Origin of the sequence: Streptomyces sp. NPDC058678, from assembly GCF_042714835.1 — a bacterium.
In the GTDB taxonomy this organism is placed as follows: domain Bacteria; phylum Actinomycetota; class Actinomycetes; order Streptomycetales; family Streptomycetaceae; genus Streptomyces.
This window is the reverse complement of the sequence record NZ_JBHXSG010000003.1, coordinates 162,890-220,560: the sequence shown is the minus strand read 5'-3', so window position 1 is coordinate 220,560 and position 57,671 is coordinate 162,890. Positions and strand designations below refer to the sequence as shown.

Here is a 57,671-nt window from a genome sequence, read left to right as displayed (position 1 = left end):
TGTCACACTCGTCCCATGCGCGTGTATCTCGGTTCCGACCATGCCGGCTTTGAACTCAAGAACCACCTCGTCGAGTGGCTCAGGGAAGCGGGCCACGACCCGGTCGACTGTGGTCCCCACATCTACGACGCCCAGGACGACTACCCGCCGTTCTGCCTCCGCGCAGCCGAGCGGACGGCCGCGGACCCCGACGCCCTCGGCGTCGTCATCGGAGGCTCCGGCAACGGCGAGCAGATCGCCGCGAACAAGGTGAAGGGCGTGCGGTCGGCCCTCGCCTGGAGCGAGGAGACGGCGTCCCTCGGCCGTCAGCACAACAACGCGAACGTCGTCGCGGTGGGCGCGCGCATGCACACCCAGGAGGAGGCGACCAAGTTCGTCGAGACCTTCCTCAACACGCCCTTCTCGGGTGACGAGCGTCACATCCGCCGCATCGAGATGCTGGCCGGCTACGAGACGACGGGCGACCTGCCGCCGATCCCGGCGCACCACCCGCAGCAGTAGTCGCTACGGCACCTCTTGACCCACCTCGTCGGGTGGTGGGTGGGCATGGGCCAGAGGGTCCAGGGGGCGGAGCCCCCTGGCGGGGTCTGGGGCGGAGCCCCAGGGGTAGGGAAAGGAACCGCACTGTGCCGGAGGGGCACACCATTCACCGGTTGGCTCAGGACTACGCCGCCGCGTTTCTCCGCACGGCACCGCGGGTGACCAGCCCCCAGGGCAAGTTCACCGACTCCGCCGCCCTCCTCACCGGTACGGAACTCACCGCCACCGAGGCCCACGGCAAGCACCTCTTCCTCGGCTTCCGCAGCGGTGAGTGGATCCACATCCACCTCGGCCTCTTCGGCAAGATCACCTTCGGCCCGGCCCCGGCGCCCCCACCCACGGACACGGTCCGTCTCCGGCTCGCGAACAGCACGGCGTACGTCGATCTCCGCGGCCCGACGACCTGCGCCCTGATCACGGACACCGAGAAGGACGCGATACACGACCGCCTCGGCCCCGACCCCCTCCGTGCGGACGCCGACCCGAAGGCCGCCCACCGGCGGATCTCCCGCAGCCGTACGACGATCGCCGCCCTGCTCATGGACCAGAAGGTCGTGGCCGGCGTCGGCAACGTCTACCGCGCCGAGGTCCTCTTCCGGCACCGCATCGACCCGTACCGCACCGGCAGCAGCATCACCCCCACCGAGTGGGACGCGATCTGGCAGGACCTCGTCGGCCTCATGCGCGAGGGCGTCCGCAACAACCGCATCGACACCGTCCGCCCGGAACACACCCCTGAGGCGATGGGCCGCCCGCCGCGCGTCGACGACCACGGCGGCGAGGTCTACGTCTACCGCAGGGCCGACCAGCCCTGCCACATCTGTGGCGGCGAGATCCGCACCGCCGATCTCGCCGCCCGCAACCTCTTCTGGTGCCCGGCCTGCCAAAAGTCCTGAGGCCGCTCTAGAAGCCGTGCGGCAGCCAGGGCGCGACCGCCGATCCGAACCCCAAGGCCGCCTCCGCCAGCGCCCCCTGCCGCAGCTCCCGCACCCGCCCGGCCGCGCCCAGCGACGCCAGGCTCACCCCTCCGAGATACGCGGCCCCCAACTCCCGTGCGGAAAGGGCGAGATCGGCCGCATCCGTCGTACGACCGCACGACGCGCCCTTCGCGTCCCCGGTGAGCCGCCAACGCCCCGCGTTCCAGGGGCAGAAGTCGTCCTCGACCTCGAACACCACATCCACCGGCGCCTGATACGTCCGCGCCTCCAGCGCGGCGCCGACGTCCACCAGTCGGACGTACAACGAGTCCCGCACGAGCGTCCGGCACCGCCGGATGTCGGACACCAGGGACAGCCACGGTTCGTCCGAGGGCCGTCCCCGCGCGGTCAGCGTCGACGTCAGGTCGATCTCGAACAGAAACCGCCACAGCGCGGCATGCGCCGCCGGATCCAGGGCTTCCGCGTCCTGTACGACGACGACGCCCTTGGGTCCGGCGGTGTCCCACTCGGGCTTGATCCGGAAGCGCGCGTACCCCACGACCTCGCCGGCCCGCTCGGCCAGCACGCACTGCAGCGGTGACGCCCCGTCCCGGCCGCTCTCCGGATCGAGCACCACGAGCCGCTCCCACCCGGGCAGCCGCGCCAGCATCCCGGGCCGGCCGGACACCCTGCGCGCGTACACCGCCTCGCACACGTCGAGGACGTCGGCCGGCGCCGCGTACCGCAGGCGTACGTCATCGGTACCGGGCGGTACGGACAGCCGTACGCGCGCCGTGTCGACCTCGACGTTCACGCTGTGCGTTGCCGCGCCGTACCCGAACCGGCCGTAGATCTCCGGCTCCGAGGCCGTCAGGACGGCCAGCGGCCAGCCCCATTCCCGTACGTCGTCCAGCTGCCGCCGCATCATCGAGCGCAGCACCCCGCGCCGCCGGTGCGTGGCCGCCACGCTGACCATCGTCACGCCGGCCGCCGGCACCGCGGCGCCGCCCGGCACGGTCAGGCGGAAGCTGAACGCGCCCGCCGTGCCCACGCACGCGTCACCTTCCCAGACCCCGACAGAACGGTCGATCTCGGTGAGCGAGCGCCACAGCTCCCGCTCCTCGGGCGACTCCGGGATCCCGCCGAAGGCGCGGATCAAGTTGTCGTACCACTGGTCCCAGTCGTTCCGCTGCAGTACCCGCACGTCAGTCCCCATGCACCATGCCTACCAGGGCATTGCGGGACGGGCCAGGGAATTTCGCCTTGATGGCGCCACGATGGCTTTCTGTGAAGTTCACTGTGAAGTTGAGCCTCGGACGGGGGACAAGTGGGACCTCCCGTGCCAAGCACCTGGTTCGATGGATAGGGTCCCGAACTAATGGCAGCAGGACGAGACCGGCGCGCGGAAGCCGAGACGTTCGCGGCTCGGTGCAAGATGCAGTGGCACCGGGTCCGCGTCGGCCTGCGCAGAAGCGCCGTCGACTACTTCCGAGGCGACGGCTCCGACTGGGTCGCGCTCGCAGGTCTGCTCATCACCGTTCCCCTGATCGCGGCCACGACACTGGCCAACTCGGTGTGGTGCTCACCGGCCGCCCTGGTCCTGCCGATCGTCGCCGGCGGCCTGCTGCTGCGTCCGGCGAGCCTGCTGAGCCTGTACGCGGCAGCGGCGACCGCGCTGATCGTGGAGTCGGTGCAGCTGGGGCCGTACACGGAGGGCCCGTCCAGGGTCACCCCGGGCGTGGTCCTGGTGGTGGCCGCCTGCGGGTTCTTCGGTCTCCTCATCGCCCAGTTCCGCAGCCGCGTCGGCGTGCCCTGGCGGCGCGGCGGCACCATGCTCTTCGACCTGCGCGAACGCATCCGCGTCCAGAGCAAGCTGCCGCAGCTGCCGCAGGGCTGGCACCGGGAGATGGCGCTGCGCCCGGCGGGCGGCCAGTCGTTCTCCGGTGACTTCGTTGTCGCGGCCCGCACGAACGGCGGCCGCACGATGGAGGTCGTCCTGACGGACGTGTCCGGCAAGGGCATGGACGCGGGTTCGCGCGCACTGCTCCTGTCGGGAGCCTTCGGCGGCCTGCTCGGCTCTCTCCCGCCGCACGCGTTCCTGCCGGCGGCGAACGGCTATCTGCTCCGCCAGGACTGGGACGAGGGCTTCGCGACGTCGATCCACCTGGTCCTGGACCTGGACTCAGGGGACTACGAGCTCTACTCCGCGGGCCACCCGCCGGGCTTGCAGCTCAGCGCGGGGAGCGGCCGCTGGGAGGAGAAGGCCGCCGAGGGTCCGCTGCTGGGTGTGTACGACGGCGCCCAGTTCGACCCCGTGAAGGGCTCGCTGCGCCCGGGTGACGTGTTGATGCTGTTCACAGACGGTTTGGTGGAAACATCCGACCGCGACATCGTCGAGGGCATCGACCGCCTCACCGGCGAGGCCGACCGCTATGTCGCCGGCGGCTTCCACGGCGCTGCCTGGCACCTGATCGAGGCGGTGGCGAAGGACGTCAACGACGACCGGGCGCTGCTGCTGATCTGCCGTGAGGGGCCGACGGCGGCGTCCGTAACATCCGCTGCCTGAACCTTTGTCCGCATGTGTGCTCATACCTTGGTCATGGGTTTGTGCTGCCTCTGTAACTACCGTCGGCTCCCGATTGCCTGGGCGATCAGGGAGTTGGTAGAGATGTAATGCACACGATGTGGCGATGAGGAACCTAAGGACCCGACGGGGGAGGCCTGATGAAGTTCGACATGGGTGCGCAGACGCTGTCGCAGCTCCAGCGTGATTCGCGGGGGTCGAGTGATGATCTCGGTTCGTTGATCCGGCAGTTGGTGGATGCGGCGACGCCGTTGGAGGGCAAGTTCAACGGTTCGGGTCGGGCGATGTTCGACCAGTTCAAGGCGCAGGCGGACAGGATCACAGCTGACCTGAACGGCTCGTTGTCGGCGATCCTGGGCGGTCAGTCCGGGATGGACTCGGCGTTCAGCTCGGGTGACCAGGAGCAGGGCGACAACGCGAAGCAGCAGATGGGTGCCGCGAACTTCGACGCGGCGCGCTTCCGCTGAGTCCGACTCTTTCGGTTCGGTGCGGGCTTTCTTTCAACTCTCGGGGAGTGGTGTGTGATGGCGGGTGCCAATGCGGATCGTCGGTCGTACGACACGGGTGCGTCGGCTGATGCTCAGTCGAACATCCAGGTGGTGATCGGTCGTCTGGAAGAGGTGATCGGCAACCGTGACCGTCAGGTCAAGACGGCGATGGCCGACTTCACGGCGGACGGCGTGGCGGACGAGTACCACGGCAAGGAACAGCGGTGGACGAATGCCTCCAACGAGGTGAAGAACATCATCGCGCTGCTGAAGTCGACGCTGGAGAAGAACGACGGCACGGCGCAGTCGACGATCCAGCGGGCCAAGGCCGCGGTCGACAACATCGGCTGAGTGACCCTGTCGCAGGCAGGGTGTGGAGCAGTGGGGCCGTAGGGCTCTGCAGGTCTGTTGGACTGTAGGAACTTCGGGATACGGGGGCTGTTGTGTCGGGCTGGGATCTCAAGCCGCAGGGTATTTCCAGTGTGTTGAAGACGACGGGTGAGACCGCGTCGGGCCTGGAGAAGTACGCGAAGGCGTTCGGTGAGCATCTGACGTCGGCGGCGACCAGCGCCGGCACGATCTCCGCCGAGGGCGGCGGTGGTGGCGAGGGCGGCGAGAAGGCCGCGGGCGGTCTCGTCGCGCTTGCCTTGTCGCAGTACGCGGAGCGGGCGTCGAAGGACCTGCAGTACGTCGCGGCCCGTGCGGGCAAGTCGCTGCAGGGCGCGGTGGACGCGACGACGGCTTATCTGAATGGCGACCTGGAGATGGCCGCGGAGGCGCAGCGCAACACGCTGGCCGCGCCGAAGGTGGACATGCCGGGGGTGGGCAAGCGGTGATCCAGCCGGACCAGATCCCCCAGTTCACGGGGAACCTGCCGCAACTGGAGACCGACCACGCGGACTTGAAGAAGGACGCGGGCAACGTCCGCAAGACGGGCCAGGACGTCCACTCCCAGTTCCAGGGTCTGTCGGCGTACTACACCGCCCCCGACGCGGAGCAACTCTTCGCGACGACGAAGCCGGTCAAGGACCGCGCGGACACCTTCGCCGACAACCTGGAGACGGTGTCCTCCGCCCTGTCCTCGTACGCGACGGAGATCCGCCCCCTCGTCGACAAGCTGAAGCAGCTGAAGGCGGACGCGACGACGTTCGTGACGTCGGTCAAGGACGACGACGAGTGGGAGTACGACGAGGACAAGGTCGACAAGCACAACGAGATCCGGGACGAGATCACCGCGACGGTGGCGGCCTTCTGGGCGGCCGAGCGCACGTGCCACAACAAGATCACTGCCTTGTGGGGCGGCACGCAGATGGTGGCCGGGGACGGGTCGGAGCGTAAAGATCAGTACGGCTTCGCGGCTGACGACATGAAGAACGCGAAGCTTCCCTGGGGCGATCCGGTCGAGGAGAAGCACCACTGGTACGAGGTCGGCCACTGGGTGAAGTCGTTCGTGTGGGACGGCCTGATCGTGGACGGCGTCTGGGGCACCATCAAGGGCCTCGGCACGTTGGTCGGCTTCGGCGGCTGGGACGCGATGGGCCAGGCCTGGAAGGGCCTTGCGCAACTCGCGACCGGCCTGACGCTCAGCATGATGCCGGGTGCGCAGGTGCTGTTCTGGGCGCTGCCGGATGACAAGTTGCCGTCTTGGATCCGTGATTCGCGCACCGCGATGAAGGAGACCGGCAAGGCGTTGGTGGCGTGGGACGAGTGGGGCAAGAGCCCCGGTCGTGCCGCCGGTGCGGTCACCTTCAACGTGCTGACGACCGTCTTCACGGGTGGTGCGGGCGCCGGTGTCGCGGGTGCGGGCAAGGCCGGTGCGGTGGCGAAGGTGTTGTCGGTCGCGGGCAAGGCGGGCAAGGTCATCGACCCGATGACCTACATCGCCAAGGGCGCCGGTGCCGGTCTGTCGAAGATCGGCGACATCACGAAGGGCCTGCGGGGCGTCGGCGCGATCGACATCCCGACCCTCCCGGAGAACGCGTTCACTCTCCCCGAGGGCTCTTTGAGGCTCCCGGACGGCACCGTGCGGTTGCCCGAGGGCGCCACGATCCCGGACGGCGCGACCCGGCTCCCCGACGGCAACATCAAACTCCCGGACGACACCCCGGTCCTTCCCGCGGGCACGACGAAACTGCCGAGCGTGGACGGCTCCCCGGCCCAGTACATGGACCCGAACGGCAACCTCCTCGACAACCAGGGCAACGTGGTCGACAACGTCGACAACGCCCCCACGGACGTGGTGGACAGGCCGACGTCGGGCAACCCGGCGTCGGGGGCGGACGTCCCCCGCGTCGACTCCCCGGTGAAGGAACCGGCGCTGGTGGGCGCGGGCGCGCAGGCTGCCGAACAGGCAGGCCAGCACGTCCGCCTGGGCAGCGACCTTGGCGACGTTGGGCGGGTCGGGGAGGACGTGCCCACCACGCCGACGGTGCACGCGGGTGGCGACGTGCCCGCCGTCCACGCCGGAGGCGACCTCCCCGGCGGCACAGTGGGCAATCATCTGCCTGGCGGATCAGCGCATGAGAACGGTGCTGGCCCTTCCGCCGGCCATGAACCTCCGACCAACCACGCCGGCGGGCACACAGACAGTCCGACGAGCGGTCACCATGATGGTCCGAGCAGCAGTCACCACGATCAGTCTTCGACCGACCATGGCAACGGTGGCGCTCACAGCGACAGCACCGGAGGCAGTGGTGGCCACGGGCCTGGAGATGCGCCTGAGCCGAACGGAGCGACGCCGGACTCACCAGCAGGTGACTCAACTCCCTCCGCAGAGCCTCCGTCTCCGGGGACTGAGCCACCGCTTGATCCTCGGTTCGTCGACGACCGCATCAAGGAACTTGATGACAGGCAGGGCGGGGAAGGCCATGCGCCTGGTCGTCACCTGTACCCGGACGAGCAAGCCTTGCAGGATAGGTTGGGCACTCCGAAGCTCGACTCATCCGGAAACCCTCAGATGTACGGTCCCAATTCTGCTAACGCCGGGCATGTGAAATCGGAGAACAACGTTGATCCACTGACCGGGACCACGGTCGACGGCGTGCACGGCGGTGTCCACCGAGTAGGTCCGTACGCGACTCGGTTCGAGAATCCGGAGGACATGGTGAGGGCCGATCAGTACTTCCGCGACGAGATCTCACGTACCGGTGAGCCCCCGGACGCCGAGTTGCCGATCGAGGATCTACTCGGCCCCGAAGGTCACAAGCGCTTCAGCGGGTTCTACCGAAACCCGGCGGATCTGAACGAGTTCCTGCCTGTCGACTTCGCAGGCGGTACCATTCGCCCCATTTATCGTATGGAGGACGGGGACTGGAAGCTCATCACCATGTATGCCAACCCTGCCCCGGGCCGTCATCCGTAATCGAGGTTGAAGTCGTGAATAGGGAACTTGAGAAATTCGTCAAGGTGTACCTCGGTTTGGAGCAGGCCTACGACACCACGGGCTACCTGCGTCCCACCTTGCATGCCTTCAAGGAGGAGTACGTCAATGCGGTCCGAGCGGGGCTGGAGTCGGTGTTGCGTACGAGAGAGCTGTCAGTCGGTGATTACGAAGGCTTGACGGATATCGAGTTCGATAGCGAGGAAGCCCTTTATGAATATTTGGGCAGTGTGTATCGATATCTCTTCGAGGGACAGGAAAAGCAGCCCGCTCCGCCAAATTAAAACAGCTGACTACCTGCCCTCGCGGTAAGTGTGAAGCGTATCGACCTCGATGATCCCGAGGTGGACCTCGACTATGCTCAGCGACTCCTGTACCGGGGTGAACTCTTCACCGGTGAGGTCGAGGAGTACCTCGCAGGACATCGTGTGAGTCTGGTGGCCTACACGGACGGTTACCGGGACGGACCGTTCCGTGAGTGGTTCAAGAGCGGAGCCCTTCGCGCAGAGGGAATGATGCGGATGGGCAGCTTGTCAGGGGAGTGCAAGAGCTGGCACGAGAGCGGCGTTCTCGCCACGAAGAAGCTTCACAGCACCGACGGCGGTACCCCGCTCTCCCACTATGAGTGGGATGAGGAAGGAAGCCCGACCCGGGCTTGGGAGAACACGACTCCGCAGGGTTGACACCGCTGTCCGACAGGAAGGGCCCTAGGAAGCCGAATGTCAGGCGAGTCGCCGACCGGGATTTCGACGGCATGCTGAAGATCGCAGATCACTTCCAAGAGCTGTGGTCGCCTTCCTTCGGGGTGCCGCGAGGGAGTGTGCGGGATTTCCTCGCTGATTCCGCATACGTCGATGAGCAGGGGATCACCCAGTACGTGCTGGCCGGGCATGATCTCTTCAGCGTCATGGGCTCGTCCGAGGACGTTCTGGGTTCTGGTCAGACCGTCATGGGTGGCGACGCCATCCACTCGGACGGGGAGTGGGTGTGGCGAGGAGACCTCTGGTTCTACGTGAGAGCCCATCACGTCGCTCTGCCGACCGAATTCCTGGAGCGGATCAGGGGTTTCCACTACGCCGTGCCGACTGAGGATCTGTCGAGCCTGATGGAAATCGCCAGGGAAATCCGCATCCGACTGTGAACCCGTCGACCTCGATGATCTGAAGGGCCTGCCCGACCTGGGTGCTGAGGGCTACGTCTCCTTTAGGCCGCCTTCAGCTCGCACCACACGTACTTGCCCCGGTTGCCGAGTCTGCTCAGCGGCTGCCAGCCCCAGGTGTCGGCGCACGCTCGGACCAGTGCCAGCCCGCGTCCGTCCTCGTGGTCGGGCTCCTGTTCCAGCAGCCGTGGCGGTTCAGGCGGTTCGGGATCCGCGTCCCACGCCCCGATCCGCAGGACGCCCGCCGACCAGCGCACGCGCAGGGTGGCGGGCCCCTTGGTGTGGCGTACGGCATCGGAGACCAGCTCGGCCGCGAGGAGTTCCGCCACGTCGACCAGGCCGATCAGTCCGTGCATCGTCAGGATCAGGCGCAGGGTGCGGCGGCTGACGGTGACCGCGCGTAGGTCGTTGGGGATGTAGAGGGAGTACTCCCACGGTTCGGCTTGGTTTTCGGGCACGCGTGAACTCCGTTCAAGTGGTGGGGGGTTGCGGTCGGCGGGCGGTGGCAGTGCCGCAGCCGTCATGGCAGGACGGGGCGGTGCGCTTCCGGTGCCCCGGTGTTTCCGCAGCGTGTGCGTCGCGTCACTGACGGTAGACCTTAGATTTAACCTGGAGCAAGCTGGTCGCGTAATCTGACGCCCGAAAGAGTCGAGCTGCAAGGCGCGTTGAACGAAGGGGCGGTCGATGGGGACCAGGCGCGAACCAACGGCACGACAGATGCGTCTGGCGGTCGAACTGCGCAGGCTCCGGGACGCGGCAGGTCTCAGTGCACGCGAGGCGGCGGGGCTGCTCGGCGTGAACTCCGTCCAGATCAGTCAGATCGAGTCCGGCGTCACAGGCGTGAGTGAGCAGCGGCTTCGCCGCCTTGCGGCCCACTACGCCTGCACGGACGAGGCATTGGTCGACGCCTTGGCCGCGATGGCGACCGACCGGGCACGCGGCTGGTGGGAGGAGTACAGGGGTCTCCTGCCGACCTCGTTCCTGGACCTGTCCGAGCTGGAGCACCATGCCGCCTACCGATGGGACGTGGACTTCCTGCACGTGCCGGGACTTCTTCAGACGGAGGACTACGGTCGGGCCCTGTTCTCGCGCAGGGTTCCCGAACTCCCCGAGGGCGAGGTCGAGTTGCGCGTCCGGCATCGAATGCAGCGGCGGGTCATCCTTGAGAAGTCGCAGCCGATCACGTACGAGGCGTTGGTGCACGAGGCGGCGCTGCGGATCAGAGTCGGCGGCAGGGTCACCTCACGTGCTCAGCTTGCCCGCATCCTGGAGTTCTCCGAAGCCGACCATGTCACCGTCCGCGTCATCCCCTTCGACCTGGACGACTTCGCCGACATGACAGCCGCCATGGTGTACGCCGGCGGCGTCGTCCCAAGGCTGGACACCGTGGTCCGTGATGGTCCTCACGGCACGCTCTTCATCGACTCCGAAGCTCAACTCGGCGTGTTCCGAACACTCTTCCGTAGAGTGGAGGCGGTGTCACTCGACCCCGACCGGTCGCGTGACTTCATCCACAGTCTGGCCAAGGAACTGTGAGGCGCCCGGTGATCACCCCCGAGAACTGGCGGAAGTCGTCCTACTCCGGCAGCGGCGACGGCAACGCCTGCATAGAGGTCGCAAACGACCCCGCCCGAGTAGCGATACGAGACACCAAGGACCCCTCTTACGGACCCCTCCTCTTCCCGACCGGAACCTTCGTCGCATTCGTCGAGTCCCTCAAGGCCGACTCCGCCGTGTGATCGCCCGTACGGACGTCACCCGTGCCCTTGGGGCGGGATGACGCGGTCTTGCCATGGAGGCGCCGTGGCTGGTTCTCGACCACCGCTGCCATGGGCGGTCCTCGTCAACTCACCTACGTGGTAAGGGGATCCCCGCCGAGTCGTGGTGCTCCTGTGCCTGCTGAGGGCTTTGATTGCACAGACAACTATCGGGTTGATAGAGATGGGGGAGACTTGCGAGGCGGACCGGGCACGGTCCGCCGTAGCAGCCCGACGGGGGAGGCCTGATGAAGTTCGACATGGGCGCGCAGACGCTCTCGAATCTGCAGCGTGATTCGCGGGGGTCGAGTGATGACCTGGGTTCGTTGATCCGGCAGTTGGTGGATGCGGCGACGCCGTTGGAGGGGAAGTTCAACGGTTCGGGTCGGGCGATGTTCGACCAGTTCAAGGCGCAGGCGGACAGGATCACGTCGGATCTGAACGGGTCGTTGTCGGCGATCCTGGGTGGTCAGTCGGGGATGGACTCGGCGTTCAGCTCGGGTGACCAGGAGCAGGGTGACAACGCGAAGCAGCAGATGGGTGCGGCGAACTTCGATGCGGCGCGTTTCCGCTGAGTTTGGCCCCCTTCGCGCGGTGCGGGCTGTGTTTCGACTTTCGGGGAGTGGTGTGTGATGGCGGGTTCTGGTGCGGATCGTCGGTCGTACGACACGGGTGCGTCGGCTGATGCTCAGTCGAACATCCAGGTGGTGATCGGTCGTCTGGAAGAGGTGATCGGCAACCGTGACCGTCAGGTGAAGAACGCGATGGCGGACTTCACGGCGGATGGCGTGGCGGACGAGTACCACGGCAAGGAACAGCGGTGGACGAACGCCTCCAACGAGGTGAAGAACATCATCACGCTGCTGAAGTCGACGCTGGAGAAGAACGACGGCACGGCGCAGTCGACGATCCAGCGGGCCAAGGCCGCGGTCGACAACATCGGCTGAGCGCGGCACAGGGCTGAGGAAACCAGGACTGAGGGAACGTCGGGGATGCGGGGACTGTGGTGTCGGGCTGGGATCTGAAGCCGCAAGGCATTTCCAGTGTGTTGAAGACGACGGGTGAGACCGCGTCGGACCTGGAGAAGTACGCGAAGGCGTTCGGTGAGCATCTGACGTCGGCGGCGACCAGCGCCGGCACGATCTCCGCCGAGGGCGGTGGCGGCGAGGGCGGTGAGAAGGCCGCGGGCGGCCTGGTCGCCCTCGCGTTGTCGCAGTACGCGGAGCGGGCGTCGAAGGACCTGCAGTACGTCGCGGCCCGGGCGGGCAAATCGCTGCAGGGCGCGGTGGACGCGACCACGGCTTATCTGAATGGCGATGAGGCAATGGCCGCCGATGCGCAGCGCAACGCGTTGTCCGCGCCGGCGGTGGATCTGCCGGGAGTGGGCAAGCGGTGATCAAGCCGGACCAGATACCCCAGTTCACGGGTGACCTGGCGCAGCTGGAGACGGACTACGCGGACCTGGGGAAGGACGCGTCCGAGGTCCGCAAGACCGGCGGGGACGTGCATACGCAGTTCCAGGGCCTGTCGGCGTACTACACGGCTCCGGAGGCGGAGCAGTTGTTCGCGACGACGAAGCCGGTCAAGGAGCGCGCGGACACGTTCGCCGACGACCTGGAGAAGGTGTCCGGCGCGCTGTCGTCGTACGCCACGGAGATCCGTCCCCTCGTCGACAAGCTGAAGCAGCTGAAGACGGACGCGACGACCTTCCTCGCGGCGGTCAAGGACGACGACGAGTGGGAGTACGACGGCGACAAGGTCGACGAGCACAACCAGATCCGGGACGACATCACCGCCACGGTGGCGGCGTTCTGGGCGGCCGAGCGCACCTGCCACAACAGGATCACCGCCCTGTGGGGCGGGACGCAGATGGTCGCCGGGGACGGCTCCGACCGCAAGGACCAGTACGGCTTCGACGCCGAGGACATGAAGGACGCGCAGCTTCCCTGGGGCGACCCGGTGGAGGAGAAGCACCACTGGTGGGAGATCGGCCACTGGCTGAAGTCGTTCTTCTGGGACGGCCTGATCGTCGACGGCATCTGGGGCGCCATCAAGGGCCTGGGCACGCTGCTCGGGTTCAACGGCCTGGAGGCGATGGGCCAGGCCTGGAAGGGCCTTGCCCAGCTGGTCACCGGTCTGGTGGTCTCCGTCATTCCGGGTGCGGGCGCGCTGTTCTGGACGCTGCCGGACGACAAGATGCCGTCGTGGCTGCGTGATTCGCGTACGGCGATGAAGGAGACCGGCAAGGCGCTGGTGGCGTGGGACGAGTGGGGCAAGAACCCTGCCCGCGCGGCCGGCCTGGTCACCTTCAACGTGCTCACCACCGTCTTCACGGGCGGTGCGGGGGCTGCCGCAGCGGGCGTGACGAAGGCCGGTGCGGTCTCCAAGCTGCTGTCGGCGGCGGGCAAGGCGGGCAGGATCATCGACCCGATGACCTACATCGTCAAGGGCGCCGGTGCCGGTCTGTCGAAGATCGGCGACATCGTGCGGGGCCTCCGGGGCGTCGGCAACGTCGACATCCCCACGCTCCCGGACAACGCTGTCACCCTGCCGGAGGGCTCGCTGAGGCTCCCGGACGGCACCGTGCGGCTGCCGGAGGGCGCGGCACTCCCCGAGGGCGCCACCAGGCTCCCCGACGGGAGCGTGCGGCTGCCGGAGCAGTCGGTCGCGCTGCCGGAGGGCACGATCGACCTCGGGACGCCGGAAGGCGCTCCCGCCCAGTACATGGACGCCGACGGCAACCTCCTGGACAGCCAGGGCAGCGTCGTCCAGCACGCCGACCAGGCACCCGCGGAGACGGTCGTCGACACGGCCGACACCACACCGACGGCAGGCGCCGGAGGCTCGCAGGTCGACGCCCCGGTCAAGGAACCGGCCCTGGTCGGCGCCGGCGACAACGCGGCGGGCGGCGCGGGTCACTCCTCCGGCACCGAAGGCGTACCCACGCGGCCGGACGACGGCCTGCCCGGCAACGCGCACCCCAGCGACCCGCCCGCGCCCGTCGGCGGACACGGTGACGACGTGGCCTCGGGCGCCGATGACGTACCCGCGCGTGGCGACGACGTGCCTCCGCACGGCGATGACGCACCGGCGCGTGGCGACGACGCACCCCCGCACGGCGATGACGCACCCCCGCACAGCGACAACGCGGACGCGGGCCCCGCCGGACAGCACGCCGACGACGGCGGCTCTTCCCCCGCGGATCGCGCCGACGACTCGACGGGCGGGACGGACGGCGACGGCGTCGCACCTGCCACGGACGAGACTCCGCCCAAGACCTCGGCGGAAGACGAACCCCCCATCATCCGGCAGGACGACGACTTCAACGCCACCCACAACCAGTACGGGCTGCGCAAGTCGCGGTTCGACCCGGACGCCGGCATCGTGCCGGCCAATCCGGACGGAAAGATCACGCCCCTCGAGCACGTGCTGGGCGGCGCGAACCCCAAGGCCAAGGAGTCGAGCCAGTTCACCTCCTTCGCTCCGAAGGACGGGACCGGCAAGGTCTACGGCGCCCAGGAAGTCAGCATCGACTACCGGCGGCTGCAGGCGGACATCGACGCCGGCAAGGTCTCGAACGTCGAGATCCTGCGTCCTGAGCAGATCCAGCAGAGCATCAGCGACGACATCACCAAGACGGCCGGCAAGGACGTGGAGGTGCCGGCGACTCTCAAGCCGACGGACACCGACGCGGTGACCAAGTTCGTCAACGACCTCGGTCTGAGCAAGGGCAAGACCAGCAAGGTGCACCGCAGGGTCATGGCGCTGCTCAACACCCGACGCGACGGCGAATGGCTGATCAGCGGGATCGTCCCGAAGGACTACGTGAACGGCCCCTACCCGACGACCAAGACGCCGTGACGAGCCGGATAACGTGATCCAGCGAGCCGACCTGAGCACAGGAGTACCGATTGTCCGACAGCCAAGGTCCATGGGAGCCGAGCGCCAGAGTCGCCCAACTGCTCTTCGTGGACTTCGACGGCACCGCCGCCGATCCCGATGACGTCATCAGCGAGGGACTCGACGGTGGCTACCAGGAGCGTTCCGAGGCGCTGAAGGAAGTCCTGCGGGATCCCGACGAGGATCCGGCAGGCCGCTTCCTGGCCTGCGCCGCGCTCACCCGCTGGGCGGACGCGGTCGGATACGAAGCGGTGGTTCAGGCGGCCCGGTCGCCGGAATCCGCCGCATGGCGGGGAGCCTCGTACGACCGGCTGCACGGGCAGGACGACACCTTCGGGGTGCTCGCCGACGCCGTGGGGGACAGTGCCGACATGGTCGAGGAGCGCGGCACGGCGGACGAGCGGCTCAAGGCGGCCGAGGCGCTGCTGCTCGTCGCGGACCGCGTGCAGTTCGACCGGCACATCAGCGCGCTGCTGCGTCGGGAACTCGTCACTCTTCTCCTGCCTGCCATCAAAACCGCAGTCGAGCGCGGCATCGCGAGGCTCGCGGAGGAACAACCCTCGTACGACCTCGGCCTGCAACTGGCGCTGATGACCGCCGCCGCCCACCCCGTCGACACGACGTGGGCCCTGGATGCCGCCCGCCGCCTCCTCGCCGTCAAGCCCGGTGAACGCGCTGTGACGGAGCTGCAGGATGCGATTCCGGAGACTCGGGAGACCTGACGGCCGAGTTGTGGTGCTTGTGTGAGTGCCGGGGACCTCGATTGCAGCGGCAACTGCCGGGTTGATAGAGATGGGACGAGAGTTATGAGGCGGACCGGGCACGGTCCGCCGTAGCAGCCCGACGGGGGAGGCCTGATGAAGTTCGACATGGGCGCGCAGACGCTGTCGCAGCTCCAGCGTGATTCGCGGGGGTCGAGTACTGATCTCGGTTCGTTGATCCGGCAGTTGGTGGATGCGGCGACGCCGTTGGAGGGGAAGTTCAACGGTTCGGGTCGGGCGATGTTCGACCAGTTCAAGGCGCAGGCGGACAGGATCACGTCCGACTTGAACGGGTCGCTGTCGGCGATCCTGGGTGGTCAGTCGGGGATGGACTCGGCGTTCAGCTCGGGTGACCAGGAGCAGGGTGACAACGCGAAGCAGCAGATGGGTGCGGCGAACTTCGATGCGGCGCGTTTCCGCTGAGGTTGGTCTGAGTCGTTCTGTGCGGGCTGTGTTTCGACTTTCGGGGAGTGGTGTGTGATGGCGGGTTCTGGTGCGGATCGTCGGTCGTACGACACGGGTGCGTCGGCTGATGCTCAGTCGAACATCCAGGTGGTGATCGGTCGTCTGGAAGAGGTGATCGGCAACCGTGACCGTCAGGTGAAGAACGCGATGGCGGACTTCACGGCGGATGGCGTGGCGGACGAGTACCACGGCAAGGAACAGCGGTGGACGAATGCCTCCAACGAGGTGAAGAACATCATCACGCTGCTGAAGTCGACGCTGGAGAAGAACGACGGCACGGCGCAGTCGACGATCCAGCGGGCCAAGGCCGCGGTCGACAACATCGGCTGAGCGACAGCTGTTTCTTCGGTATCGGAAGTTGAGGAAAACGGGGGTTTTCTGTGCCCGGCTGGGATCTGAATCCGCAGGGTATCTCCGGTGTGTTGAAGACGACGGGTGAGACCGCGTCTGACCTGGAGAAGTACGGCAAGGCGTTCGGTGAGCATCTGACGTCTGCGGCGACGAGCGCGGGCACCATTTCCGCCGAGGGCGGCGGCGAGGGCGGTGAGAAGGCCGCGGGTGGCCTGGTCGCCCTGGCGTTGTCGCAGTACGCGGAGCGGGCGTCGAAGGACCTGCAGTACGTCGCGGCCCGGGCGGGCAAGTCGCTGCAGGGCGTGGTGGATGCCACGACCGCGTACCTCAACGGTGATCAGGAGATGGCCTCGGAGGCGCAGCGGAACACGCTGGCCGCGCCGAAGGTCGATCTGCCGGGAGTGGGTAAGCGGTGATCCAGCCGGAGCAGATTCCGCAGTTCACGGGTGATCTGGCACAGCTGGAGACCGACTACGCGGACTTGAAGAAGGACGCCGGTCATGTGCGCAAGACCGGCGAGGAGGTCCACTCCCAGTTCCAGGGCCTCTCGGCGTATTACACGGCTCCGGAGGCGGAGCAGTTGTTCGCGACGACGAAGCCGGTCAAGGACCGCGCGGACACCTTCGGGGACGACCTGGAGACGGTGTCCGGTGCGCTGTCGACGTACGCGACGGAGATCCGTCCCCTGGTCGACAAGCTGAAGGAACTGAAGACCAAGGCCCACACGTTCGTCGACTCCGTCAAGGACGACGACGAGTGGGAGTACGACGGCGACAAGGTCGACGAGCACAACCAGATCCGGGATGACATCACCGCGACGGTGGCGGCGTTCTGGGCGGCCGAGCGCACCTGCCACAACAAGATCACCGCCTTGTGGGGCGGGACGCAGATGGTGGCCGGGGACGGGTCCGACCGCAAGGACCAGTACGGCTTCGCGGCCGACGACCTGAAGAACGCGAAGCTTCCCTGGGGCGACCCGGTGGAGGAGAAGCACCACTGGTACGAGGTCGGCCACTGGGTGAAGTCGTTCGTGTGGGACGGCCTGATCGTGGACGGCGTCTGGGGCACGATCAAGGGCCTCGGCACGCTGGTCGGGTTCGGCGGCTGGGACGCGATGGGCCAGGCGTGGAAGGGTCTGGCGCAGTTGGCGACCGGCCTGACCCTCAGCATGATGCCGGGCGCGCAGCTGGCGTTCTGGGCGCTGCCGGACGACAAACTCCCCTCCTGGATCCGTGATTCGCGCACCGCGATGAAGGAGACCGGCAAGGCGCTGGTGGCGTGGGACGAGTGGGGCAAGAACCCCGGCCGTGCGGCTGGTGCGGTCACCTTCAACGTCCTGACGACCGTCTTCACGGGCGGCGCGGGCGCCGGTGTCGCGGGCGCGGGCAAGGCCGGTGCGGTGGCGAAGGTGCTGTCGGTCGCGGGCAAGGCGGGCAAGGTCATCGACCCGATGACCTACATCGCCAAGGGCGCCGGTGCCGGTCTGTCGAAGATCGGCGACATCACGAAGGGCCTGCGGGGCGTCGGCAACATCGACATCTCCACCCTCCCGGACGGAGCCGTCAACCTGCCCGACGGCCGCCTGATGGACCCCAACGGCAACCTCATCTCGCCCAACGGCGCGATCGACACGACGCCGGTCCACTACGAGCCGAACACCCCGACGGTCCCGCACGGCACCACACCGACACTCCCGGCCCACTGGACGACCCAGGGCGCCCCCACCCCGTCGTACGCCGGAAGCCACGCGGGCACCGACGCGGCCGCACACACGGTCGACAACGCCGGGCACTACAACGCGCCCAACGCCGGCCACTACAACACGCCGACCACGCCCGTGGGCCACACGCCGGGCGGCGCCTTCGACACGACGCCGTCGCCGAGCGCGTACGACCACGCCCCGTCGGGATCGCCATACGGTCAGGCACCGTCGGGATCGCCATACGGTCACGCGCCGTCTGGATCCCCGTACGACCACGCTCCTTCGCCCTCCGCCTACGACCAGGCGCCGGGTACGAACCCGTACGCACAGACGCCGTCGGGATCCCCGTACGGGCACGCACCGTCGCCATCGGCGTACGATCACGCGCCGTCGCCGTCCGCCTACGACCAGACGCCGACCACCACGCCGCACGACGCCCCGACGTCGACGCCGCACACCGGCGGCCACGACGTCCCCGGCACCGGCGGCCACGGCACCCCGGACGCGCCGCACGGCACCGGGCACGACATCCCCGGCGCCGGTCACGCCGACGACGCCTCGCACGGGGCCGGACACGGTGACGACGGTGTCGGTCACCACGCGGACGATGCCGCGCACGCCGGTGACCACGCGGGCGTCGGGGACGCCGCCGCGCACCACGGCACCGATGCTCCGGGGCACCAGGGCGCGGATGTGCCGGGGAGCGGGGCCGGGGAGCCGTTCGAGTACCAGCCCCATGTGTCCGACGCGGAGTGGGACAAGCTCACACCGGCTCAGCAACATCAGGTGGCGTACGCCGAAATCTCCGACGGCACGGTGCCGTTCGCCACGGACGCCGACGCCATCAAGTACGGCCAGACGTATTGGAACGACTACGCCGAGAACATGCCGGAGGTCCGGCGGCAATCGGTCTGGGACTACACCGATGAGCCCAACTACGGCCTTCCGGCACCGCACCCCGACGGCTGGGGCACCTACAAGGAAATGAATGGATACCTGCGAGGCGACGACTCCAAATTGACCCCGTACGTCCAGCACAACATTGACGAGGTCGACGCGGCTCTCGCAGGCCACGCTGTCCCGGAGGACGTCCTGGTGGTCCGCGGTACAGGCATCGGACACCTCGACCTCGACGATCCGCTCGACATGCTGGGCAACACGTACAGGGACAAGGGCTACATGTCCACCTCGCTCGGGAACCATCCCGTGGCCGCGTTCGCAGGGGAGGACGCCCTTCTGCATCTGAGGGTGCCGAAGGGAACTCCGGCTCTCTGGGTGGAGAAGGTGGGCAAGTACGGCATGGGCGAGCGGGAACTCCTTCTCGGGCGCGGTACGGAGTACCGCGTGACCCGCGTGTTCAGGGAGAATGGCCAGATCCAGGTGTACGGCGAAGTTCTGCCCAGGTAGTGGGAGAGGAAGACACCACATGAGCCGGGAACGGCAAGTAGATCCCCGGATTACCGAACCTCTCCAGTTCGAAGAGGTCGCAGGTCCGCCGCGTTATGCCCGAAGCACGGACAAGCCTGTGCAGTACGTCACGGTGGCGAATCCGCAGGGAGCGGTCCTGGGCTACGTATGGGCGAATGACGAGGACGACGCCGCGGGCTGGAAAGCCCGGCAGGCGGGAGGCGACGAGGCCTTCAATCGGGGTGCCCTCTACGTTTCCAAGCTCCGCGATGCCAAGGCCCGCGGGCTGAGTCCGACGGAGGCGCTCGCCGAGCTCATGCGGGATACCGATCCGGCGAACCCGAGCCATGTTGTTCCCGGGTCCTTCAAAGAAGCCTCGGTCCTTGACGTCGTCAAGGACCTGGCCGACAAGGGCTGAGCCGGGATGCCACTTTCATGAGCAGCGAACGACCGATCAACCCGCGCTTCGCCGAGGACGTGCACTTCGACCTCGTGGCGCCGGGTCCGTCGAGGTACCGCACCCGGACCGACAAGCCGGTGCGGTACTTCACAGTGGTCGACAAGGAGGGCGGCGCGGCCCTCGGATATGTGTGGGCGAGTGACGAGGACGACGCCGCCGCGTGGGTGCCACGCAACGCCGCCGGAGGCCGGGCCCTCGCCGAGGGCGGTCATTGGCACGCCCGGCTGCAAGAGGCCAAGGGGCGGGGCATCCTGCCGTCCCAGGCCCTCGCGGAGATGCTGTCCAACCCGGAAGGCAACCGCGGACGGGCCCTGCCCGGCTCCCTCACCGACGCCCCGAACGCCGACGCGGTCAAGTCCCTCGCCAATGGTGAATGACGGACAGCCGGTCAACCCGCGCTTCAACGATGACGTGCACTTCAACCTCGTGTCGGGCCCGCCACGATACAGAAACCACACGGACAAGCCGGTGCGTTACTTCACGGTGGTCGACAAGCAGGATGGCGCCGTCCTCGGTTGGGTGTGGGCCGGCGACGAGGACGACGCCGCCGCGTGGGAACCGCGGCAGGCTGGTGGCCCCCGTGCGGCGAACGAAGGCGGCTTCTGGATCCGTCGGCTGCGTGATGGAAAGCAGCGGGGCCTTCTGCCGTCCCAGGCCCTCGCCGAGTTGTACGGCACCCCGGAGACTGCAGGCAAGGGCCGCCCCCACCCAGGCTCCTTGACCGACGCCCCGAACGCCGACGCGGTCGAGGCCCTTGCCCAGGGCGACTAGCGAACCACTGGTGGGCCCGCGCTTGAACCGAGTATCTGCGGAGGTAACGGCCCCCGAGGCCTGACCAGCATGACCAGTCCCGTGCACTACGTCACCGTCACCGCCCCCGACGGCGAAGTCGTCGGATACGCCTGGGGCGATGCCACCGACGTCGAGTGGATGCACCGGAACGCCAGCAGTCCCGGCGCCTACAAGGCGGGGTTGGGGTGGTACACCAAGGTCCGTGAGGCTCACGATCGTGGTCTCACCCCCCTCGGTGTCCTCGGCCTGCTCAGTCACGAGCCCGGTGTCGGGTCGGTCACCGAGGCGCCCGATGTCGCCGCGCTCGAAGAGCTGGCCCGTGTCGTCACCCCGGCCGACGACCGGCGACTGCTCGCCCAGCTCGACCGTGACGACGCGGAGGCGTGGCAGGAGCTCGCCGACGCCTTCGACGCGCTCACGGACGAGGACCGGGACGTGAAGTGGGGCGGGGGGCACAAGTCGCCGAGCGGTGCCATTCACGTGCCGTTTCCCCTCTACAGCAAGCCGCTCCAGCGTGCTGTCGACGCCCTGCACGGTGTCGGCGCCGTGACACCCGAGCACCGGTGGCGGCACAGCCCGATGCCCCAGGCACCGTCGGAGCGAGGGCTACGGCCCGCCGACGCCGTGCGCGCCGCCACCGCGGTCGTGACCGCGGAGCGGATGAGCGACGGGGAGATCGCGGAGGCCGTGGGGAACGGCCTCCTGGACGCCATAGCCACCTCGCTGCGCGCCTGGTACGCCGACCCGTCCACCGAGGAGCAGCTCCAGGCCGACGCCAAGCCCGGCGACCAGCCCCAGGCCGACGCCCCGCCCGCCGACCAGCGCCAGGCCGGCCCAGGCCCTTCCACCGCCGCGCAGCCTCAACTCCCCGCCTCGCACCCTGAAGCCCCCACCCGACCCATGTGCAGGTTCTGCGGAGGTTCCCCCGCGGCGGACGTCGCCTTCCGTGCTCACCGGGGGCTCGTGATCCTCATGGGGTTCCGGAAGACGGCCGGCCCGATGTGCCTGACCTGCGGGCTGGCCGTGTACCGGGCGCTGACCACCCACACCCTGGCCTGGGGCTGGTGGAGCCCCCTCTCGCTGTTCGTCTTCGGGCCGTTGACGCTGGTAAGGAACCTCCTCGCCGTGCGCAAGGTGAACAGGCTCCCTGCTCCCGGGCCGGGAATGCTCGGCCCGCGCTACGACCCCGGCGTGCCCGTGCACCGGCGGCCGCGTGCGTACATCGCGCTGGTCCCGGTGCTGTGGGTGCTCTTCATGATCGTGTCAGGATTGTCGGGAGGGGCGTGACAGGGCCCGAGAGACGGCCGTACCCCGGCTGTACGCCTGGCGCGTTCATGTCCTATGTTGCGGAAGCCAAGTCAGGGGGATCCGCATGCCGCAGGAGAGGCCGCCCGGGACCGGGGCGGAGATGAGTCTCAGCGAGGTCGAGGCCGTCGCGCGTGCCGCGCACGCCGGGCAGACGGACAAGGCCGGACGGCCTTACGCCGAGCACCTGTCGGCCGTCGCCGAGGGCGTGCGTGCCCGGGGCGGGGGCGAGGAGCTCGTCGCCGCCGCGTGGCTGCACGACGCCGTCGAGGACGGGGTGCTCAGCGAGGACTGGCTCGACGCCGCCGCACTCCCGCAGCGCACCAAGGACGTCGTACGGGCCGTGACCAAGCGGCCGGACGAGGACCCGGAGGCGTACGCGGGCCGGATCCTGGCCACTGAGGGGGCCCGGCTCGTCAAGGCCGCCGATCTCGCGCACAACGCCGACCCGGCCCGCCTCGCCGTGCTCGACGAGCACACCGCCCGGCGGCTCACACAGAAGTACGCCGCCATGCGGCACCGCCTCGGCCTCGCCGCGGGCGACTGAACCCCCACGTTCAACCCCCACGTACACCCCCTACACAGGACGACTGAATGGCACGGGACTACGACAGCCAGCTGCTGGAGTCGGTGGCGGTGCGCCGGCGCCGGATGCGCGACGCGCTGCTGTTCGGCGCGCAGCGCGCCCGGCGGACGGCGGACGAGCGGTTCGGCAAGATGTTCGCGGGTATCGCGATCGCGGCCGTACTGTGCGCCGGATGCATCGGCTGGTCCTTCCTCCAGGCCACGTTGGCCAAGCAGAAGGCCGAACAGGAAAAGCAGCAACAGCAGCAGGGGCAGCTGTACGACCCGACGCCCAGCGCCTCTTCGAGCGGCGCCGACGACAAGGGTGACAACGGCGACAAGGGTGCGGAGAAGCAGTGAACAGGGTGTGGACGGGGGGCGTGACCACATCAGAGCGCGCCCATGCCCGAAACGACGCGATGATAGGTTCCGGTGAGTGGTGAGCACAGCAACTTCATTCCGGACCCAGTTGAGCAGGGTCACTCTGATCGGTGAGCGGCGACGCGCCGACATCGTGCTGCCGTCGGACACTCCGATCGGCCAACTGCTCCCCGACATACTGCAGTTGCTCGACGACCGGGCCGCGTCCCGGCCGACCACCCGTCAGCTGATCACCTCCGACGGCTCCGCGCTGCCGCACGACGCCACGCTGTCGTCGGCGGAGGTCCCCGACGGCGCCGTACTGCGCCTGGTCCGCGCCCACGCCGCACCGCCGGCGCCGGTCGTGCACGACGTCACCGACCAGGTCGCCGACGACCTCGACCTGCGCGGCTGGCGCTGGCGTCCCGCCGTACGCCGTACCGCCGCCGGTGTGGCCACCATCGTGTTCGCCGTGATCGCGGCCCTGCTGGCGCGGCGCGAGTTCGCGCTGGAGTCGGTCGCCACCGGCCTCGCGGCCGTCACCGCGGTGTTCCTGATCGCCGGTGCGGCGACCGCGAAGATCGGCGAGGGCAACCGGGGCCTGGCCACCGCGCTGCTGCTCGCCTCCGGCGGGCTCGGCCTGCTGACCGCGTGGACCGCAGCCGACGCCCACGACTGGTCCGGGACGGCCCGGTTGGCCGGTGTCGCCGCCGCGCTGGTGCTCACACTCGTGCTGCTCGCCTACTGTTCGCCGCTCGGCCGCGGCGGGCTCATCGGGGCCGGGGCGATCGTCGGTGTGGCCGCCGTGTGGGAGGCCGTCGCCCTCGTCCAGGACCGGGCGGACCGGATCGGCGCCGTGATGGCCGTGGTCTCGGTCATTCTGCTCGGGCTGCTGCCGCGGTTCGCGCTGATGGCCTCGGGGCTCACCGCGCTCGACGACAAGCGTTCCTCGGGCACCTCGGTGAGCCGGCACGAGGTCGCCAACGCCCTCGCCGCCACCCACCGCGGACTCGCCCTCGCCACCGTGGTCACCGCCGCGTCGGCCGCCGCGGGCGGCTGGCTGCTGACCACCGCGAAGGAGCCGACCGTCTGGACGGTGACCCTCGCCTCGCTCACCGCCGTCGTCCTGCTGTCCCGGGCGCGGGCCTTCCCGCTGGTCGCCGAGGTCGTGGCGCTGTTCGGGGCGGCGGCGCTGCTCGTCGTACGCCTCGCGGTGCTGTGGCTGGACCACGCGGGAGGTGCCGGCGCGCTCGTCCTGCTTGCCGCGGCGGCACTGCTGCCGCTGCTGGTCCTCGCGGTGGAGCCGCCGGAGCACGTCCGGGTACGGCTGCGGCGGTTCGCCGACCTGATCGAGTCCCTCGGGGTGATCGGGCTCTTCCCGCTCGCCATCGGGGCGTTCGGCATCTACGGGCAACTGCTCAACAAGTTCTGAGACTCGAAGACCAGACGCCGCCGCGCCGTCGCTCCGGGCGGGAGCAGGAGGCGGCGGCGTAGCAGGAGAGAAGGGCGACATGCCGAGCGGGGACAACTGGCAGAGCGACGTGCTGCGCGACCTGAAGGGTGGCGCGGCTCAGCAGCGTGTCCCCCAACCGGGCGCGCAGCCACAGCAGTCGGCGGAGCAGCAGGCGGCGGGACAGCAGGCGGCAGGGCAGCAGGCGCAGCAGGCGGCGGGGCAGCAGCCGGGCGCGCAGAACGTCCCGCCGCAGGGCCCGCCCCCGGCGTACGGCTACCCGCAGCAGGCCGACCCCGCCCAGCCGCAGCAGCCCCAGCCGCAGCAGTCCCAGCCCCAGCCCCAGCCCCAACCGCCGTACGGCTATCCGCAGCAGGCAGCCCCTGCCCAGCCGCAGCAGCCGTACGGCTACCCGCAGCAGGGACACGGCGACCAGGCCGCCGCGTATCCGCAGCAGGGCCACCCCGCCCAGCCGCAGCAACCGCAGCAGGCGTACGCCCAGCCCCAGCAGGCTCAGCCGGCCCAGGCCCCGCCCCAGGCCCCCGCCCCCCGTGCCCGCTCACCCCGCGCCACCCCCGACTCCCGCCCGGTCGTGGACAAGAAGCTCGCCTCCGCCGGTCGCGGGCCGCGTCGCGGGGAGCCGTTCAGCGCCCGCGCCCTGCGTGCCGTACGCCGTACCGTGTCCTCCTCGGCGGCGCGTGAGGTCGCCGAGACCACCGCGACCGCCGAGATACTCCAGCAGCCGGTCACCACCGGCCGGCAGATCGCGGTGACCTCCATCCGCGGCGGCTCAGGCAAGACGACGGTCGCCGCCCTGCTCGGCACCACCTACGCCCACTACCGCCAGGACCCGACCCTCGTCATCGAGGCCGACCCGGCGCTCGGCTCGCTGCCGCTCAGGCTCGGCGCGGAGACCCTGCGCTGGACCACCGGCGACCTCGCCGACGTCGTCCAGCCACAGATGTCGCTCCTCGAAATCACCGGCTACCTGGTCCAACTGCCCGACAACGCCTGGCTGTTGCCCGGCAGTCAGGGGCAGGTCGGGGCCATGCTCGACACCAAGGCGTACGAGCGGGTCATGGTGTCGATGCGCCGCTACTTCGGGGTGACCGTCGTCGACTGCGAGACGATGCCGGCCGAGGTCGCCCGCACCGCGCTCTCCGCCGCCCAGGCCCGCATCCTCACCGTGCCCGCCACGCTCGAGGGCGTCGCCAGCACGCACGCCGTCCTGCAGTGGATGCGTGGCCTGCCCCGGGACATCACCACCTCGACGGTCGTCGTGCTCACCGAGACCGTCCCGCACACCGGCGTCGACGTCGAGAAGGCCGCCGAGCAGCTGAAGTCGACCGGGGCGAGCGTGCGGATCCTGCCGTACGACCGGCATCTGGCGGCCGGCGGCACCATCCGCACCGACCTGCTCGCGCGGGACACCCGGGAGGCCGCCACGCGGCTGGCCGCGGAGGTCTTCCAGCTCTCCCAGAAGAGCCGCTGAACAGCCCCTGCACGAAGGGAACTCGAGGACCACTGAGGACGAGGCAAGGACGATGAGCACCCGACTGATCCACCGGCCGGCCCGCACCACCAGGCCCCCGGCCGCACCCGAGTCGCGCACCATAGAGGCGCCGCCCAACCTGCCCGACGGCAAGACGGGCTCGATCGCGACCTCGCTGCTGCCCGTCGCCGGTGTCATGTCGTCCGTCGTGATGATGACCGTCGTGCGCAACAGCCAGTTCGCCGGGCTGGGCGCGATCATCCTCGTCGTCACCATCGTCGGCTCGATGGTCATGCTCTTCTCCCAGCGCGGCAAGGCCCAGCGCACCCGCCGCACCCAGCGCGAGGCCTACCTCTCGTATCTGGAGGACACGCGGGAGGAGTTGTCCAAGGAGGAGCGGGAGCGGCGCGAGAGCACCGGGGTGCTCAACCCGCCGCCGGACGCGCTGTACGACATCGTGCGCGACCCCGCCCGACTGTGGGAGCGGCGCCGGATGGACGCCGACTTCCTGCGGGTCCGCGTCGGCACCGGCGAGATGCCGGTGCGGGACCTGAGGGTGGGCCAGCCGAGCTCCTCCGTGCTCACCCCGCCCGACCAGTTCATGCTGAACGAGGCGTCCGCGCTGGTGTCCCGCTTCAGCGTCGGCACCGAACTCCCGCTGACCGTCCCGCTCGACCGGGTCGGCAACATCACCGTGATCGGCAGCCGCGAGGACACCCTCCGGGTCGCCCGCGCGCTCATCGTGCAGGCCGCCGCCACCCACGCGCCCGACGACGTGGCCATGGCGCTGGCCGCCTCCGGCGAGCGGATCGCCGACTGGGAGTGGGCCAAGTGGCTGCCGCACCTGCTCGACTCCGAGCAGTTCGACGGCCCCGTCGCCGCCCGCCGCATCGCGCCCTCGCTGCCCCAACTGGCCCGCCAGATCGGCCCCGAGCTGCGCCGCCGCGCCTCCTACGCGGCCGAGGTGCGCCGCGGCCTGTCCGGCAAGGACGCCCTCGCCATGACCTCCCGGCTGCTGGTCGTCGCCGACGGGCACGGGGACGACGCCGTCGACCTGCCGCGTCCCGACGACGCGGTCGGCCTGCGCGACATGAGCGTGACCGTCCTGCATCTGCTGGACCAGCGGATCCAGGAGCCGGGCAGCGTGGGCGTGCGCATCACCGTCGACGGCGAGCAGATCGTCATCGAGGACCTGCGCATGCCGGAGCCGATCAGCGCCCACGGCACCGTCGACGAGATCGGCATCCCCTTCGCCGAGGGCCTCGCCCGGATGCTCGCCCCGCTGAGGCTGTCCGCCGAGTCGATGGTCGACGCCCCGCTCACCGGCCCGGTCGACTTCGCCGAACTGCTCGGCATCGACGACGTGGCCGGCCTCGACCTGAACCGGATGTGGGCGCCGCGCGGCGAACGCGCCTTCCTGCGCGTGCCCATCGGCATCAGCGACTCCCACGAGCCCGTACTGCTCGACCTGAAGGAGTCCTCCGAGCTCGGCATGGGCCCGCACGGCCTGTGCGTCGGCGCCACCGGCTCCGGCAAGTCGGAACTGCTGCGCACCCTCGTCCTCGCCCTGGTCGCCACCCACCCGCCGGAGGACCTCTCCCTGGTCCTCGTCGACTACAAGGGCGGCGCCACCTTCGCCCCCTTCGCGGACCTCCCGCACGTCGCCGGCGTCATCACCAACCTGGAGAACCAGGCCGGCCTGGTCGAACGCGTCCACGCCTCGCTCGCCGGCGAGGTCAAGCGCCGCCAGCAGGTCCTCAAGAACGCGGGCAACGTCGCCGACATCGGCCACTACGCCGCCCTGCGCGCCGAGAAGCGCCCCGACCTGGAGCCGCTGCCGCACCTGTTCGTGGTGATCGACGAGTTCGGTGAACTCCTCACTGCCAAGCCGGACTTCATCGACCTGTTCCTGTCCATCGGCCGCATCGGCCGCTCCATCGGCGTCCACCTGCTGCTGTCCAGCCAGCGCATCGAGGGCGGCAAGCTCAAGGGCCTGGACACCTACCTGTCGTACCGGCTCGGCCTGCGCACCTTCTCCGCCGACGAGTCCCGTACGGTCCTGGACACCACGGACGCCTTCCACCTGCCCCCGCTGCCCGGCTTCGGCTATCTCAAGGTCGACACCAGCCACTACGAGCGGTTCAAGGCCAGCTACGTCTCCGGCGCCTACAGCGGCCCCGTGCAGCGCGACGAGGAGGACACCGGTCCGCTGGCCCTGGAGTACGAGGCGTACAACACCCTCGGCGACGACGGGAACAGCGCGCCCGAGGAGCCGAAGATGCGGCGTCGGGAGACCGGGCCCACCCAACTGGGCGTGCTCATCGACCAGTTGGAGAACTCCGGAGCCCGTTCGGTACGTCAGATCTGGCTGCCTCCGCTGCCCGCCGCAGTCCCCCTCGACAAGGTCGCGGGTCCCGTGGAGGTCGGCGCGCGCGGCATGCAGCTCGCCAAGCGACGCGGCCCCCTCCAGGTGCCGCTCGGCATCATCGACGACCCGACCAAGCAGCAGCAGGGCCAGTGGTACCTGGACCTCACGCTCTCCGGCGGCCACGCCGCGGTCATCGGCGGCCCGCAGTCCGGCAAGACCACCCTGCTGCGTTCCCTGGCCCTCTCGCTGGCCCTGACGCACACCCCGCAGGAAGTCGGCATCTACGGCCTCGACCTGGTCGGCGGCGGTCTGCAGGCCCTGTCCGGACTGCCGCATGTCGGCGGGATCGCCGGCCGCGCCGACCGCGAGCGCGCCGCCCGCACCATCGACTCCGTACGCGCCATGCTCGACCAGCGGGAGGAGCTCTTCCGCATCCACAACATCGACTCGCTGGAACAGCTGCGCACCCGGCGCGCCGCGGGTCAGGTGCCCGAGCTGGCCTCCACCGAGATCGTGCTGCTCATCGACGGCTTCGGCGCCCTGCGCGACGACTTCGAGAACCTCGACGACGCCGTCATCGACATCCTGAAGCGCGGCGGCGGCTACGGCATCCACGTCGTCGCCGGAATGCTGCGCTGGAACGACGTGCGCATCGCCACCCAGTCACAGTTCGGCACCCGCGTCGAGCTGCGCCTGAACGACCCGAGCGAATCCAGCATCGACCGCAAGCTCGCCCAGACCCTCTCCCCGGAGGAGAAGGGCCGCATCCTCACCGACGCCAAGCTCTTCGCCCAGGTCGCCCTGCCCCGCACCGACGGCCTCGCCGACACCGCCGACCTCGGCGCGGTCCTGGAGCGCACCGCCCGCCAGCTCCGCGCCACCTGGACCGGCGAGGTCGCCCAGCCGGTGCGGGTGCTGCCGCACGTCCTGGAGCCCGAGCTGCTGCCCGGCCCGGCGTCCGAGCCGCGCCGCGTCCCGATCGGCCTGGACCAGACACAGCTGGCCCCGGTCCTGCTCGACCTGTTCCAGCACGACCAGCACCTGATGATCATGGGCGACAGCGAGTGCGGCAAGACCAACCTGCTCAAGGTGATCACCCAGGGCCTGATCGAGCGCTACGGCGACGACGAGCTCGTCTTCGGCGTCTTCGACCCGCGCCGCGGCCTGCGGGGCGCCATCCCCGAGGAGTACCGGGGCGGCTACGCCTACAACTCCAAGCTCGCCGCCGGCCTCGCCGCGGGCATCGCCGGGGAGCTGGAGAAGCGGCTGCCCGACGAGAGCGCGGACAGCGAGGACCTGGAGCCGGGCAGCTTCTCCGGCCCGCGGATCGTGATCCTCGTCGACGACTACGACGTCCTCACCACCGCGGGCCAGCAGCCGCTCGCGCCCTTCGTGCCGTACATCCCCTCGGCCGTCGACATCGGCCTGCACTTCATCCTCACCCGCCGCGTCGCGGGCGCCTCCCGCGGTCTGTACGAGCCGATGCTGCAGGGCCTGCGCGAGTCCGGCTCCTCGGCGCTGGTGATGGCGGGCGACCGCAGCGAGGGCCAGCTCTTCCCCGGCGTGTACGCGAGCGCGCAACCGCCCGGCCGCGGGGTGCTGGTCCGCAGGGGCCAGCCGAACCGGCTGATCCAGACCGTCTACACGGGGACCAGGTGAATCCATGACGAAGGACGTCATCACCCTCACGAAGAAGATGCCCGACCCGCTGAGCGTGATCGCCGGGCTCCTCTCCGGCGGACCGGACCGGCTCGTGGGCACCGAGGGAGAGGGCGCGGTGGTGCAGCTCTGCGACGAGCAGGGCCGCCCGCTCGTCTCCGTCGAGGCGCCCCTGCTGGTGCAGGTCAGGGGCGAGGCCGAGCGGCTGCTGGGGGCGAGTGCACCCGAGGTGCCGTACTGGTGGACCGAGGCCCGCGCCACCACCGGCGTCAAGGAGGCCGAGCAGCTCGCCGGCACCTTCGCCGCCCGGCTCGCCACGCTGGTGGGCGGGACCGCCTGGCCGCCCGAGGTCGCCTGGTCGCTGGCCGTGGTCAACACGGACGGGATGAGCGCGGCGCCGGTCCCGGCCGCCGCCCAGCCCGCCGTGGACGTCCTCACCGACAAGGTCGCGGTCATCATCCAGGACCGCCCGGTGGTCGCGATGACCGCCTGGCTCTCGGACGCCTTCCGCGCCGCCGCGAACGCCGAGCTCGGCCTCCAGATCGTCACCCCCGCCGGCACCCGCCTCTCCCCGGCGGTCCGCGGCAGCCTGCCGGGCTGGCCCTCCCGCTGGGTGGTGCAGGACGAGCGGGACGGCTACTACGACGGCCTGTCCGGAGCCGTCCTGGAGTGGAAGAACGGCCTCTTCGTCACGGTCGAGTCCCCGGACGCCACCCGCGAGGACCCGCGCACCCCGATCGCCGCCACCTACCAGGAGAACCCGGCCGCGAAGGGCGACACCGGGGAACGCCAGCTGGCGATCTCCTTCCGCACCGTCCACCCGGCCGACGACCGCCTCGTCCTCGGCGGCGCCCTGGAAGCCGTATGGCGGGAGATCACCGGCGAACCACCGGCCGGCTGGGGCACCGAGGAGCCCGCCAACCTTCCGTGGTCCGTACGGCAGTTGACCGACGTGGCGTACGAGCGCTCGCCCGCGCCGACCTGGCTGGTGGCCGTCGGCACCCCGGAGCGCCCGGGACTCGCGACCGTCCGCATCACCCGGACCAAGGGCGGTGTGGAGGAGGACGTGACCATGGCCTTCGGCTACGGCCCCGGCGAGCAGCTGCCGACGGACGCCGTACAGGCCGCCGCCGAGGCTCTCGCCACCCGGCACGACCTGCAGTCCATGCTGGTCCAGATCCGCCGGGCCCGCCGGGACCTGTCCGTCCCGCCGCACTTCGAGGGCCCCGGCGTGCCGTACGCGTTCGTCCTGGGCGCCGAGGAGGTCCGCCAGATGCCCGGCGACCGGGCCCGCCGCACGCCCCTCGCGGAGTCCCCGCGCGAACTGGGCCCGAGGACCCGCCCCGCGCTGTACTACCCGCTGCCGGGAGATCCGTCGGACCTGTCGGGCTGGCAGGACTTCGAGCGCCTGATGAGACACCTCAAGGGCGAATAGCCCGGTCGGCTCGGGAACGACGGAGCCCCCCACTGCACGGCAGTGGGGGGCTCCGTCGCAGTCTCAGCCGGCCGAGACCTTCTCCTTTTCCCGTACGGGGGGCTTCTCCCGCTGCTCGCGGCCGCGGGCCACTTCGGTGGCGTCCCGCTTGAACGCCCACTCCATCTTCGGCTCCATGGCGAACCGGAAGACGCGGCGCACCGGCGCGGTGCACAGCAGGGTGACGGCGGCGCCCGCGCAGACGCTCACGAAGATCTCGCCGAGCGGCCGGTGCAGCCACGGGTGGTCGAACCAGCCCGCGTAGTCGCCGGCCTTGACCAGGAAGCCGTGCAGCAGATAGCCGAACAGCGTGCCCGCGCCGAGCGAGGTGAACCACATCTTCCGGCCCGGCACCCAGGAGAAGAAGCACGCGGTCAGCAGCAGCGAACAGCCGAACAGGGCGAGGACCATGACCGGCCCGGTCCACCACGGCGCGCCCAACTCCTGTGCGGAGTCACGGTGGTAGAACCACCCGGTGTTCATGCGCGGCACCGACCACCAGCCGACGGCCAGCGCGGCGGCGAACACCGGCACCGACAGGATCCGCACCGAACGCCGGCGCACCAGCCGGAAGTGCTCGGGCTTCATGAGCAGGCCGAGCACGAAGAACGGCAGGAACTGCAGCACCCGCTGCAGGTCGAGGTCGTCACCGATCTCCGGGCTGACCGACGCCAGCATGGCGATGGCGAGCGCCAGCGGCAGCGGCCACCGCACCAGCTTCCAGATCGGCGTGGTCAGCCGCCAGACGAACAACGCGATCAGGAACCAGGTCAGGTACCAGGGGTCCAGCAGGCTGATGGCCTGGTCCGGCGAGTCGCCCGCGTAGCGGTTGAAGAGCGTGTAGGCGGTCTCGAAGAGGACGTACGGCACGACGACGCCGGTGATCAGCCGTTGCAGCCGGTCGGCGCGCATGTCGAAACTGCGCGAGAAGAAGCCGGAGATGATGATGAACGCCGGCATGTGGAAGGCGTACACCACCGTGTACATGCCCTCCAGGATCCGGCTGTCGCCCTTGAGCGGCTCCCAGGAGTGGCCGATCGCCACCAGCACGATCGCCAGGTACTTGGCGTTGTCGAAGAACGCGTCGCGTTGTTTTCCGGGTTTGTCGCCCGAGGGAGCGGGCCGGCCGGCCGACGCGGTTCTGGTGTCGTGCGGCGAGCGCGGACTGGGCACTCCGTCCGTCGGCGGGTGTGCCGGGGGGAGTGGCGCTCGGTTCTGGCCGTGCGGTCGCAGCGAGTTCGTCACAGACCCTCCCACCAGGAACGGGGGGAGACGATCGGGGACCTCGCTGCGCTGGCGGGGGACGAGGCAGCGTGGAACATCTGAGGCACCCTAGCCTTGGCTGTGGGTTTTCGTAAAACCCTCGACGTCATTCCTGGTTAATAGCTGCGGATACCCCCGTTTTCCGGAAGTTGGCATCCTCATCCACGTGATGACCGACACACTGTCCAATGCTCAACCGCATGCGGCATATGGGTCCTCCTTGTCGCGATTCATCCCGACTAATTAGGTCATAAGGCGCCTTTGAGGGGCCGCCCGGCACGGGCGTCGGCGCACCTGTGGGGTCAATTCGAATTAACTGCGAACACGTTGTGTGGACACGGAAACGAACTCGTTGAATTCCCCGTGTGGGTGCCCGGTCGAATTACTGTGCGGGCGGGCCGAGCCGGTCCGCGCGCACGCCCTGCCGTGGGCGGCTCCGCGCATGGAACTGGCCAACGATCCGTCACGCGCCGCATATGCGGCCCCCATTGGTGGCACGATGGTTCTGGCGGGGGTGCGCACGGTCGCGTCCCCGGGCCGGGAGAGCGGACCGACCAAGGGTTGTGATCAGTTGTGGCCATTTCTCTGTCAGTGGTGCTGCTGTTGGCGATCATCCTGGTGGTGTTGATCCGGGGAGGCTCGCTGAAGGCCGGCCCCGCCGTCGTCGCGGTGCTCTTCGGCTTCTTCCTCGCCTCGACCGGGATGGCCGACGACATCCAGCGGTTCCTGAACTCGATAGCGGAGACCATCAACTCGATCCAGTTCTAGGCGCGCCCCGCATGGCCCGCCGCCGCAGACGCCTCGGCCGTCCCCGGACAGCACAAAGACCTCCGGCCCGATCCTCGAAGGACCGGGCCGGAGGCCTGTTCGGAGCGGGCGACGGGAATCGAACCCGCGTAGCTAGTTTGGAAGACTAGGGCTCTACCATTGAGCTACGCCCGCGCAGCGGGCGCCGCAGGTCAGGTGACCGCGGCACTGATGGCATCGTAGCGGGTAGTCCCCCTTCGTCGCACACCGCGTTTCCGTCCACCCGGATGGCGGGCGCGCGCGGGGGGAAATGCGGCGACCCCGCTGCCTGCGGGCATGTAGCCTACGTCTCGCACCAGACGGGGTGTGGCGCAGCTTGGTAGCGCGTCCGCTTTGGGAGCGGAAGGCCGTGGGTTCAAATCCCGCCACCCCGACCACGTACCGGCCGACCCGGTCACTCCACGGTCACCTCGAGTGATCACCTGACGTGATCGCCTTTGGGGCGTGTCGCCGCTGCCGTTACTATGCAAGCTGCACGCCCGTGTGTCTCTCTCCTCTTGGAAGTCCTCCGGGCGGCGAATCCGCCGGAGCCGGTCTGGCTCCGGCAGAAACCAAGAAGTCAGCCCCCAAGGAGACCGAACCGTGAAGAGCGCCGTGGAGACCCTGAACCCGACCCGGGTTCGGCTCAGCATTGAGGTGCCCTTCGAGGAGCTCAAGGACAGCCTCGACGCGGCGTACAAGAAGATCAACCAGCAGGTCACGGTGAAGGGCTTCCGGAAGGGCAAGATCCCGGCGCGCGTCATCGACCAGCGGTTCGGCCGCGGTGCGGTCCTGGAGGAAGCGGTCAACGACGCGCTTCCGAAGTTCTACACCGAGGCGGTCAATGAGGCGGAGATCGACGTCCTCGGCCAGCCCGAGGTCGACATCACCGAGCTGAAGGACGGCGAGACGCTGAACTTCACCGCCGAGGTCGACGTCCGCCCGGCCCTCGAGATCCCGGACTTCTCGGGCATCGAGGTCGAGGTCGACGCCGTCGAGGTCACCGAAGAGGACATCGACAAGTCGGTCGAGCAGCTCCGTGAGCGCTTCGCCTCGACGTCCCCCGTCGAGCGGGCCGCCGAGGACGGCGACGTCGTCACGATCGACCTCGAGGCCAAGGTCGACGGCGAGATCCTCGAGGACGGCGTCGCCAGCGGCGTCTCCTACACCATCGGCTCCGGCGAGCTGCTGGAAGGCATCGACGACGCCGTGACGGGCCTGGAGGCCGGTGGCGAGGCCACCTTCACCTCCGAGCTCAAGGGCGGTTCGGCGGCCGGCAAGGAGGCCGAGGTCACCGTCAAGGTCACCCAGGTCGCCGCCCGTGAACTGCCCGAGCTGGACGACGACTTCGCGCAGCTCGCCTCCGAGTTCGACACCCTCGAGGAGCTCAAGGCCGACAGCCGCAAGCGCCTCGAGAACATGAAGCAGTACGACCAGGCCACGCAGGCCCAGGAGCGCGTCCTGGAGAAGCTGCTCGAGCTGGTCGAGGTCCCGGTCCCCGAGAAGCTGCTCGAGGACGAGATCAACACCCGCAAGCACAACCTCGAGCACCACCAGCTCGGCCAGATGGGCCTCGACCTCGAGAAGTACCTCGAGATCCAGGGCAAGACGGCCGAGGAGTTCGACGCCGAGACCAAGGAAGCCGCGGTCAAGGGCATCAAGACGCAGTTCGTCCTCGACGAGCTCGTCAAGCAGGAGAAGCTCAACGTCAACCAGGAGGAGCTCACCGAGCACCTCATGCGGCGGGCGTCCTCCTCCGGCATGTCCCCCGACCAGTTCGCCCAGGCGGTCGTCGAGGGCGGCCAGGTTCCGCTCCTCGTCGGCGAGGTCGCCCGCGGCAAGGCCCTGGCCGTCGTGGTCGAGAAGGCCACGGTCAAGGACACCAACGGCGAGGTCATCGACCTGGACGACGAGGAGGAGGCCGACGAGGCCACCACCGAGGCGCCCGAGGCGGAGGCCGAGGCCGGCACCGAGCCCGAGGCCGGCACCGAGAAGACCGAGGGCTGACGCCCACAGCGGCGCTGACGCCCGTACGACAGGCCCCGGGGAGCATCACGCCCCCGGGGCCTGTCGTCGTACGGCTGGACATCGCCGCGAGGGGGCGCGGGGAACTGCGCGACCAGCCCCCACACGACCCGCACGCGCCCACCGCCCGATCCGGTCACGGCGATATCGCGGCTCTCCCCGGCGGAGCGGCATGCGCTGACAGCGAACAGTCTCTTCTCCGGGATTCTCCGGAGGGACCAGCGCGTTAGGGTCCATGAATACGAGGGCAGGGGAGTCCCCGAAACGGCTCCAGCCCCGCAGGGAAACGTGAGACGGCCCGGCGCCGTCGTAAGACGAGCAGGTGGATACGTGACGAATCTGATGCCCTCCGCCGCCGGCGACCCCTCCATCGGTGGTGGCCTCGGTGACCAGGTCTACAACCGGCTGCTCGGCGAGCGGATCATCTTCCTCGGCCAGGCGGTCGACGACGACATCGCCAACAAGATCACCGCACAGCTCCTGCTCCTTGCCGCTGACCCCGACAAGGACATCTACCTCTACATCAACAGCCCCGGCGGCTCGATCACGGCCGGCATGGCGATCTACGACACCATGCAGTACATCAAGAACGACGTGGTGACCATCGCCATGGGCCTCGCCGCCTCCATGGGCCAGTTCCTGCTCAGCGCGGGTACCCCCGGCAAGCGCTTCGCGCTGCCGAACGCCGAGATCCTGATCCACCAGCCGTCCGCCGGCCTCGCCGGTTCGGCGTCGGACATCAAGATCCACGCAGAGCGGCTCCTGCACACCAAGAAGCGCATGGCCGAGCTGACGTCCTTCCACACCGGCCAGACCATCGAGCAGATCACCCGCGACTCCGACCGGGACCGCTGGTTCGACGCCGACGAGGCCAGGGACTACGGCCTCATCGACGAGGTCATCACCACGGCCGCCAACATGCCGGGCGGCGGCGGCACCGGGGCCTGAGGCCCCCTGCAAGCCCCCAGCCGACCGCCACAGCCCCTAGGAGAGAGACAGTGAACGACTTCCCCGGCAGCGGCCTGTACGACCGCGCACGCGCCGAGAGCACGGTGCCCGTGGCCGAGTCCCGGTACGTGATCCCGCGCTTCGTGGAGCGCACCTCGCAGGGCATCCGCGAGTACGACCCGTACGCGAAGCTCTTCGAGGAGCGCGTGATCTTCCTCGGCGTGCAGATCGACGACGCCTCCGCCAACGACGTCATGGCGCAGCTGCTGTGCCTGGAGTCGATGGACCCCGACCGGGACATCTCGGTCTACATCAACAGCCCCGGCGGATCCTTCACGGCGCTCACTGCGATCTACGACACGATGCAGTTCGTGAAGCCCGACGTCCAGACGGTCTGCATGGGCCAGGCGGCCTCGGCCGCCGCCATCCTGCTGGCCGCCGGTACGCCGGGCAAGCGCATGGCGCTTCCGAACGCCCGCGTGCTGATCCACCAGCCCTACAGCGAGACCGGCCGCGGCCAGGTCTCCGACCTGGAAATCGCCGCGAACGAGATCCTGCGGATGCGTGCCCAGCTGGAAGACCTGCTGGCCAAGCACTCCACCACGCCGATCGAGAAGATCCGCGAGGACATCGAGCGCGACAAGATCCTCACGGCCGATGACGCCCTGGCGTACGGCCTGATCGACCAGATCATCTCCACCCGGAAGATGAACAACGCGAGCGTGCGCTGACGGCGGACGCTGTATCGTCTGCCGCTCCTTGGCACGGTTCAGGACTGTGCACGACAAAGCGCACGTCAAAGTGAACCGTGCCAAGGGGGGCCCGAACGAGGGGCCCGGCAAGGTACCGTCGGACATAAGGCAGCACCAGGAGCCGCTGGACCTAGGCGTCTCCCAGGCGAAGGGGAAGCACACCGTGGCACGCATCGGTGACGGCGGCGATCTGCTCAAGTGCTCGTTCTGCGGCAAGAGCCAGAAGCAGGTCAAGAAGCTCATCGCAGGGCCCGGTGTCTACATCTGCGACGAGTGCATCGATCTCTGCAACGAGATCATCGAGGAAGAGCTCGCCGAGACCAGCGAGGTCCGCTGGGAGGAACTTCCCAAGCCCCGCGAGATCTACGAGTTCCTCGAGGGGTACGTCGTCGGCCAGGAACCGGCCAAGAAGGCCCTCTCGGTCGCGGTGTACAACCACTACAAGCGGGTCCAGGCCGGCGAGAACGGCGGCGCCCAAGGCCGCGACGACGCCATCGAGTTGGCGAAGTCCAACATCCTCCTGCTGGGCCCCACGGGCTCCGGCAAGACCCTCCTCGCCCAGACGCTCGCCCGCATGCTGAACGTCCCCTTCGCGATCGCCGACGCAACGGCCCTCACCGAGGCGGGGTACGTCGGCGAGGACGTCGAGAACATCCTGCTCAAGCTGATCCAGGCGGCCGACTACGACGTCAAGAAGGCCGAGACGGGGATCATCTACATCGACGAGATCGACAAGGTCGCCCGTAAGAGCGAGAACCCGTCGATCACCCGCGATGTCAGCGGTGAGGGTGTGCAGCAGGCCCTGCTGAAGATCCTGGAGGGCACCACCGCCTCGGTCCCGCCCCAGGGCGGCCGCAAGCACCCCCACCAGGAGTTCATCCAGATCGACACGACGAACGTCCTGTTCATCGTGGGCGGCGCCTTCGCGGGCCTGGAGAAGCTCATCGAGTCCCGGGCCGGCGCCAAGGGCATCGGCTTCGGCGCGACGATCCGCTCCAAGCGGGAGCTGGAGACCAAGGACCAGTTCGAGTCCGTCATGCCCGAGGACCTGGTCAAGTTCGGCATGATCCCCGAGTTCATCGGCCGGCTCCCGGTCATCACCTCGGTCCACAACCTCGACCGCGAGGCCCTCCTCCAGATCCTGGTCGAGCCGCGCAACGCGCTCGTCAAGCAGTACGAGCGCCTCTTCGAACTCGACGGCGTGGAGCTGGACTTCGAGCGTGAGGCCCTGGAGGCCATCGCCGACCAGGCCATCCTGCGTCAGACCGGCGCCCGCGGCCTGCGCGCCATCATGGAGGAAGTCCTCCAGGGCGTGATGTACGAGATCCCGTCCCGCAAGGACGTGGCCCGGGTCGTCATCACGGCGGACGTCGTCCACTCGAACGTGAACCCGACGCTGATCCCGCGGGACGCACGCGGTCGGGGACCGGGCGAGCAGAAGACGGCGTAGCGGCACAGGCGTACGTACACGAAGGGGCCCCGGTCAACAGACCGGGGCCCCTTCGTAGTTGTGTCGTCCGGGGTCAGGCCTTGACGCGGATCTCCTCGCGGATCTTCTTCGTCAGGTCGATCGCGACGTCCTTGGTGGTGCTCTTGGTGTTGTCACCGGGGGAGACCATGGCGACCGTGCTGTAGTCCGACCAGACGCAGAACCAGTCCGTCGACTCCTTCTTGGTCAGGCTGTTGGTGCTCTTCGCCGACTGGCACTTCATCAGCGCCCCGTCGAGGTCGGCCTCCTCGGGCTGGCCGATCAATTCGGCGCCGCTGCCGGAGGAGCTGGAGGAGTCCGTGAACTCCTTCGTGATGGCGGCGAAGTACTTGTCCAGTGCGGCTTCGGGGTCCGCGATCTTGCCGTAACCGCCCACGACGGTGACGCCCTTGGCGACCAGCAGCTCGGACTGGGGCGGCAACGTGGTCGAGTCGTTCGGGTCGTAATTGCTGAAGTCGGCCGTCGAGTACTGCAGGACGACGGCCTTGCCGTCCTTCATGCCGCTCGCCTCGAGGTACTTGGTGGTGTCCGAGTCGTTGACCTCGCCGCCCTTGCCGACCCGCTTGTACTCGCCGGCCACGGTCGCCGGATTGTCCAGCTTGTGCGCGCCGTCGTCCTCCAGGCCGCCCCCGCCTCCGCCGACGACGAAGTACGCCCCCACGCCGATCGCGGCCACTACGGCCACGGCGGCGATGATGATGCCGGTCTTCTTCTTGCCGCCACCGGCAGCCGGTGGCTGCGGCACCCCGTAGGGGGCCTGCCCGTAGGGCGGCTGCTGACCGTACGGCTGCTGCGGCTGCTGGCCGTAGGGAGCCTGCTGTCCGTACGGCTGCTGCTGCGGCGGGACGCCCTGCGGGGGCTGCTGCGGTTGGCCGTAGCCCGGCTGGGCGGGCGGGGCCTGCTGGGGGTAGCCGTAGCCGGGCTGAGCGGGCGGAGCCTGCGGCGGCTGGCCGTAGGGACCCGGCTGGCCGTAGGGTCCCGGCTGGCCGTACGGTCCAGGCTGCTGGGGCTGCCCGCCGTACGGGCCCGGCTGGTTGTGGCTCATTTCTGGGTTCCCCTCCAGATGCTTATGTGTTCCTGACATCCTGGCGTAGCCACAGCGCACGCAGGGCATCGGGGGCCTACCGTTACAGAAGAATCCCGTTTCGGGACTGCCCGGTGACACCCCTAAACTGAGCCCGTGACCGAGAACGCTCAGCAGCAGCCACCAGCGCCCGCCATCGAACTGCCGACCCAGTACGCGCCGGCCGATGTAGAGGGGCCGCTGTACGAGCGCTGGGTGGAGCGGGGTTACTTCGAGGCGGACGCGAAGAGTGACAAGCCTCCGTACACGATCGTCATCCCGCCGCCGAACGTCACGGGCAGCCTGCACCTCGGGCATGCCTTCGAGCACACGCTCATCGACACCCTGACCCGCCGCAAGCGGATGCAGGGCTACGAGACGCTGTGGCAGCCCGGCATGGACCACGCCGGCATCGCCACGCAGAACGTCGTCGAGCGGGAGCTGGGCAAGGAGGGCAAGTCCCGGCACGACCTCGGCCGTGAGGCGTTCGTCGAGCGCGTCTGGCAGTGGAAGGCCGAGTCCGGTGGGCAGATCAGCGGACAGATGCGTCGCCTGGGAGACGGCGTCGCGTGGTCGCGTGAGCGGTTCACCATGGACGAGGGGCTGTCCCAAGCCGTCCAGACCATCTTCAAGCGGCTCTACGACGAAGAGCTGATCTACCGCGCCGAGCGCATCATCAACTGGTGCCCGCGCTGTCTGACCGCCATCTCGGACATCGAGGTGGAATACCAGGACGACGACGGCGAACTCGTCTCCATGAAGTACGGCGACGGGGACGAGACGATCGTCGTCGCCACCACCCGCGCCGAGACGATGCTCGGCGACACGGCGGTCGCCGTCCACCCCGACGACGAGCGGTACAAGCACCTGGTCGGCAAGCTCATCAAGCTGCCGCTGACGGAGCGTTCCATCCCGGTCGTCGCCGACGAGCACGTCGACCCCGAGTTCGGCACGGGTGCTGTCAAGGTCACCCCGGCCCACGACCCGAACGACTTCGAGATCGGACAGCGCCACGACCTGCCCGCCATCGCCGTGATGGACGAGCACGCCGTCATCACCGCCCACGGCCCCTTCCAGGGACTGGACCGCCTCGAGGCCCGTTCCGCGATCGTTGCCGCGCTGCGCGCCGAGGGCCGGATCGTCGCCGAGAAGCGGCCCTACGTCCACAGCGTGGGGCACTGTTCGCGCTGCAAGACGACCATCGAGCCGCGCCTGTCCATGCAGTGGTGGGTCAAGGTCGGCCCGCTGGCGAAGGCGGCCGGTGACGCGGTCCGCGACGGCAAGGTCAAGATCCATCCTCAGGAGATGGAGAAGCGGTACTTCGACTGGGTCGACAACCTCCACGACTGGTGTATTTCACGGCAGTTGTGGTGGGGGCACCGGATTCCGGTCTGGTACGGGCCGAACGGTGAAGTCGTCTGTGTCGGTCCCGACGACGAGGCCCCGAGCGGCGAGGGCTGGCACCAGGACACCGATGTCCTCGACACCTGGTTCTCCTCCGGCCTGTGGCCCTTCTCCACGCTCGGCTGGCCCGAACAGACCGAGAGCCTCGCGAAGTTCTATCCGAACTCCGTCCTGGTCACCGGCTACGACATCCTCTTCTTCTGGGTCGCCCGGATGATGATGTTCGGTCTGTACGCGATGGACGGCACCCCGCCGTTCCACACCATCGCCCTGCACGGCATGGTCCGTGACCAGAACGGCAAGAAGATGTCGAAGTCCTTCGGCAATGTCGTCAACCCGCTGGACTGGATGGACAAGTACGGCAGCGATGCCCTCCGGTTCACGCTGGCCCGTGGCGCGAACCCGGGTGTCGACGTCCCCATCGGCGAGGACTGGGTCCAGGGCTCCCGCAACTTCGCCAACAAGATCTGGAACGCGACGCGCTTCGCGCTGATGAACGGCGCGACGGTGGAAGGTCCGTTGCCGGAGCCTTCGGCGATGTCGGCGACCGATCGGTGGATCCTGTCCCGGCTCAACTCCGTTGTCGCCGAAGTCGACGCGTTCTACGAGGACTACCAGTTCGCGAAGCTCTCCGACGCACTGTTCCACTTCGCGTGGGACGAGGTGTTCGACTGGTACGTCGAGCTGTCGAAGACCACGTTCCAGGCGGGCGGTGAGGCGGCCGAGGTCTCCAAGCGCGTCCTCGGTGAGGTCCTGGACGTCACGCTGAAGCTGCTGCACCCGGTCGTCCCCTTCGTCACGGAGACGCTGTGGACCACGCTGACCGGTGGCGAGTCCCTCGTCATCGCCGAGTGGCCCGCGGACAGCGGCTTCCGTGACGCGGGTGCCGAGAAGGAGATCGAGACGCTCCAGCAGGTCATCACCGAGGTCCGCCGGTTCCGTGCCGACCAGGGCCTGCAGCCCGGTCAGCGTGTCCCGGCCCGCCTGTCCCTCGACGGCACGGCGCTCGCCCCGCACGAGGCGGCCATCCGTCAGCTGCTGCGGCTCCAGCCGGAAGGCGACGCCTTCACCGCTACGGCGACCCTGCCGGTCGGCGGTGCCGAGGTGGCGCTCGACCTGTCCGGCACGATCGATGTGGCGGCCGAGCGGAAGCGGCTGGCCAAGGACCTCGCCGCCGCGGAGAAGGAGAAGGCGCAGGCGAACGCGAAGCTCGGCAACGAGGCGTTCCTGGCGAAGGCTCCGGACCACGTGGTGGAGAAGATCCGGACGCGGTTGTCGAAGGCGGACGAGGACATCGCGCGGATCGCTGCGCAGCTGGACCGGTTGCCGGAGGCGTAGTCGGTTCGCGTACGCGTCGGTGAAGGCCCCCGGAACTGTCAGGTTCCGGGGGCCTTCGGTCGCTGTGGGGCGGGTCGCGCTGCCCGGCGCTGACGGGGTGCCGCCGCGCCCACCCGTGCCGCCCCAGCGGCACGACTGCCCGCAGCTGCGCGAGTGCGACGGGCGGCTACGGGGTTTGGGGGCGGCGCCCCCAGGGCGGCGACCATCCGCAGCTGCGCGAGTGCGACGGGCGGCTACGGGCAGTCGTGCCGCTGGGGCGGCGACCACCCGCGACCGCAGGAACCCACCCGCAGCCGCCCGCGACCCGCAGCGGCCCGCGACCCGCAGCGGCCCGCGACCCTCAGCCGCCCGCGACCCGCGGCCACCCACGACCCGCACCCACCCCCGGCCTCCGTAGACTGACCCCGTGAGTGAGCAGCCCCCGTACGACGACAGCGAGCAGCCCGGCCCGACCGGCGGCTTCGACGAGATCATGGCGGCCGAGACCGAGCGGGACCCGGATCTCGCGGTGATCGAGGCCGGCAGCCGGACCCTGCGCACGCAGGGCGGTCCGCCGGAGGCCGACGTGCCCGCGCGCCCGGCGGATCCCGAGGTCGACAAGGCCCTGAGGGAAGTCGAGGCGGAGCTCGCCACCCGCTGGGGCGAGACCAAGCTGGAGCCCTCCGTCAGCCGGATCACCGCGCTGATGGACCTGCTGGGGGAGCCGCAGCGGTCGTACCCCTCCATCCACATCACCGGCACCAACGGCAAGACGTCCACCGCCCGCATGATCGAGGCCCTGCTGAGTGCCTTCGAGCTGCGGACCGGCAGGTACACGAGCCCTCACGTCCAGTCGATCACCGAGCGGATCAGCCTGGACGGCGCGCCGATCTCCGCCGAGCGGTTCATCGAGACGTACGAGGACATCAAGCCGTACGTCGAGATGGTCGACTCGCAGCAGGAGTACCGGCTGTCCTTCTTCGAGGTGCTCACGGGGATGGCGTACGCCGCCTTCGCGGACGCTCCGGTCGACGTCGCCGTGGTGGAAGTGGGCATGGGCGGGTCCTGGGACGCCACGAACGTCATCGACGGGGACGTCGCCGTCGTCACTCCCATCGACCTCGACCACACCGACCGGCTCGGCGAGACCGCCGGGGCGATCGCGACCGAGAAGGCCGGCATCGTGAAGCAGGACGCGATGGTGATCCTGGCCCAGCAGCCGGTCGACGCCGCCCAGGTGCTGCTGAAGAAGGCCGTGGAGGTGGATGCGACGGTGGCCCGCGAGGGGCTCGAGTTCGGGGTCGTGGCGCGCCAGGTCGCCGTCGGCGGGCAGTTGCTCACCCTGCGCGGGCTCGGCGGCGAGTACCCCGAGGTCTACCTTCCGCTGCACGGCCCCTACCAGGCCCACAACGCGGCCGTCGCGCTCGCCGCCGTCGAGGCGTTCTTCGGCGTCGGTTCGCAGCGGCCCGAGCCGCTCGACGCCGACACCGTCCGCAAGGCGTTCGCGGCCGTGGCCTCGCCGGGCCGGATGGAGGTCGTACGGCGATCGCCGACCGTCGTCCTGGACGCGGCCCACAACCCGGCGGGTGCCCGGGCCACGGCCGAGGCGGTCGGGGAGGCGTTCGACTTCAGCCGGCTGATCGGGGTCGTGGGGGCGAGCGGGGACAAGAACGTCCGCGGGCTGCTCGAGGCCTTCGAGCCGCTCTTCGCCGAGGTCGTCGTCACCCAGAACGCCAGCCACCGCGCGATGGACGTGGACGAACTCGCCGCGATCGCCGTCGAGGTGTTCGGCGACGAGCGGGTGCAGGTCGAGCCGCGGCTGCCGGACGCCCTGGAGGCCGCGGTCACGCTGGCCGAGGAGGAGGGCGAGTTCGCGGGCGGCGGTGTGCTCGTCACCGGCTCCGTCATCACCGTCGGCGAGGCCCGGCTGCTGCTGGGGAAGGGCTGAGACTCCGTATGCGTACGCTCTGTGCTTCGACCCTGATCGGCGAGGTCTTCATCATCGGCTTCGCCGCGCTGGTCGCGATGAAGGACCCCGACCTGTCCACGACGACGGTGTGGACGGTCAGCGGCATCGCGATGTTCCTGTGCCTGGTGCTGTGCGGCATGGTGACCCGCCCCGGCGGCGTCGCCCTCGGCTGGGCCCTGCAGATCGCCCTGATCGCCTCCGGTGTGGTCGTGCCGACGATGTTCTTCCTGGGCGCGATCTTCGCGGCCCTGTGGTGGGCGTCCGTGCACTACGGACGGAAGATCGACGAGGCGAAGGCGAGGTTCGCCGCGCAGGCGGGTTCCTCCACACCTGACGCTGCGTGACAAGGGGCCGGACACGCCCTGTAATCTCAGCATCCCGCACCATCCTTGATCCGAAGGAGCCCCGTAGTGAGCCAGCGCACCCTCGTCCTCCTCAAGCCCGACGCCGTTCGTCGTGGCCTGACCGGCGAGATCATCAGCCGTATCGAGCGCAAGGCCGGCTGGCAGATCACCGCGCTGGAGCTGCGCACCCTGGACCAGGAGACCCTGGAGCAGCACTACGGTGAGCACAAGGGCAAGCCCTTCTACGAGCCGCTGGTCGAGTTCATGGCCTCCGGCCCGGTCGTGGCGCTGATCGTCGAGGGTGACCGGGTCATCGAGGGTGTGCGGGCCCTGGCCGGTCCCACCGACCCGATCGCCGCCGCCCCGGGCTCGATTCGCGGTGACTACGGCGTGATCGTGCGCGAAAACCTCATCCACGCCTCCGACTCCGAGGAGTCCGCCGAGCGTGAGGTGAAGATCTTCTTCCCCGGTCGCGCGTAGCGCCTACGGCGGCCGAGTGAGAGTCTGGGGGCATTTGTCCCCGGACTTTCTGGCATATGCGTGGCGATCGAGGGAACGAGTCCCCCCGAACGCCCGTCTCCACAAGCGAACCCACACGGCATCTGCTGACAATGGCGGAGACCCTCACGCAGTGTTCGCGAAGGCGCGTCTACGATGGAAGCCTTCACGTCACCGCACCCACCTTCGCCGACCTGAAAAGCCCTCAAAAAGCTCCTGGGAAGGCCAGTCGAATCCTGATGGGGAACTCAATGTCGTTCATCGGCCGTGACATGGCTGTCGACCTCGGGACCGCCAACACGCTGGTGTACGTCAGGGGTCGCGGGATCGTACTCAATGAGCCGTCCGTCGTCGCGATCAACACCAACACCGGTGGCATCCTCGCGGTCGGCGCCGAAGCAAAGAAGATGATCGGGCGCACGCCGGGCAACATCGTTGCCGTCCGTCCGCTGAAGGACGGCGTGATCGCCGACTTCGAGATCACCGAGCGGATGCTCCGCTACTTCATTCTGAAGATCCACAAGCGGCGGTATCTGGCTCGTCCGCGGGTCGTCGTCTGTGTGCCCTCGGGTATCACGGGGGTCGAGCGCCGCGCCGTCATCGAGGCGTCGTCCCAGGCCGGCGCCCGCCAGGTGCACATCATCGAGGAGCCGATGGCGGCCGCCATCGGCTCCGGCCTGCCGGTCCACGAGGCCACGGGCAACATGGTGGTGGACATCGGCGGCGGCACCACGGAGGTCGCGGTCATCTCGCTCGGCGGCATCGTCACCGCCCAGTCCATCCGCGTGGCGGGCGACGAGTTGGACAACGCGATCATCCAGCACATCAAGAAGGAGTACTCGCTCCTCCTCGGTGAGCGGACGGCCGAACAGATCAAGATCACGATCGGTTCGGCGTACGACCTCGACGCTGACGAGCACACCGAAATCCGCGGCCGGGACCTCGTCTCCGGGCTGCCCAAGACCGTCGTCATCTCGGCCGCCGAAGTCCGCAAGGCGATCGAGGAGCCCGTCAACGCGATCGTGGACGCCGTCAAGACGACCCTCGACAAGTGCCCGCCGGAGCTGTCCGGCGACATCATGGACCGCGGAATCGTTCTCACCGGTGGCGGTGCGCTGCTCCGCGGTCTCGACGAGCGCCTGCGGCGCGAGACCGGCATGCCGATCCACATCGCCGAGGACCCGCTGGACAGCGTGGCGCTCGGTTCCGGAAAGTGCGTCGAGGAATTCGAGGCGTTGCAGCAGGTGCTGGACGCCCAGCCGCGCAGATGACGCAGTTCTTCGATTCCGCCGTACGAGATGATCTCCTCTCGTGCGGCGGCTCGTTGATATAGAGGCATAAGCTCGCCCATAAGCACCGACATGTAAACATTGCACACGAATTCCTATGAGGAAGGGCACGGCCGCCGCACGTGAGGGACACACGAGAGAGCCGGCTGCTCCTGGTGCTGCTGGTCGCCGTCGCGTTCGCGCTGATCACGGTGGACATCCGCGGTGGGGAGGACTCACCCGTCGACGGTGCCCGACAGGGCGCGGCCACGGTGTTCGGCCCGATCGAGGACGGGGTGTCGGCCGCGGTCGACCCGGTCGGCAACGCCGTATCGGCCATCCGTGACTCGGGCGAGCGACACGACCGGCTCGCCGCGCTGGAGAAGGAGAACGCGGCCCTCGAGGCGAAGCTCGGCAGCGACGACCGCAGCCGCAGCCGCCTCGCCCAGCTCGACAAGATGCTGAAGCTCTCGGGCGCCGGCCAGTACGGCATAAAGGGCGCCCAGGTCATCGCCATAGGAGCGGCCCAGGGCTTCTCCTGGACCATCACCATCGATGTCGGCGCCAACGACGGCATCAAGCGCGACATGACCGTCCTCAACGGGGACGGGCTGGTGGGGCGCGTGACGACCGTCGGCCCCGACATCGCCACCGTGCTGCTCGCCAACGACCCCGACTTCACGGTCGGCACCCGTATGGAGGCCGGCGACGAACTCGGCTTCGCCTCCGGGCAGGGCGACCGCCCGCTGCGCGTCGAACTCCTCAACGGCAAGGCCGAGATCAAGAAGGGCGACCGCCTGGTCACCTTCGGCTCGCAGGCCGACAAGCCCTTCGTGCCAGGCGTGCCGGTCGGCGTGGTCTCCCGCGTCGAACCCTCGGCCGGCGACCTCACCCGCACGCTCTACGTCACGCCGTACGTCAGCTTCACCAAGCTCGACATCGTCGGCGTCGTCGTCGAGGCCCCGAAGAAGGACCCGCGCGACACGGTGCTGCCCGCCAAGCCCAAGCCGACCCCCACGCCGACCGTGACGGTGACCGTCACCCCGTCCGCGAACGCGCCGGTCGACGGCCAGATCCAGCAAGAGCAGTAGGAGCTGTAGCCCATGCGCGTCAACCGGATCCTGCTGTCCACCTCCCTGGTCGTCGTGGCCCTGGTCCTCCAGGTGAGCGTCCTCGCCCGGCTCCACCTGCCGGGTGCAGTCCCCGACCTGCTGCTCCTCACCGTCCTGGGTCTCGCCATGGTGTACGGCCATGTCGGCGGTGCCCTCGTCGGGTTCGGCGCGGGCCTCCTCGCCGACCTCGCCCCGCCCGCCGACCACGCGGCCGGCCGCTACGCCCTCGTGCTGTGCGTCATCGGCTACCTCGCGGGCCTGGCGAAACCGGACAACGGCCGGCTGAAGTCGGCCACCGGCCCCATGCTCGTCGTGGTCGCCGCCGCCATCGGCACCACCCTGCTGTACGCCGGTGTCGGCGCCCTCGTCGGCGACACCGCCGCCCGCCATGTCGGCCTCGGCAGCCTGCTGTTCACGGCCGCCCTGTACGACCTGCTGCTCGCCCCCTTCGTCGTCCCCGGCATCATGGCGCTCGCCCGGCGCGCGGAGAACGACCCCCTCGCCGAGACCCACTCCGCCGCCAAGGCCACCGACATCTCCTCCGGCTGGCTCTCCTCGGGCACGGGCCTGCGCATCGGCGGACAGCGCAACGGCCTCGGCGGACTGAGGGTGAAGGCCGCCCGGGCCCGCACGGCCCGCGCCGGCCGGATCAAGGGGGTCAAGCGGCTGTGAGAGCGGGAGAGTCGGCCGCCGTACGGACGCAAGGGCTCACAGGTTCGTCGTATATGACACATACACACACTGAGAGGGGGAGGCAGCCGCAGTGACCGCCCACCCGTCGCCCGCCACCACCCTTCCGACGAATGGGCTCCGCCCATGACCAACATTCCTGAGACCGGCCGGACCCCACGGGTCCAGATCCGGCTCGTCGTCATCCAGATCCTGGTCCTCTCCCTGCTCGGCACCCTCGGCGGACGCCTGTGGTACCTCCAGATCCGGGAGGGCGACGAGTACGCCAAGGAGGCGTCCGGCAACCACGTCCAGCAGGTCGTGGCGCCCGCCGTACGCGGTTCGATCCTGGATGCCCGCGGAGTGCCGCTCGCCGACAACGAGACCCGGCTGGTGGTCTCCGCCTCCCGCACCGACCTGCTGAAGATGAAGGACGACGGCAAGGCCGTCCTCGCCAAGCTGGCCGGCGTGCTGGGCATGAAGCCCCAGGAGGTCATGGAGAAGGTCCGGCTGTGCGACTCCAAGACACCGCAGCCCTGCTGGAACGGCTCGCCGTACCAGCCGATCCCCATCACCGACGAGGCCACCGCCAAGCAGGCCCTGCAGATCCGTGAGCGCGCCGAGGACTTCCCCGGCATCACCGCCGAGCCGGAGGCCGTGCGCCGCTACGCCGCCCCCGGCAAGGCCAACACCGCCCAGGTCCTCGGCTACCTCTCGCCCGTCACCGACGAGGAGATCACCAAGGCCCAGGACACCGACTCGCCGTACCTGCGCTCCGACCAGGTCGGCCGCTCGGGACTGGAGCGCGAGTACGACAAGGAGCTGCGCGGCAAGGCCGGCGTCACCCGCTACGAGGTCGACAACCTCGGCCGCGTCATCGGCGAGGCCGAGGCCGACCCCGCCCAGCCCGGCTCCAGCCTGGTCACCAGCATCGACGCGCGCGTCCAGCGGGTCGCCGAGTACGAGCTGAACCAGGCCATGAAAGAGGCCCGCAAGACGTTCGACAAGAACACCGGCGAGAACTACAAGGCGGACTCCGGCGCCGTCGTGGTGATGGAGTCCAAGACCGGCCGTGTGATCTCCATGGCGTCCAACCCGACGTACGATCCGAACGCCTGGGTCGGCGGCATCTCCGCCAAGGACTACGCGAGGCTCACCGGGAAGAGCTCCAACTACCCGTTGCTGAACCGCGCGATCCAGGGCCAGTCGGCGCCCGGCTCCGTCTTCAAGGTCATCCCGACGGCCGCCGCGGTCAACGCCGGCTACTCCTTCGACGGCCCCTACCAGTGCTCCAGCTCGTACTCGATCGGTGGCCAGGTCTTCAAGAACTTCGAGTCCAAGGGATACGGCCCGATCAGCCTCGGCCGCGCCCTGGAGGTCTCCTGCGACACCGTCTTCTACCGCCTCTCGCACCAGGAGTGGCAGAAGGACGGCGGCAACAAGCCCAAGAAGAACCCCGGCGACTGGTTCTACAAGACCGCCCACCAGTTCGGCCTCGGCAAGGAGACCGGCATCGACCTTCCGAACGAGGTCACCGGCCGCATCCCCGACCGCCAGTGGAAGCAGAGCTACTGGAAGGCCAACAAGGACGCCTGGTGCAAGTACGGCAAGAAGGGCGGCACGTACGCCGAGCAGATCGCGTACGAGAACTGCCTGGAGGGCAACAGGCTGCGCGCCGGTGACTCCGTCAACTACTCCATCGGCCAGGGCGACACACTCGTCACCCCGATCCAGATGGCGACGATCTACGGGGCGATCGCCAACGGCGGCACCCTCTACGACCCGACCGTCGGCAAGGCGATCATCAGCCCCGACGGCAAGACCGTCCAGGAGATCGAGCCGAAGGCGCACGGCAAGCTGCCGATGACGCAGAAGACCCTCAGCGAGATAGACGGTGCCCTCGAAGGAGTCGCGACCCGCGGCACCGCCGCCTGGCGGTTCGGCGGCTGGCCGCAGGACGAGATCCCGATGCACGCCAAGACGGGTACGGCCGAGGTCTACGGCAAGCAGACCACCTCGTGGTTCACCACGTACACCAAGGACTACACGGTCGTCATGACCATCTCCCAGGGCGGTACGGGCTCCGGCGCCTCCGGCCCCGCCGTGCGCAAGATCTACAACGCGCTGTACGGCGTCTCCGACGACGGCACCATCAACCCGAAGAACGCGCTGCTGCCGACCCCGCAGAAGAGCCTGCCGAAGGTCCAGACCGACGGCACGATCAAGTCCCCGAAGGTCTCCAAGGACCCGGCGAAGGACCAGCGGGTGAGCCAGGAGGGCGAGGCCGAGCCGGACGGGACACAGTTGGCGGCGACCGTGAACACGCCGACCACCGGCAACCGGAACACCCGGCGCCGGCCGCGCAGAAGGGGAAGCCGGAGGATGCCCGCATGACCGGCGCCAACACCTTCCAGGTCTCCGGATACGGGCCCGAACGCGCGGGCTGGGCCCGTCTGTTCGCCCGGGACTCGCTGGCCCGCCGGCTGGACTGGCCGATACTGCTGGCGGCGCTGGCCCTCTCGGGCATCGGCTCGCTCCTGGTCTTCTCGGCGACCCGCAACCGCACCGAGATCAACCAGGGCGACCCGTACTACTTCCTGATCCGGCACCTCATGAACACCGGCATCGGCTTCGCCCTGATGCTCGGCACGGTCTGGCTCGGCCACCGCACGCTGCGCACGGCCGTGCCGCTCCTGTACGGCGTCTCCGTGTTCCTGATCCTGATGGTGCTCACGCCGCTCGGCACGACGGTCAACGGCGCCCACTCCTGGATCGTGCTCGGCGGCGGCTTCTCGCTCCAGCCGTCCGAGTTCGTGAAGATCACGATCATCCTCGGTATGGCGATGCTGCTGGCCGCGCGGGTGGACGCGGGCGACAAGCCCCACCCCGACCACCGCACCGTGCTGCAGGCGCTCGGGCTGGCCGCCGTACCGATGCTGATCGTGATGCTGATGCCCGACCTCGGGTCGGTCATGGTCATGGTCATCATCGTGCTGGGCGTGCTGCTCGCCTCCGGCGCCTCGAACCGCTGGGTGTTCGGCCTGCTGAGCGCGGGAGCCGCCGGCGCGATCGCCGTCTGGCAGCTGCACATCCTGGACGAGTACCAGATCGCCCGCTTCGCCGCCTTCGCCAACCCGAGCCTCGACCCCGCCGGCGTCGGCTACAACACCAACCAGGCCCGGATCGCGATCGGTTCGGGCGGTCTCACGGGCTCGGGCCTGTTCCAGGGCTCGCAGACGACGGGCCAGTTCGTGCCCGAGCAGCAGACCGACTTCGTGTTCACGGTCGCCGGCGAGGAGCTGGGCTTCGTCGGCGGCGGCCTGATCATCGTCCTGCTGGGTGTGCTCCTGTGGCGGGCCTGCCGCATCGCCCGGGAGACGACCGAGCTGTACGGCACGATCGTCGCCGCCGGCATCGTGGCCTGGTTCGCCTTCCAGTCCTTCGAGAACATCGGCATGACCCTCGGCATCATGCCGGTCACGGGCCTGCCGCTGCCGTTCGTGTCCTACGGCGGCTCGTCGATGTTCGCGGTGTGGGTGGCGGTGGGGCTGCTGCAGTCGATCCGGGTGCAACGTCCGATGTCGGCATAGCGGTCGGGCCGGCGGCCCTCTGCCATACCGGCCCGACTGCGACTAGATTCGTTTTATGGCGGCCACGAAGCGCGAGATCGAGCGCAAGTACGAATCCGACGACAGCGGACTGCCCGACCTCACCGGCGTCGCCGGCGTCGAGACCGTCCTCGACAAGGGCATCGCGGAACTGGACGCCACCTATTACGACACCGCCGATGAACGCCTCGCCGCGTCGTCGATCACCCTGCGCCGCCGCACCGGCGGCTCCGACGCAGGCTGGCACCTGAAGTTCCCCGTCGCCCAGGGCGTGCGCGACGAGATCCAGGCCCCGCTCTCCGACACCCTCCCCGACGAGTTCGCCGGGCTGGTCCGCTCCCGGGTGCGGGACGCCGAGCTGCGGCCCGTGGTCCGGCTCCGCTCGGGCCGTGACGTGCGCGACCTCCTCGACGCCCAGGGGCGGCTGCTCGCCGAGGTCAGCGTGGACGCCGTGCACGCCCGGCGGCTGACCGGGGGCGACGGCGTCGCCCAGTGGACCGAGATCGAGGTCGAACTCGCCGACGGCGGCGACCCGGTCTTCCTGGACAAGGTGGAGAAGCGGCTGCGCAAGGCGGGCGTCAGGCCGTCCGCCTCCTCGTCGAAGCTGGCCCGGGCCCTCGCGGAGACGGCACCCCGGAAGAAGCGCCGCGCCGGTTCACTAAAGGCCCCGGTGACCGCGGGCGACCACGTCCTCGCGTACGTCCGCGCCCAGCGCGACGCGATCGTCGGGCTCGACCCGGCCGTACGCCAGGACGTCGAGGACTCCGTGCACAGCATGCGCGTCGCCACCCGCCGGATGCGCAGCACCTTCAAGTCGTACGGCACGGTCCTCGACCGGGGCGTCACGGACCCGATCGGCGAGGAGCTGAAGTGGCTGGCCGGTGAGCTGGGCGTGGACCGGGACCGCGAGGTGCTGACCGAACGCCTGACGGCGGCCCTCGCCGACGTGCCGGGCACGCTGGTCTCGGGCCCGGTCGCCGAGCGGCTGGGCCGCTGGGCGAGCGCCGAGCACGGCGGGGCGCGAAGCCGGCTGATCGGCGTCCTGGACTCCCGCCGGTACCTCGCCCTGCTCGACGCCCTGGACGCGCTGATCGCCGCCCCGCCGCTGCGGGACGCCGCCGGGAAGAAGCCCGGCAAGGTGATCGCCAAGGCCGTGAAGAAGGACTTCGGCAAGGTCTCCGGGCTCGTCGAGCAGGCGCTGGATCTGCCGCCCGGGCCCGACCGGGACGTCGCCGTGCACGAGGCCCGCAAGAAGACCAAGCGCACCCGCTACGCGGCGGAGGCGGCCCACCCGGTCCTCGGCAAGCCTGCCAAGGACCTGGTCAAGTCCATGAAGTCCCTGCAGACCCTGCTCGGGGACCACCAGGACAGCGTGATGGCCCGCCGGACCCTGCGCGAGCTGTCCGCGGTCGCGCACGCGGCGGGGGAGAGCGCCTTCACGTACGGGCTGCTCTACGGACGTGAGGAACAGCGGGCGGCGGCCGTGGAGGCCGAGCTCCCCGAGTTCTGGAAGGGGATCAAGGGCGGGGCGGCGGACCTCTGAGGCTTCCGGGCGTGCGGGGGGTGGTCGCGGCCGCGTTACGCTAGATGGTCACTCCTGTCAGTTCAGCCCAGCTCACGAAGGTTCGCGACATGCCTGCCGAAGTCGCTGCGTCGGTCTTCCCGCAGCTCGAAGCTCTGCTCCCGCATGTGCAGAAGCCGATCCAGTACGTCGGCGGGGAGCTCAACTCCACCGTCAAGCCGTGGGAGTCGACCGACGTCCGCTGGGCGCTGATGTACCCGGACGCGTACGAGGTCGGCCTGCCCAACCAGGGCGTCATGATCCTCTACGAGGTGCTGAACGAGCAGGAGGGCGTCCTCGCCGAGCGCACCTACAGCGTGTGGCCGGACCTCGAGGCGCTGATGCGGGAGCACGACGTCCCGCAGTTCACGGTGGACAGCCACCGGCCGGTTCGCGCCTTCGACGTGTTCGGGCTGAGCTTCTCGACGGAGCTGGGCTACACCAACATGCTGACGGCTTTGGACCTGGCGGGGATCCCCCTGGAGTCCAGGGACCGCACGATCGACGACCCCATCGTGCTGGCCGGCGGTCACGCCGCCTTCAACCCCGAGCCGATCGCCGACTTCGTCGACGCGGTGATCATCGGCGACGGCGAGCAGGCCGTGCTGGACATGACCCGGATCATCCGGGAGTGGAAGGCCGAGGGGCAGCCCGGCGGCCGCGAGGAGGTCCTGTTCCGCCTCGCGAAGACGGGCTCGGTGTACATCCCGGCCTTCTACGACGTCGAATACCTCGCGGACGGCCGTATCGCCCGTGTCGTACCGAACAAGTCCGGCGTCCCGTGGCGCGTGTCCAAGCACACCGTGATGGACCTGGACGAGTGGCCCTACCCCAAGCAGCCCCTGGTCCCGCTGGCCGAGACGGTCCACGAGCGGATGTCGGTCGAGATCTTCCGCGGCTGCACGCGCGGCTGCCGCTTCTGCCAGGCCGGCATGATCACGCGCCCGGTGCGTGAGCGGTCGATCACCGGCATCGGCGACATGGTCGAGAAGGGCCTGAAGGCGACGGGCTTCGAGGAGGTCGGCCTCCTGTCCCTGTCCTCGGCGGACCACAGCGAGATCGGCGACATCGCGAAGGGCCTCGCGGACCGGTACGAGGAGGACAAGGTCGGCCTGTCCCTCCCCTCCACCCGCGTCGACGCGTTCAACGTGGACCTGGCGAACGAGCTGACGCGTAACGGACGGCGGTCCGGTCTGACCTTCGCCCCCGAGGGCGGCTCCGAGCGCATGCGCAAGGTCATCAACAAGATGGTCTCCGAAGAGGACCTGATCCGCACGGTCGCCACCGCGTACGGCAACGGCTGGCGCCAGGTGAAGCTGTACTTCATGTGCGGCCTGCCGACGGAGACCGACGACGACGTCCTCCAGATCGCCGACATGGCGATGAACGTCATCCAGAAGGGCCGCGAGGTCTCCGGCTCGAACGACATCCGCTGCACGGTGTCGATCGGCGGTTTCGTCCCGAAGCCGCACACCCCCTTCCAGTGGGCCCCGCAGCTCTCGGCCGAGGAGACGGACGCCCGCCTGGAGAAGCTCCGCGACCGGATCCGCGGCGACAAGAAGTACGGCCGCTCGATCGGCTTCCGCTACCACGACGGCAAGCCGGGCATCGTGGAAGGCCTGTTGTCGAGGGGCGACCGCCGCATCGGCGCCGTCATCCGCGCGGTCTACGAGGACGGCGGCCGCTTCGACGGCTGGCGCGAACACTTCTCCTACGACCGCTGGATGAAGTGCGCCGACAAGGCGCTCGTCCCCTTCGGCGTGGACGTCGACTGGTACACGACGCGCGAGCGCACCTACGAGGAGGTCCTCCCCTGGGACCACCTCGACTCGGGCCTCGACAAGGACTGGCTCTGGGAGGACTGGCAGGATTCCCTCGACGAGACCGAGGTCGAGGACTGCCGGTGGACGCCGTGCTTCGACTGTGGTGTGTGCCCGCAGATGGACACGAGCATCCAGATCGGCCCGACGGGCAAGAAGCTGCTGCCTCTCGCGGTCAAGAACGCCGCGCCGGCGCCGAGCGGTCACTCACACTGAGCCCGAGCCCGGGCCATAGAGCGCAGCGATGTCCTTGGAGGTCGCCCACCGGCTGTAGGTGGGCGACCGGGGCCAGCCCTCGGGTGAGTCCTGCCATTCCTCCTGACGGCCGTACGGCAGGACATCGATCAACGCGAAGGTGTGACCGAGCTGCTCGGTACCCCGACCGTTGGTGTGCCAGGTGCGGTAGACGGTGTCGCCGTCGCGCAGGAACACGTTGACCGCGAATCCCCCGTCGGGCGGTGCGCCGACGTCGGCCCCGAACGAGCTGTTCGCGGTCGAGTACCAGGCCATCCGGTTGCCGACCCGCTGCTTGTAGGCGAGTGCTTCGTCGATCGGGCCCTGGGTGACGATGACGAATCGCGCGTCGTAGCCGTCCAGGAACTCCAGGCGGGTGTACTGCGAGGTGAACCCGGTACAGCCCGGGCACTGCCATTCCTTGCCGGCGAACCACATGTGGTTGTAGACGATCAGTTGGCTCTTGCCTTCGAAGACATCCGCCAGCCGAACGGGGCCGTCCTCGCCCTCAAGGGTGTAGTCGGGCATCTCGACCATCGGCAGGCGACGACGCTCGGCGGCGATGGCGTCAAGCTCCCGTGTCGCGGCCTTCTCCCGGGCCCGCAGTGCCTCGAGCCGGCGCTCCCAGGTGGCGGCGTCGACGACGGGTGGTGGTTCGTGGACGGTCATGGTCCCCTCACAGAGCTCGTGCGCGGCTTTCGCTTGTGCAGAGACAGACCCCACCGGGCTTCGGAACTCATCGGTCGTCCAGGGCCATGGCAAGGTGGCCCCGCCCGGCGGCCGGGGTGCGGCGCGTGCGCTCGCTCATCACTTCCGTGGCCTCGGTTGCCGCCGGGGTTGCGTGCCGGCGGCAACCGAGGGGCGCGGGTTACTGGTTGGCGGCGAAGCGCATCAGGGCGAGCTGGTCGCCCTGCTTGATCTTTCCCGTCGCGTTGATCACTTGGAGTTTCCAGGTGGGGCCGGACCGCACGGCCTTGGCCACGGCGCAGCCGTTGTCCTGGGTGAGCATGCTGGGCCAGATGTCGGCGACCTGCTGAGAGCTGCCGCCGGTCGCGTCGTAGACCTTGAAGCTGATGTTGCGTGCCTTCTGGAACGAGCTGCCCTTCTTGTAGGCGGCGGCGACGAACACGATCGACGTGATGTGGGGCGGGATCTTCGAGAACTCGACCGTGACGGTCTCGTCGTCGCCGTCCCCGTGGCCGGTCTGGTTGTCGCCGCTGTGCAGCAGGGAGCCGTTGCCGATGGGGTCGAGCGCGTCGAGGCCCGCCAGGCGTACCGGGTCGCCGTCGTGCATGGCGATGGCGATCAGATCCAGGTCGGTGCCGGTCTTCCGGCGGAGTTTGCCCATCACACCGCCGCTGGCGCCGGCGGTGGGGTCCCAGGACACGCCGATGGTCAGATGGGTCACCCCGTTCAGGTCCGCGGGGCCGTCTTCCTTAGTGAGCGTAATCATGGGCACATACTGCCTGGGCTTTCGCCGAGGTCCCAGAACAGTCCTGCCACGAGGGCGAACCAACGGTGGAGAGTTCGCGGACGAGCGGGGCGGAAACTCGCGTTACTGCATCCGGACCGGGAACTGAGGCGTCTACGTCGGTATGGATCTGGAGAAGCCGTCGCCACGGCCGCAGGCGCAGACGCAGCACCCCGAGGGGTGTCTCGCCGTCGCGATCCGTCTTCCGGTGCGGATCGTCGTGCTCGTGCTGGTCGTGCCCGTGCGGATGGTGTGGGACGCGCTTGTCTTCGTGGGGCGGCTGCTGAACGACGTGCTGCTGCGGCCGCTCGGGCGGGCGTTGCTCTGGGTCGGGCGGGCTGTCTTCGTGTGGCCGTTCGTGGGGCTGTGGCGGTATGTGCTCGTGCCCCTCGCCAAGGCGCTCGGGTGGCTCGGGAACGTGCTCGTCGTCGTGCCGCTGGGATGGCTGTACCGGTACGTGCTGACGCCACTCGGGCATGCCTTCGCCTGGACCGCGCGCGGGATCGGGGCCGGGCTGGTGTGGGTCTACGCGCGCGTGCTGACGCCGGTCGGGCACGGTGTGATGTGGGTGCTCAGGGGAGTGGGCGCGGTGCTCGCGGCCCTGGGAGTCGGCATCTACGGCGTCGTCGCCTGGCTGGTGCGGTATCTCCTCGTCGTGCCTGCCCTGTGGGTCTACCAGTGGGTTCTCGCGCCCGTCGGGCGGGCGATCGCCTGGTGTGCAGGCGGGCTCGTGTGG

General features: G+C 69.1%; 53 protein-coding genes, 2 tRNA genes and 1 pseudogene. 49 read left to right on the top strand and 7 right to left on the bottom strand.

Going from position 1 to position 57,671, the window contains the following annotated elements; genetic code table 11:
- The first annotated feature begins 15 nt into the window (after positions 1–15).
- Complete coding sequence (locus ACFWWR_RS05365; RefSeq protein WP_383874509.1) at positions 16–501, top strand: ribose-5-phosphate isomerase; 486 nt, start codon at positions 16–18, stop codon at positions 499–501.
- Positions 502–626: 125 nt separating this feature from the next.
- Entirely contained in the window at positions 627–1,436 is an 810-nt protein-coding gene (locus ACFWWR_RS05360) for an Fpg/Nei family DNA glycosylase (protein WP_383874510.1), read from the top strand.
- A gap of 7 nt (positions 1,437–1,443) precedes the next feature.
- Here the strand turns inward: ACFWWR_RS05360 and ACFWWR_RS05355 are convergent, their stop codons facing one another.
- Positions 1,444–2,673, bottom strand: coding sequence for a GNAT family N-acetyltransferase (locus ACFWWR_RS05355; protein WP_383874511.1), 1,230 nt, complete (start codon positions 2,671–2,673; stop codon positions 1,444–1,446).
- Positions 2,674–2,835: 162 nt separating this feature from the next.
- On the opposite strand from ACFWWR_RS05355, the gene ACFWWR_RS05350 reads away from it, so the two are divergent.
- The 8 genes from ACFWWR_RS05350 to ACFWWR_RS05315 all read left to right on the top strand — a co-directional run bounded on the left by ACFWWR_RS05350 (position 2,836) and on the right by ACFWWR_RS05315 (position 9,049).
- Entirely contained in the window at positions 2,836–4,023 is a 1,188-nt protein-coding gene (locus tag ACFWWR_RS05350; protein ID WP_384302059.1) for a PP2C family protein-serine/threonine phosphatase, read from the top strand.
- Positions 4,024–4,181: 158 nt separating this feature from the next.
- Positions 4,182–4,508, top strand: a complete 327-nt coding sequence (locus tag ACFWWR_RS05345) for a hypothetical protein (RefSeq protein ID WP_383874515.1) — start codon at positions 4,182–4,184, stop codon at positions 4,506–4,508.
- Between the two features lie 57 nt (positions 4,509–4,565).
- Positions 4,566–4,880 (top strand): pore-forming ESAT-6 family protein, encoded by a 315-nt coding sequence (locus ACFWWR_RS05340; RefSeq protein WP_383874516.1) that lies wholly within the window; start codon positions 4,566–4,568, stop codon positions 4,878–4,880.
- Positions 4,881–5,011: 131 nt separating this feature from the next.
- Positions 5,012–5,365, top strand: a complete 354-nt coding sequence (locus ACFWWR_RS05335; RefSeq protein WP_384302058.1) for a DUF6507 family protein — start codon at positions 5,012–5,014, stop codon at positions 5,363–5,365.
- On the top strand, positions 5,362–7,890 hold the full coding sequence (locus tag ACFWWR_RS05330; protein WP_384302057.1) for a hypothetical protein: 2,529 nt from the start codon (positions 5,362–5,364) through the stop codon (positions 7,888–7,890). The genes ACFWWR_RS05335 and ACFWWR_RS05330 overlap by 4 nt, the downstream gene beginning before the upstream one ends.
- Positions 7,891–7,904: 14 nt before the next feature.
- Positions 7,905–8,192 (top strand): hypothetical protein, encoded by a 288-nt coding sequence (locus ACFWWR_RS05325; protein ID WP_383874522.1) that lies wholly within the window; start codon positions 7,905–7,907, stop codon positions 8,190–8,192.
- Positions 8,193–8,222: 30 nt separating this feature from the next.
- Positions 8,223–8,591, top strand: a complete 369-nt coding sequence (locus ACFWWR_RS05320) for a toxin-antitoxin system YwqK family antitoxin (protein ID WP_384302055.1) — start codon at positions 8,223–8,225, stop codon at positions 8,589–8,591.
- Between the two features lie 71 nt (positions 8,592–8,662).
- The gene (locus ACFWWR_RS05315; RefSeq protein ID WP_384302053.1) at positions 8,663–9,049 is read left to right on the top strand and encodes a hypothetical protein; all 387 of its coding nucleotides are present in this window, start codon (positions 8,663–8,665) and stop codon (positions 9,047–9,049) included.
- Between the two features lie 62 nt (positions 9,050–9,111).
- Here the strand turns inward: ACFWWR_RS05315 and ACFWWR_RS05310 are convergent, their stop codons facing one another.
- Positions 9,112–9,525, bottom strand: coding sequence for an ATP-binding protein (locus ACFWWR_RS05310; RefSeq protein WP_384302051.1), 414 nt, complete (start codon positions 9,523–9,525; stop codon positions 9,112–9,114).
- A gap of 226 nt (positions 9,526–9,751) precedes the next feature.
- Here ACFWWR_RS05310 and ACFWWR_RS05305 point away from each other — a divergent pair, with 226 nt between their 5' ends.
- The 21 genes from ACFWWR_RS05305 to ACFWWR_RS05205 all read left to right on the top strand — a co-directional run bounded on the left by ACFWWR_RS05305 (position 9,752) and on the right by ACFWWR_RS05205 (position 31,295).
- On the top strand, positions 9,752–10,603 hold the full coding sequence (locus tag ACFWWR_RS05305) for a helix-turn-helix domain-containing protein (protein WP_384302049.1): 852 nt from the start codon (positions 9,752–9,754) through the stop codon (positions 10,601–10,603).
- An 8-nt stretch (positions 10,604–10,611) separates the two neighbouring features.
- Positions 10,612–10,806: a DUF397 domain-containing protein gene (locus ACFWWR_RS05300; protein ID WP_383874528.1), complete on the top strand. Its 195-nt coding sequence runs from the start codon at positions 10,612–10,614 to the stop codon at positions 10,804–10,806.
- Positions 10,807–11,072: 266 nt separating this feature from the next.
- Positions 11,073–11,399, top strand: coding sequence for a hypothetical protein (locus ACFWWR_RS05295; RefSeq protein WP_384302047.1), 327 nt, complete (start codon positions 11,073–11,075; stop codon positions 11,397–11,399).
- Positions 11,400–11,456: 57 nt separating this feature from the next.
- The gene (locus ACFWWR_RS05290; protein ID WP_384302037.1) at positions 11,457–11,771 is read left to right on the top strand and encodes a pore-forming ESAT-6 family protein; all 315 of its coding nucleotides are present in this window, start codon (positions 11,457–11,459) and stop codon (positions 11,769–11,771) included.
- A gap of 56 nt (positions 11,772–11,827) precedes the next feature.
- Complete coding sequence (locus ACFWWR_RS05285; RefSeq protein WP_384302045.1) at positions 11,828–12,220, top strand: DUF6507 family protein; 393 nt, start codon at positions 11,828–11,830, stop codon at positions 12,218–12,220.
- Complete coding sequence (locus tag ACFWWR_RS05280) at positions 12,217–14,685, top strand: hypothetical protein (protein ID WP_384302043.1); 2,469 nt, start codon at positions 12,217–12,219, stop codon at positions 14,683–14,685. Before ACFWWR_RS05285 ends, ACFWWR_RS05280 begins: the two co-directional genes overlap by 4 nt.
- A 50-nt stretch (positions 14,686–14,735) precedes the next feature.
- Positions 14,736–15,446, top strand: coding sequence for a hypothetical protein (locus ACFWWR_RS05275; RefSeq protein ID WP_384302041.1), 711 nt, complete (start codon positions 14,736–14,738; stop codon positions 15,444–15,446).
- A 135-nt stretch (positions 15,447–15,581) separates the two neighbouring features.
- Positions 15,582–15,908: a hypothetical protein gene (locus ACFWWR_RS05270; RefSeq protein WP_384302039.1), complete on the top strand. Its 327-nt coding sequence runs from the start codon at positions 15,582–15,584 to the stop codon at positions 15,906–15,908.
- A 57-nt stretch (positions 15,909–15,965) separates the two neighbouring features.
- Entirely contained in the window at positions 15,966–16,280 is a 315-nt protein-coding gene (locus ACFWWR_RS05265) for a pore-forming ESAT-6 family protein (protein WP_384302037.1), read from the top strand.
- Between the two features lie 50 nt (positions 16,281–16,330).
- A complete protein-coding gene (locus tag ACFWWR_RS05260) occupies positions 16,331–16,717 on the top strand; it encodes a DUF6507 family protein (RefSeq protein ID WP_383876461.1) in 387 nt (128 codons plus the stop codon).
- Positions 16,714–19,410 (top strand): ADP-ribosyltransferase, encoded by a 2,697-nt coding sequence (locus tag ACFWWR_RS05255; RefSeq protein ID WP_384302035.1) that lies wholly within the window; start codon positions 16,714–16,716, stop codon positions 19,408–19,410. The genes ACFWWR_RS05260 and ACFWWR_RS05255 overlap by 4 nt, the downstream gene beginning before the upstream one ends.
- A gap of 19 nt (positions 19,411–19,429) precedes the next feature.
- Complete coding sequence (locus ACFWWR_RS05250) at positions 19,430–19,828, top strand: hypothetical protein (RefSeq protein ID WP_383876456.1); 399 nt, start codon at positions 19,430–19,432, stop codon at positions 19,826–19,828.
- Positions 19,829–19,845: 17 nt separating this feature from the next.
- A complete protein-coding gene (locus tag ACFWWR_RS05245; protein WP_383876454.1) occupies positions 19,846–20,247 on the top strand; it encodes a hypothetical protein in 402 nt (133 codons plus the stop codon).
- Entirely contained in the window at positions 20,237–20,641 is a 405-nt protein-coding gene (locus ACFWWR_RS05240; protein WP_384302033.1) for a hypothetical protein, read from the top strand. The genes ACFWWR_RS05245 and ACFWWR_RS05240 overlap by 11 nt, the downstream gene beginning before the upstream one ends.
- 69 nt (positions 20,642–20,710) lie before the next feature.
- Positions 20,711–21,949 (top strand): DUF6508 domain-containing protein, encoded by a 1,239-nt coding sequence (locus tag ACFWWR_RS05235; protein WP_384302031.1) that lies wholly within the window; start codon positions 20,711–20,713, stop codon positions 21,947–21,949.
- Positions 21,950–22,034: 85 nt separating this feature from the next.
- Positions 22,035–22,514: an HD domain-containing protein gene (locus tag ACFWWR_RS05230; protein WP_383876449.1), complete on the top strand. Its 480-nt coding sequence runs from the start codon at positions 22,035–22,037 to the stop codon at positions 22,512–22,514.
- A gap of 47 nt (positions 22,515–22,561) precedes the next feature.
- Complete coding sequence (locus ACFWWR_RS05225) at positions 22,562–22,891, top strand: hypothetical protein (RefSeq protein ID WP_384302029.1); 330 nt, start codon at positions 22,562–22,564, stop codon at positions 22,889–22,891.
- Between the two features lie 76 nt (positions 22,892–22,967).
- A complete protein-coding gene (gene eccD, locus ACFWWR_RS05220) occupies positions 22,968–24,323 on the top strand; it encodes a type VII secretion integral membrane protein EccD (protein ID WP_383876445.1) in 1,356 nt (451 codons plus the stop codon).
- 79 nt (positions 24,324–24,402) lie between these two features.
- Positions 24,403–25,833, top strand: a complete 1,431-nt coding sequence (locus tag ACFWWR_RS05215; protein ID WP_384302027.1) for a MinD/ParA family protein — start codon at positions 24,403–24,405, stop codon at positions 25,831–25,833.
- 52 nt (positions 25,834–25,885) lie between these two features.
- Entirely contained in the window at positions 25,886–29,860 is a 3,975-nt protein-coding gene (gene eccCa / locus ACFWWR_RS05210; protein ID WP_383876442.1) for a type VII secretion protein EccCa, read from the top strand.
- Between the two features lie 4 nt (positions 29,861–29,864).
- Complete coding sequence (locus ACFWWR_RS05205) at positions 29,865–31,295, top strand: DUF6177 family protein (protein WP_383876439.1); 1,431 nt, start codon at positions 29,865–29,867, stop codon at positions 31,293–31,295.
- A 63-nt stretch (positions 31,296–31,358) separates the two neighbouring features.
- On the opposite strand, the gene ACFWWR_RS05200 is transcribed toward ACFWWR_RS05205, so the two are convergent.
- Complete coding sequence (locus ACFWWR_RS05200) at positions 31,359–32,579, bottom strand: acyltransferase family protein (RefSeq protein ID WP_383876436.1); 1,221 nt, start codon at positions 32,577–32,579, stop codon at positions 31,359–31,361.
- A gap of 591 nt (positions 32,580–33,170) precedes the next feature.
- On the opposite strand from ACFWWR_RS05200, the gene ACFWWR_RS05195 reads away from it, so the two are divergent.
- Positions 33,171–33,365 carry a hypothetical protein gene (locus tag ACFWWR_RS05195; protein WP_030044846.1) on the top strand — a complete coding sequence of 65 codons (195 nt, stop codon included), beginning with the start codon at positions 33,171–33,173 and terminating at the stop codon, positions 33,363–33,365.
- Positions 33,366–33,468: 103 nt separating this feature from the next.
- Here ACFWWR_RS05195 and ACFWWR_RS05190 read toward each other — a convergent pair.
- A tRNA-Gly gene (locus tag ACFWWR_RS05190) sits at positions 33,469–33,539 on the bottom strand.
- 165 nt (positions 33,540–33,704) lie between these two features.
- On the opposite strand from ACFWWR_RS05190, the gene ACFWWR_RS05185 reads away from it, so the two are divergent.
- The 5 genes from ACFWWR_RS05185 to clpX all read left to right on the top strand — a co-directional run bounded on the left by ACFWWR_RS05185 (position 33,705) and on the right by clpX (position 38,558).
- Positions 33,705–33,781, top strand: a tRNA-Pro gene (locus ACFWWR_RS05185).
- A gap of 205 nt (positions 33,782–33,986) precedes the next feature.
- Positions 33,987–35,390, top strand: a complete 1,404-nt coding sequence (tig, locus tag ACFWWR_RS05180) for a trigger factor (protein ID WP_383876434.1) — start codon at positions 33,987–33,989, stop codon at positions 35,388–35,390.
- Between the two features lie 360 nt (positions 35,391–35,750).
- Positions 35,751–36,356, top strand: coding sequence for an ATP-dependent Clp protease proteolytic subunit (locus ACFWWR_RS05175; protein WP_217239979.1), 606 nt, complete (start codon positions 35,751–35,753; stop codon positions 36,354–36,356).
- Between the two features lie 50 nt (positions 36,357–36,406).
- Entirely contained in the window at positions 36,407–37,087 is a 681-nt protein-coding gene (locus ACFWWR_RS05170; RefSeq protein WP_067432671.1) for an ATP-dependent Clp protease proteolytic subunit, read from the top strand.
- 184 nt (positions 37,088–37,271) lie between these two features.
- Positions 37,272–38,558 carry an ATP-dependent Clp protease ATP-binding subunit ClpX gene (clpX, locus tag ACFWWR_RS05165; RefSeq protein ID WP_384302025.1) on the top strand — a complete coding sequence of 429 codons (1,287 nt, stop codon included), beginning with the start codon at positions 37,272–37,274 and terminating at the stop codon, positions 38,556–38,558.
- Between the two features lie 73 nt (positions 38,559–38,631).
- Here clpX and ACFWWR_RS05160 read toward each other — a convergent pair whose 3' ends face one another.
- Positions 38,632–39,642: a hypothetical protein gene (locus ACFWWR_RS05160; protein WP_384302023.1), complete on the bottom strand. Its 1,011-nt coding sequence runs from the start codon at positions 39,640–39,642 to the stop codon at positions 38,632–38,634.
- 135 nt (positions 39,643–39,777) lie between these two features.
- Here ACFWWR_RS05160 and ACFWWR_RS05155 point away from each other — a divergent pair, with 135 nt between their 5' ends.
- The 11 genes from ACFWWR_RS05155 (at position 39,778) to ACFWWR_RS05105 (ending at position 55,446) form a co-directional block, all read left to right on the top strand.
- Positions 39,778–42,402, top strand: a complete 2,625-nt coding sequence (locus ACFWWR_RS05155) for a valine--tRNA ligase (protein WP_383876426.1) — start codon at positions 39,778–39,780, stop codon at positions 42,400–42,402.
- A gap of 472 nt (positions 42,403–42,874) precedes the next feature.
- A complete protein-coding gene (locus tag ACFWWR_RS05150) occupies positions 42,875–44,329 on the top strand; it encodes a bifunctional folylpolyglutamate synthase/dihydrofolate synthase (protein ID WP_383870920.1) in 1,455 nt (484 codons plus the stop codon).
- 8 nt (positions 44,330–44,337) lie between these two features.
- Positions 44,338–44,694 carry a DUF4233 domain-containing protein gene (locus tag ACFWWR_RS05145; RefSeq protein WP_383870773.1) on the top strand — a complete coding sequence of 119 codons (357 nt, stop codon included), beginning with the start codon at positions 44,338–44,340 and terminating at the stop codon, positions 44,692–44,694.
- A gap of 66 nt (positions 44,695–44,760) precedes the next feature.
- Positions 44,761–45,174: a nucleoside-diphosphate kinase gene (gene ndk / locus ACFWWR_RS05140; RefSeq protein WP_267019923.1), complete on the top strand. Its 414-nt coding sequence runs from the start codon at positions 44,761–44,763 to the stop codon at positions 45,172–45,174.
- A gap of 269 nt (positions 45,175–45,443) precedes the next feature.
- Complete coding sequence (locus ACFWWR_RS05135) at positions 45,444–46,463, top strand: rod shape-determining protein (RefSeq protein ID WP_004931372.1); 1,020 nt, start codon at positions 45,444–45,446, stop codon at positions 46,461–46,463.
- Between the two features lie 140 nt (positions 46,464–46,603).
- Positions 46,604–47,551, top strand: coding sequence for a rod shape-determining protein MreC (mreC, locus tag ACFWWR_RS05130; protein WP_383870778.1), 948 nt, complete (start codon positions 46,604–46,606; stop codon positions 47,549–47,551).
- Between the two features lie 12 nt (positions 47,552–47,563).
- Positions 47,564–48,244, top strand: a complete 681-nt coding sequence (gene mreD / locus ACFWWR_RS05125; RefSeq protein ID WP_383870781.1) for a rod shape-determining protein MreD — start codon at positions 47,564–47,566, stop codon at positions 48,242–48,244.
- Positions 48,245–48,388: 144 nt separating this feature from the next.
- Positions 48,389–50,635, top strand: a complete 2,247-nt coding sequence (gene mrdA / locus ACFWWR_RS05120; protein ID WP_383870783.1) for a penicillin-binding protein 2 — start codon at positions 48,389–48,391, stop codon at positions 50,633–50,635.
- The gene (rodA, locus tag ACFWWR_RS05115; RefSeq protein WP_383870786.1) at positions 50,632–51,831 is read left to right on the top strand and encodes a rod shape-determining protein RodA; all 1,200 of its coding nucleotides are present in this window, start codon (positions 50,632–50,634) and stop codon (positions 51,829–51,831) included. Before mrdA ends, rodA begins: the two co-directional genes overlap by 4 nt.
- A 55-nt stretch (positions 51,832–51,886) precedes the next feature.
- The gene (locus ACFWWR_RS05110) at positions 51,887–53,392 is read left to right on the top strand and encodes a CHAD domain-containing protein (RefSeq protein ID WP_383870788.1); all 1,506 of its coding nucleotides are present in this window, start codon (positions 51,887–51,889) and stop codon (positions 53,390–53,392) included.
- Between the two features lie 89 nt (positions 53,393–53,481).
- Positions 53,482–55,446: a TIGR03960 family B12-binding radical SAM protein gene (locus tag ACFWWR_RS05105; protein WP_383870791.1), complete on the top strand. Its 1,965-nt coding sequence runs from the start codon at positions 53,482–53,484 to the stop codon at positions 55,444–55,446.
- On the opposite strand, the gene ACFWWR_RS05100 is transcribed toward ACFWWR_RS05105, so the two are convergent.
- Together ACFWWR_RS05100 and ACFWWR_RS05095 are read right to left on the bottom strand one after the other, a co-directional pair.
- Positions 55,438–56,133 carry a DUF899 domain-containing protein gene (locus ACFWWR_RS05100; protein ID WP_383870794.1) on the bottom strand — a complete coding sequence of 232 codons (696 nt, stop codon included), beginning with the start codon at positions 56,131–56,133 and terminating at the stop codon, positions 55,438–55,440. The two genes, ACFWWR_RS05105 and ACFWWR_RS05100, sit on opposite strands and share 9 nt — an antisense overlap.
- A gap of 199 nt (positions 56,134–56,332) precedes the next feature.
- Complete coding sequence (locus tag ACFWWR_RS05095) at positions 56,333–56,917, bottom strand: TerD family protein (protein WP_383870797.1); 585 nt, start codon at positions 56,915–56,917, stop codon at positions 56,333–56,335.
- A 142-nt stretch (positions 56,918–57,059) separates the two neighbouring features.
- On the opposite strand from ACFWWR_RS05095, the pseudogene ACFWWR_RS05090 reads away from it, so the two are divergent.
- Positions 57,060–57,671: pseudogene (locus ACFWWR_RS05090) on the top strand (hypothetical protein); the annotation flags it as partial.

Bases quoted from the DNA above. Each gene is read 5' to 3' on its own strand.
- ACFWWR_RS05365 (WP_383874509.1), top strand. From the start codon at position 16: ATGCGCGTGTATCTCGGTTCCGACCATGCCGGCTTTGAACTCAAGAAC.
- ACFWWR_RS05355 (WP_383874511.1), bottom strand. From the start codon at position 2,673: ATGGGGACTGACGTGCGGGTACTGCAGCGGAACGACTGGGACCAGTGG.
- ACFWWR_RS05350 (WP_384302059.1), top strand. From the start codon at position 2,836: ATGGCAGCAGGACGAGACCGGCGCGCGGAAGCCGAGACGTTCGCGGCT.
- ACFWWR_RS05345 (WP_383874515.1), top strand. From the start codon at position 4,182: ATGAAGTTCGACATGGGTGCGCAGACGCTGTCGCAGCTCCAGCGTGAT.
- ACFWWR_RS05340 (WP_383874516.1), top strand. From the start codon at position 4,566: ATGGCGGGTGCCAATGCGGATCGTCGGTCGTACGACACGGGTGCGTCG.
- ACFWWR_RS05315 (WP_384302053.1), top strand. From the start codon at position 8,663: ATGCTGAAGATCGCAGATCACTTCCAAGAGCTGTGGTCGCCTTCCTTC.
- ACFWWR_RS05305 (WP_384302049.1), top strand. From the start codon at position 9,752: ATGGGGACCAGGCGCGAACCAACGGCACGACAGATGCGTCTGGCGGTC.
- ACFWWR_RS05295 (WP_384302047.1), top strand. From the start codon at position 11,073: ATGAAGTTCGACATGGGCGCGCAGACGCTCTCGAATCTGCAGCGTGAT.
- ACFWWR_RS05290 (WP_384302037.1), top strand. From the start codon at position 11,457: ATGGCGGGTTCTGGTGCGGATCGTCGGTCGTACGACACGGGTGCGTCG.
- ACFWWR_RS05270 (WP_384302039.1), top strand. From the start codon at position 15,582: ATGAAGTTCGACATGGGCGCGCAGACGCTGTCGCAGCTCCAGCGTGAT.
- ACFWWR_RS05265 (WP_384302037.1), top strand. From the start codon at position 15,966: ATGGCGGGTTCTGGTGCGGATCGTCGGTCGTACGACACGGGTGCGTCG.
- ACFWWR_RS05250 (WP_383876456.1), top strand. From the start codon at position 19,430: ATGAGCCGGGAACGGCAAGTAGATCCCCGGATTACCGAACCTCTCCAG.
- ACFWWR_RS05245 (WP_383876454.1), top strand. From the start codon at position 19,846: ATGAGCAGCGAACGACCGATCAACCCGCGCTTCGCCGAGGACGTGCAC.
- ACFWWR_RS05240 (WP_384302033.1), top strand. From the start codon at position 20,237: ATGGTGAATGACGGACAGCCGGTCAACCCGCGCTTCAACGATGACGTG.
- ACFWWR_RS05235 (WP_384302031.1), top strand. From the start codon at position 20,711: ATGACCAGTCCCGTGCACTACGTCACCGTCACCGCCCCCGACGGCGAA.
- ACFWWR_RS05230 (WP_383876449.1), top strand. From the start codon at position 22,035: ATGCCGCAGGAGAGGCCGCCCGGGACCGGGGCGGAGATGAGTCTCAGC.
- ACFWWR_RS05225 (WP_384302029.1), top strand. From the start codon at position 22,562: ATGGCACGGGACTACGACAGCCAGCTGCTGGAGTCGGTGGCGGTGCGC.
- ACFWWR_RS05215 (WP_384302027.1), top strand. From the start codon at position 24,403: ATGCCGAGCGGGGACAACTGGCAGAGCGACGTGCTGCGCGACCTGAAG.
- eccCa (WP_383876442.1), top strand. From the start codon at position 25,886: ATGAGCACCCGACTGATCCACCGGCCGGCCCGCACCACCAGGCCCCCG.
- ACFWWR_RS05205 (WP_383876439.1), top strand. From the start codon at position 29,865: ATGACGAAGGACGTCATCACCCTCACGAAGAAGATGCCCGACCCGCTG.
- ACFWWR_RS05175 (WP_217239979.1), top strand. From the start codon at position 35,751: ATGCCCTCCGCCGCCGGCGACCCCTCCATCGGTGGTGGCCTCGGTGAC.
- ACFWWR_RS05160 (WP_384302023.1), bottom strand. From the start codon at position 39,642: ATGAGCCACAACCAGCCGGGCCCGTACGGCGGGCAGCCCCAGCAGCCT.
- ACFWWR_RS05150 (WP_383870920.1), top strand. From the start codon at position 42,875: ATGGCGGCCGAGACCGAGCGGGACCCGGATCTCGCGGTGATCGAGGCC.
- ACFWWR_RS05145 (WP_383870773.1), top strand. From the start codon at position 44,338: ATGCGTACGCTCTGTGCTTCGACCCTGATCGGCGAGGTCTTCATCATC.
- ACFWWR_RS05135 (WP_004931372.1), top strand. From the start codon at position 45,444: ATGTCGTTCATCGGCCGTGACATGGCTGTCGACCTCGGGACCGCCAAC.
- mreD (WP_383870781.1), top strand. From the start codon at position 47,564: ATGCGCGTCAACCGGATCCTGCTGTCCACCTCCCTGGTCGTCGTGGCC.
- mrdA (WP_383870783.1), top strand. From the start codon at position 48,389: ATGACCAACATTCCTGAGACCGGCCGGACCCCACGGGTCCAGATCCGG.
- rodA (WP_383870786.1), top strand. From the start codon at position 50,632: ATGACCGGCGCCAACACCTTCCAGGTCTCCGGATACGGGCCCGAACGC.
- ACFWWR_RS05110 (WP_383870788.1), top strand. From the start codon at position 51,887: ATGGCGGCCACGAAGCGCGAGATCGAGCGCAAGTACGAATCCGACGAC.
- ACFWWR_RS05105 (WP_383870791.1), top strand. From the start codon at position 53,482: ATGCCTGCCGAAGTCGCTGCGTCGGTCTTCCCGCAGCTCGAAGCTCTG.
- ACFWWR_RS05100 (WP_383870794.1), bottom strand. From the start codon at position 56,133: ATGACCGTCCACGAACCACCACCCGTCGTCGACGCCGCCACCTGGGAG.
- ACFWWR_RS05095 (WP_383870797.1), bottom strand. From the start codon at position 56,917: ATGATTACGCTCACTAAGGAAGACGGCCCCGCGGACCTGAACGGGGTG.